Below are 57,671 nucleotides of genomic sequence, written 5' to 3'. Positions count from 1 at the left end.
CAGGATTATGTCTACTTTATGATGGACGGACTAAAGGATATGCCTATCAGACGGTTTATGCTACCTGATACACTGGGCATACTTAACCCCCACTCTACATGGAGATGCTGCCGAAGAATGATAAACCGTTATCCTAATCTTCATTTCGATTTTCATGCTCATAACGATTACGATCTGGGAGTTGCCAATACAATGGTAGCTGCCGAAGTAGGCGTAAAAGGCGTACATGTTACTATGAATGGACTAGGCGAACGCGCAGGAAACGCCTCATTATCAAGTGTGATAGCAGTATTTCACGATCAATTGAAGATAGAGACATCTATAAAAGAAAATAATATCAATAGGGTTAGCCGCGTAGTAGAAACCTATTCAGGACTAACTATCTCTGCCAATCAGCCTATTATCGGCGACAATGTATTTACACAATGCGCAGGCATTCATGCCGATGGCGATAATAAAAATAACTTGTATTATAATGAATTGTTCCCCGAACGGTTTGGCCGTGTAAGAGAATATGCATTGGGTAAATTATCGGGTAAATCTAACATTCGTAAAAACATTGAGGCTCTTGGTATAGAACTCGACGAAAACGAAATGACAATAGTCACCAACAGGGTAACGGAGTTAGGTGACAAAAAAGAAATCATTACACAAGACGATCTTCCTTATATCATCTCGGATGTATTGAAACACAACGAAAAAGACAAGCGAATCAAGATCATTTCTTTTGCTTTTGTCTTGACCAAAGGTTTACGACCAACCGCCACCGTGCGTATCGAAATAGATGGTGAAGAATATGAGCAAACAGCTCCCGGAGACGGACAATATCATGCTTTCTCGAAAGCTTTATGGAAAATATACAACAATCTGGGCAAGCCAAAACCGGCATTAACCAATTATACGGTATATATTCCACCAGGCGGACGAACAGATGCTTTGGTACAAACTGTCATTGCATGGAATTTTAACGGGAAAGATTTCAAAACCAGAGGGCTGGATGCCGACCAGACAGAAGCTGCTGTAAAGGCAACAGAAAAGATGTTGAACCTCATAGAGGGAATGCAGTAATAAGTAGCGCTTTATTAATATTATTCTATGACAGAAATAAGCTAAAACAAAATATATAAATTGATATGAAATTAAACATTGCAGTACTTCCCGGAGACGGTATAGGTCCTGAAATAATCGGACAAGCATTAAGAGTTACAGAAGCCGTATGTGAAAAATTCGGACACGAACTATCGTATGAATATGCTATCGTAGGAGCTTCGGCTATCGATGAGGTAGGTAATCCTTATCCCGATAGCACGCACGAATTGTGTATGTCGGCTGATGCTGTTTTATTTGGAGCTATAGGTGATCCTAAGTATGATAATGATCCCTCGGCAAAAGTACGCCCCGAGCAAGGACTATTGGCTATGCGCAAAAAACTGGGATTATTTGCTAATATTCGTCCTGTTACAACTTTCCCTTCATTAATCCACAAATCACCGTTACGTGCCGAATTAATAGAAGACGCTGACTTTATGTGTATACGTGAATTGACAGGAGGAATGTACTTCGGACGCCCACAAGGACGTAGCGAAGACGGGAATACAGCGTACGACACATGTGTATATACACGCGAAGAAGTAGAAAGAATTTTACATCTTTCGTACAAATATGCACAGCTACGCCGCAAAAAAGTGACGGTAGTAGATAAAGCGAATGTATTAGCAACATCACGCCTTTGGAGACAAGTGGCACAAGAAATTGAAAAACAATATCCTGATGTAGAAACAGAATATATGTTTGTAGACAATGCTGCTATGCAAATAATACAATGGCCTAAACGATTTGATGTACTTGTTACCGAAAACTTATTTGGTGATATCCTTACCGACGAGGCTTCTGTTATTACAGGATCGCTTGGTATGCTGCCATCGGCATCTATCGGAATCGAAACATCTGTATTCGAACCTATCCACGGATCATACCCACAAGCAGCAGGAAAGAATATAGCTAATCCGTTGGCTACAATCCTATCGGCAGCTCTTATGTTCGAGTACGCTTTCGAATTGAAAGAAGAAGGTGCGCTTATTCGCAAAGCTGTAGATGCTTCTATGGATGCAGGAGTAGTGACCGAAGATATTTCATCTGCCGGAAAAGCTTTTTCAACATCTGATGTTGGCGACTGGATCGTTAATTTTGTGAAGAAATAAGGAAAGATATATAATTAATAAAATCTTTCACCCGTCACCACAGCAAAATTAGTGAGTGCCCTAAAGATAATGTTAAGGTCAGGTCTTGGCTTTAAGTATAAAATAAAATCCTAATCATTTTTCATGACTAGGATTTTATTTTTAGTGAGCAATGAGAGCGAATTTGAGCAGTAGTCTACTCATCCTAATTGCTAATGGTCTCTATACTTTAAAAATTACAATATTATTAAATTAAAGCTATACCTACTGATTTGTTTGAAAGAACAAAACTTAGTGTCTGTTATCACAGAAAGCGAAGTTTATTTTCATCGCGAACTCATGCATAAAAAGTTACCAAGTAAGCTACCCTCTCAAGACCACTTCATTATATTTCGTATTAATAGTTGTTTGTATAATAAACTTCCTTCAGTATAACACTGCAATATTTGGGGTTGTCAAAACCTTGAAAATCAATTCTGACGTTTACCCAGATTGCTTGTGCTGAATATACTTGCCTTTTCTTTAAGTAGCCTGCTTCCACTATTGGGGCAGCTATCGGATCATTGTACCTCTCGAGTATGATTACAGGTTGGCACAGATTCATGCTCTACTCGTAAGCACCGAACACTGAATGAGGCACATTGCTTTCCGTTATTATCTTCCTCGCATCCTGATATTAAGGAAGAATATCAACGATTAGAGGAACAGCTAAGCATTTAGGAATGGAAAAAAAGGAAACGAATATAGCGAGGCAAAAGATGATTTTATAAAAAGAGAAGAACAAAAAGCAATTGAGTGGTATAATGAGCACAATTTTTAAACCTGTTCCACCAAATAGGAAACGGAAACGGTTTGATAATGAATTAATCGCTTTATTGCTTAATATGCAATAGTGCAATTTACCTATCGAGCAAATGAACGCATCTTATCGATAAGATTTCATCAATTCTATGAGGCAATTTCTTTTTGTCATTCCGAAATGAAAGAAAGGATTTTTATTTCGAATCTCCTTAATTAGGAGCCTTTCGATACAAGAATGCAGCAATTGTGATAAATACAATATTAGGCACCCACACAGCCAAAAGTGGCGACATAGTACCCGATATGGCAAAGGATGAACTAACAGTCATAAAGAGGATATAAGATACACTTAAACCTAAACCGATTCCGATATTCAGCCCCATACCCCCTTTTACTTTGCGGGCAGATAATGATGCACCGATAAGTGTAAGGATAAATGCCGAGAATACCGATGCAAAGCGTTTGTAGTACTCTATTTCGAATTGAGTGATGCTTACTCCGCCGATATTGGCCATACCTCTCGATTTCTGCCTTTTGATGTATTTATATAGTTGTGGTGTAGTCATTTGTTCGAAGTCATTTACCGAAACGAGAAAGTCGCTGGGTGTGACATTTATGGTTGTATCCATCTGCGTTCCGGCAGTGATTTTTTCGCGCATCCCTTCAAAATCTCTTATCGAATAGTTATGTAGTACCCAATGATAAGCTGTATCATATTGAATACGTGTGGCGATAAGACGCGATTTAAGTTCTTTATTTTCAAATTTATCGAGTGCCAGATTAAATCCTTCACGAGATTTGTTGTCGAATCGGTCTATGTAGAGGATAACTCCATCGTCGACCTGCATCTGAATTGAGGTTGCATATTCTACACTCTTATCCCTTACATATTTATTTTGAAAATTGACACGTGTCGAATTTGCCGGCGGAATGATGAAACTTGTCAATATAAAACTAATAAGAGCAATAACTCCTGCCGATATCATATAAGGTTTCATAAGTCGCTTGAAACTCATGCCATTAGAAAGCATGGCTATGATTTCGGAATTATCTGCAAGTTTCGATGTGAAAAATATTACGGCAATAAATACGAACAGCGGGCTGAACATATTACTGTAATAGGGGATGAAATTGACGTAATAATCGAACACAATAGCCTTAAGAGGGGCATTATTGGTAAGGAACTTATCTATTTTCTCATTAATATCGAATACTATCGATATAGACATAAGAAGGGTAATGGAGAATATATATGTCCCCAGGAACTTCTTTATAATGTATCTGTCTAATATCGTTAGTAATTTCATCTATTGGTTTGATAATGCATTTTAAGTAGTGGACTGCAAGATAAGTAAGATATTTAACTGATTATATTCTTCTTGATACATTTTCGATGATTCCCTTTTTCCATGAAGAAAAATCACCAGCAATGATATGTTTCCGTGCTTCTTTTACCAGCCACAGATAAAAAGCCAGATTGTGTATCGAGGCTATCTGAAGGGCTAGTATCTCGTTTACAATAAATAGATGACGAAGATACGCTTTACTATATAATGTATCGACAAACGAAGCACCGTCTTCTTCTATTGGAGAGAAATCGTCAGCCCATCTTTTATTGCGCATATTCAGTATGCCATTCTTAGTGAATATCTGTCCGTTGCGTCCATTGCGTGTTGGCATGATGCAGTCGAACATATCAACACCCCGTTCTATGGCTTCGAGCAAATTGGCTGGCGTACCGACACCCATTAGATAGCGTGGCTTGTCTTTAGGTAGTATTTCATTTACAACCTCTATCATTTCATACATTTTCTCGGTAGGTTCGCCTACAGCTAGCCCCCCGATTGCATTTCCTTCTGCTCCTTTTGATGCAACATTTTCGGCAGCTCTTTTCCGCAGATCGGTATATACACAACCCTGCACGATAGGAAATAGTGCTTGTTTATATCCATAGCTACATTCTGTTTCATTAAATCGTGTAATACAACGATCTAACCAACGTTCTGTTAGTTCCAATGACTTTTTTGCATAGGTATAATCGGCATCACCCGGTGTACATTCGTCGAACGCCATCATTATATCTGCACCGATTGTACGTTCTATGTCCATTACCGATTCGGGGGTAAACATATGTTTAGAACCATCGATATGCGAACGGAAGATAGCACCTTCCTCTGTCAGTTTACGGTTTTCAGCTAAAGAAAATACCTGAAAGCCACCACTGTCGGTCAAAATAGGCTTACTCCAACTGTTAAACTTATGCAATCCTCCGGCTCTTTGCAGTATATCGAGTCCGGGACGAAGATATAGGTGATAAGTATTCCCCAGAATTATCTGAGCTTTTATATCGTTTTCTAGCTCGGGCATATGCACAGCTTTTACTGCGCCTTGCGTACCCACCGGCATAAAGATAGGAGTTTCTATTTGTCCGTGATCGGTAGTGATAAGTCCAGCCCTTGCTTGAGACTGGCTATCGGTATATTGTAATTCAAAATCCATTTATTGGGTTATCAGGCTTGATTCGATTTGGAAGAATCGGCTTCCTTATTTGTTTCTGTATATAGCAGATCCTTTAACTGAACGAGTACAATCGAAGTTTTATTTTTCTTAAGAACGGTAAATTGATATCCTTCCGATTCCAATTTATCATGTGTGTTGGGGATACGACCAAATTTGTCAATTAAATATCCGGCAAGAGTATCGTATTGTTTTTCTTTATCGATAGAGTGTGGTAATCCATTATTTATGTCTGTGATAGAAGCTGTTGCGATTACAGAATAAGCATCATCTGCCATTTTTTCTACAAAAGGAATTTCATTGTCGTACTCATCTTGTATTTCGCCAACTAGTTCTTCCAAAATGTCTTCCATCGTGATAACACCTTCAATGCCTCCGTACTCATTTAGTACCATAGCTATCTGTTGATGTTTCACCTGAAACTCTTTGAGTAATTGACCGATGCGTTTAGTTTCCGGCGTAAAAGATACCGGGCGAATAATGGTACTGATATCTACACTGCCGCTTTTACGCATCTTTTTCAGAATGTCTTTTAAGTGGACAACTCCGATGATGTTATCTACACTGTCTTCATAACAAGGAATACGCGAAAAACCTTCTTCTATAATAAATTCGAGCGTTTTCTCATCATAATCGTTTGCATCAATAGCAACCATCTGCGTGCGTGGAACCATGACCTGACGGGCAGTACGTTCCGAGAAATCGAATGCATTTTTTATTATGTCGAAATCCGTATCTGCATTATTTGCACTTTCTTTTACTTGATCTACGAGATAACGTAGTTCGTCGCTACTATATGTCTCCTGTTCTGAAACGGTATGCAAACCAACAAGCTTTAATACCAGATTAGCAATTCCGTTCAAAACCCAGATGAATGGGCGGAAAAGCCAATAAAAAGCGTGCAACGGATAAGCTACAGCCAGAGTCGTTTGTTCTGAACGTTGTATAGCAAGGGATTTTGGAGCTAACTCTCCAAGTACTATATGTAGAATGGTAATAATAATGAAAGCTGTTACTAACGCTATTGTAGAAATAACATCTGCACTCAGGCTTATATCCAAAAGTGCCAATCCTTGTCTGATGATTTTAGAAACGATAGGCTCTCCAATCCACCCTAAAGCAAGACTCGATATGGTTATACCCATTTGCGTTGCAGCCAAATATCCGTCAAGATGATTGACAATGTGTTTTGATAGAATAGCAGTCCGGCTTCCGGCTTGCGCTTTCATTTCGAGTTGCGATGACCTTACTTTGACAATAGCAAACTCGGCAGCAACAAAGAAACCATTAAGAAAAACAAAAAATAAAGTAACGAGTATCGATAGAAAAATTTCCATATTTAATATGAATGATAATATTGCAAAGATAATATAAAAGTGAAATGAATATTTATTATTCTGCGAAAAGATATGCAATACTCACAGATTCTTATGGTTGGAAATATTCATAATGTTTTCATTTTGAGGAAAAGGATTATTGGTTAGAAATGTAAAATATTATGTTAAAAAATACTTTATAAATATTTTTTTTTACTTCCTTTACAGTACGATGAGAATGACAAAAAGATATTCTCATTGTCTGAATACTGACTAAACGCCTGACTTATTATACCTTAAAGGATACCTGATGATGAAATCTCCTTGCATTAATCTATTGGTTGATGCCATTTTTTCTTCTGAAAATTTGGTAGTTAACTATGTTTTATTAGAGAGAGAAAAACAACAACATAACAAATACTCCTCAGAAAACAAGACTCCGAAACTATTTTACCCTAACAGTTATATCTCAATTGGCATAATGTGCTACTTGAGGTCTTTTTGTTGTGCAAAAATCATACCTGACTACGTCCAGAATCAATCTTAAGATATTGCCAAACAATCATCTAAATCTTTTTAATTATGAAAAAAAGGATCTGTCATCTATTTGTATGTCAGGTCTGAAACCGCAGTGTTAAGCAATTGATATTGCTTCCTAAAACTAAATTAATTCTAATATAAAAATGCAAACAGCTATGAAAATAAATAAATATGTATCTTATCTACATAAAGATTGTTTATGGAAAAGGTTCCTAATATTATTGGTTTTAGTAGGAACAACCAGTCTTTATGCACAAGTTCAGAAAATAAATATAACTGGAATTGTTAATGACGAAGCAGGCGAACCGTTAATCGGTGCGAATGTTGTGGAGAAAGGTACGACTAACGGTACAATGACTGATATGGATGGTGCCTTTAGTTTAAATGTGAGTGACAAAGGAACTATTCAAATAAGGTTTGTCGGTTATCTTGCTCAAGAATTTCCGGTAAATGGAAAAACTTCCTTTAATATTGTTTTGAAAGAAGATAGTAAGATTCTCGATGAGGTAGTAGTTACTGCTCTGGGTATCAAAAGATCTCAAAAAGCATTGAGTTACAATGTACAAGAGATAAAATCGGATGAGTTGACAACTATAAAAGACGCCAATTTCGTTAATTCTCTTGCAGGTAAAGTAGCAGGTGTTAATATCAATACATCTTCTGCTGGTGTCGGTGGCGCAACACGTATCGTAATGCGTGGTACAAAATCGATCACTAAAGACAATAATGCATTGTACGTAATAGATGGTGTGCCTATCTACAATTCAAACAATGGTGGTTTGGATCAGAACAACGAGTATGCTGCTCAACCCCGTGGCGAAGGTATTTCCGATTTAAATCCGGAAGATATCGAAAGCCTGACTGTCTTGACTGGTCCTGCTGCTGCCGCCCTATATGGATCGAGTGCAGCTAACGGTGCAGTTCTTATCACAACTAAAAAAGGTGCTTCGGGTAAGCCGAAAGTGATGGTGTCTAACCAGACTACATTTTCCAATCCGTTTGTTTTGCCGGAGTTTCAAAACAGGTATGGAAACGATGGCAGCTACTCTAGTTGGGGTGCAAAGCAAAACAAATATTCGTATGAACCTTCTGATTTCTTCCAGACAGGTGTCTCTATACAGAATTCAGTAACATTATCGGTAGGTACCGATAAGAATCAAACATATGCTTCGATCGGTTCGGTTACTTCTGATGGTATCATAGAAAACAATACATACGACAGATATAATGTTACACTACGTAACACTACATCTATGCTTAATGACAAGCTGATTCTCGATTTCGGGGTTAGTTATGTTAAGCAAAAGAACCAAAATATGATGGCTCAGGGTAAGTATGGTAACCCATTGACAGGGGCTTATACTTTTCCTCGTGGCGAAGATTTTAATGCGCTTAAAAACTTTGAATCGATAAATCCTGCTGCTGATTACCCTGTACAGAACTGGTCGTGGGGCGACCAAGGTATCGATTTGCAAAATCCATTTTGGGTAATTAACCGAAATATGGATAATGATAAAAAAGATCGTTACATGATCAATGCAAGTCTGAAATATGTACTTAACGATTGGCTGGATGTTGTTGGTCGTGCACGATTAGACAATGCCAATACATTATTTACCCAAAGACGTTATGCATCTACTCTTGCCACTATTTCGGGTCCTTATGGCAGCTATGTTCGTAGAAAGATAGAAGACAAACAAGTGTATGCTGATGCTATTGCTAATATCAATAAACGATGGGGTGATTATTCATTAGCATCTAATATTGGTGTCAGTATTTCCGATATAAGAACAGACTTGATGGGATATGGTGGTAACCTTAAAATTCCTAATTACTTTACTATTCCTAATATTAACAAGAAAGATGGTGGCAATAATCCTGAACAATCAGGACAACATGAGCAAATACAATCTGTTTTTGCCAATGTGGAATTAGGTTGGAAAAGCATGCTTTATCTGACTGTTACAGGTCGTAACGACTGGGCATCGGCTTTGGCAAATACAAATAATAAATCGTTCTTTTATCCATCGATTGGACTATCGGGTGTAATCTCAGAAATGGTAACACTGCCAAGCGCGATTTCATATTTGAAAATACGTGGATCATATTCATCGGTAGGTTCTGCTATTCCACTTAAAATATCGATTCCTACTTATCCGTATGACGGACAAGGTGGAGAATGGGAAACTAATACATATAGGCCTATAGGCGAATTGAAACCTGAAAGAACAAACTCTTGGGAAGCTGGTTTGAGTGCCAAGTTTTTTGGAAACCGTCTTAATTTAGAAGCTACATACTATAAATCGAATACAAAAAATCAAACATTTAATATTCCTATCTCTGCTTCGTCAGGATGGTCTAGTATGTATGTTCAATCGGGTGATGTTGAAAATCAGGGAATTGAAATATCATTAAGTGCCGATAACAAATTTGGTAACCTTACGTGGACTCCAACATTTACGGCAGGTTATAACAAGAATGAAATCAAGTCATTGGCAGATAACATAACAGATCCGTTTACCGGAGAACCTATTGTTATAGATGTACTTGCCCAAGGTGGAATAGGTACCTCTGAGATTCGTTTGATGAAAGGTGGTACAATGGGTGACCTTTGGACTAAAACTAAGCTGAAAATGAACGAAGATGGTAGTGTTTATGTGAATCCTACAACTGGTAGCCCACAATTGGAAAATGAATTGACAAAGGTAGGAACCCTGCTTCCGAAATGGAACTTAGGATTTAGAAATGATTTCACATGGAAAGATTTCAATCTGGGCTTCCTTATCACAGCCCGTTATGGTGGTGTTGTTATGTCGCACACACAAGCTATTCTCGATGGATTTGGAGTAAGTGAGGCATCTGCTTTGGCTCGCGATAATGGCGGTGTGAGAATTGGTAATCAAGTTATCGACGCTCAAAGCTATTATGAAATAACAGGTAGCAGTCAAGGGCTTCTTTCCGACTATGTTTACAAGGCTGATAATATCAGACTGCAAGAACTTAGCTTCGGATATAATCTTCCTTCAAGCTGGTTTAATAATGTAATGAAAGTAAATGTTTCGTTTATAGGACGTAATCTTTGGATGATTAAGAATGATGCGCCATTCGATCCTGAATCTTCGGCTTCTACGGGAACTTATTTCCAAGGAATGGACTACTTTATGCAACCAAGTCTTCGTAATTTAGGATTTAGTATCAAAGCACAATTCTAATCTTGATTTATTAACTATATAAAAAAGAAAATTATGAATAAAAATAAATTTCTATATAAAATAAAGGCTACTGTTGCAGTTGCATTGTGTGCTATAGTATTAGGTGCTTGTACAGACAATTTCTACGATATCAATAAAAATGGTTCTGAGCCTGATGATGAAGAATTTGGTGACTACAAGTTGAAAGCGTTTTTTTCTCAAATGCAAAACATTGTATATCCTGTACAGGAGAATGCTTATCAAATGTGTCAAAATCTGGTAAGCGATGTTTATGGTCGTTATCTGACTATTACAAATGATGGATGGAAAACCAATTATGCGATATTCAATGCGCCTTTAGGGTGGTTAAGTTCTCCATTCAACGACCCTTTCGATCAGATTTACGGAGCATGGGCAATTATCAAAAAATCTTACGATGAAGATGCAGACAGAGCGCATTATTTTGCCTTGGCGCAAATTCTTAGAGTAGCTGCGATGCACCGTGTAACAGACTCGTATGGTCCGATACCTTACTCTAAAGTAGCTAGTGGAAGCATTGTAGTTCCTTACGATACGCAAGAAGAAGTGTATAATGCGATGTTTACCGATTTGAATGATGCAATCGCAGTATTGACCGACTTTGTTGAGAAATATCCGAATTCAAAACCATTGAAAGAATTCGATCAGGTTTATGGTGGCGACTATGTGAAATGGATCAAATATGCAAACTCTATGAAATTGCGTATGGCACTTCGTATAGCATATGGAGACCCTGTATTGGCTAAGAAAATGGCAGAGGAAGCTGTTAGCCAAAAATATGGAATTATTTTAACCAATAGCGATAATGCATACAACGTATACCCTAAAAATCCATATCACAAAGTATGTACAGAATGGGGCGATTCTCGTGTAAGTGCCGATATTGTAACTTATATGGTTGGATATAATGACCCGCGTTTAGGACAATATTTTACAACAACATCTCCTGATGAGAAGTTTACAGGTAAATTAGAAGTACCTAAAGATGCATTTTTAGGGCTGAGATCGGGTATCACAATACCGAGCAAAAGCTGGGGTATGCAATATTCGAATGTAACATTTACCAACTCTTCTAAAGTATTGTGGATCAGCGCAGCCGAACTTGCTTTTGCTAAGGCTGAAGGTGTACTAAGAGGTTGGAATATGGGTGGAGGCACAGCCGAATCTCTTTATAAAGAGGGTATTGTACTTTCGTTCGAACAATGGAATGCCAGTGGAAGCGGTGACTATATGAATGATGATACCAGCAAGCCTGCTGATTATACAGACAAATCATTCCCTGCTAAAGCTTTAAGTACTATTACTATTAAGTGGAAAACAGGTGCTGATTTCGAAACCAATCTTGAGCAAATCATGACTCAAAAATGGATCGCTATGTGGCCATTAGGTATGGAATCTTGGAGCGAGCAACGTAGAACAGGTTATCCTCGTTTCTTCCCTGTTGTGGTGAATGACAATGCTGATCAGAGCTTGACTACAAAATTAGCTGCACGTATTCCTTATCCACCGAGTGAAAAGGAAAATAATTTAACCAACTATAATGCAGCATTACAGTTGTTAGGTGGAGCAGATAACTATAGTACAAAACTATGGTGGGACAAAAAAACTAATAAACCTTGATTGTTTGAGTTTATACTAATAAAAAGAGAGGCTGGTGATCAGTCTCTCTTTTTTTATTTTAGGGTAAAGTAGTGATTATTTTACAGGTAATACTTCAATCCAGTAATCGTCGGGATCGTTGATGAAATATAAACCCATGTCGTGATTTTCGTAACATACACAACCCATCTCTTTATGAAATTCGCGTATTTTATCATAATCACCTTCCACACGTATGCAAAGATGGCTTTCGTTCTCACCTAATTCATAAGCCTCTGTATGGTCTTTGAGCCATGTAAGTTCGAGGCTGAAAGGTGTAACTCCATCGCCAAGATAAACCAGTACAAACGCGCCCGTAGACGATTCTTTACGTCTGATCTCTTTTAAACCTAAAGCTTTTTGATAGAATTCGATACTTTTGTCGAGATTTGTAACATTGATATTAAAGTGGTCGAACCTTCCTTTTATTTCCATTATTTTATTCTTTAAAAATTAATACTTTCACCTCGGTGTTTCCAGCAAATTGATTTACAATCGTATTTCTGTGCTATTTTTTCGAATGCGGCTATTTCTTTATAAGCTTCGTCGAAATGCATAGGCGCAAAAATATCAGTTTTTATTATACTGACAAACTGCTCGGCTCCCTTCATGTAATCTTTGCCTAAACGTGGATCGACAGGGAACATTGCCAGATTGATATCCGTAACCTCATTTGTCAGAAGGTTTAGTTCCGATGAGTAATATGTCTCGGCTTCTTCTATTTCCTGAGGTGTCGATTCTTCATTCCAATGCCAATTGTTGAGGTCTCCGGCATGAAATATCGTTTTATCTTTTGTCCTGATAAGAAAAGAACCGCCTATATCGGTAGAACCGAAGGCTTTTATTTCTAACGTATCGTCTTTGTATATTTCAAGTTTATCTAAGTATATTATACCTTCATCTTTAATTTTGAGATTGTCGAGAATCTCTTTTGAGAAGATATATATAATATCATTTCTTTGCTTTCTCCATTCAAGTATTTCGGGTACAAAGTGATCGTGATGCGAGTGAGTGCATAATATATATAATTTGCCCTCTTTCTGCAATAGTTGTTTATGACCTATTCCCTCAGAAGCATTATCCGCAGAGTCTTTGTAATAATCTATTATGATTGTGAATCCATCACCTTCTATGGCATAGCCGCTGTGATATATGTAAGTTAGTTTCATCAGACGATGTAATATGGTTATATTACTATAACATCATTTCGGGTTGTTTAGTTTACTGTGCTTTATACCGTAGCAGAAATAAATGACAATTCCGATTGCACTCCAGCCTATAAGCCTGAGCCATGTACTCATTGGTAACGATAGCATCTGCATAATACAAATGCCTGCACCCAAAAGGGGGACAAAAGGTACAAATGGAGTTTTGAATGGGCGTTTTAGATCGGGTTGAGTTTTACGCAATACGAGTATAGAAAGGCACACAACGGTAAAGGCAAGAAGAGTTCCTATCGAAACCAGTTCGCTGAGAACATGTAATGGAAACAATCCAGCAAACAGGGTTGTTATCACACTGGCAAATATAGTTGCATTGTGCGGAATGCCATGCTTGCTGTGTATCTTCGAAAAGAATTTAGGTAGCAATCCATCCTTCGATATAGCATAATATATACGAGATTGACCAAGCATCATAACCAGTATAACCGAACTTAATCCTGCAATAGCCCCCAACTTAATAAATGGGCTAAGCCAAGCCAGTCCCTTTCCTGTGCTATCTATTGCCAGAGCGATTGGAGCTGACACATTCAATTCTTTATAGTTTACAATACCAGTCAACACGGCAGTTACAGCTATATATAGTAATGCACATATCATCAGGGATATAAGTATTCCTTTAGGCATATCCCGTTGAGGGTTTTTTGCTTCTTGTGCGGTCGTAGATAAAGCATCGAAACCTAAATAAGCATAGAAAACTACACCTGCGCCCCTAAGTATACCACTCCAGCCAAAATCGCCGAAGTTTCCTGTATTCTCAGGAATATAAGGTGTCCAGTTGTCCAGATTAATATAGGATAAACCGAACCCTATAAATAATAAGATTACCCCAACTTTAATTACTACAATTACATTATTTATTATGGCTGACTGTTTGATACCGCCAATAAGTAAGGCAGATACTATACCGACTATAAACACTGCAGGGAAATTAATAATGCTCCCTGTCATAAACCAACCGTCGGCTGTGTGGTCGAAGGTGGCATGCGATATTTGTGCAGGTAAGGTGATGCCCCATCCTATAAGTAAACTAGTCATATATCCTGACCAGCCAACAGCGACACTCGAACAGGCAAATAAATATTCGAGAATGAGAACCCATCCTATAAACCAAGCTATAAATTCGCCCATTGTAGTATAGCTATAAGAATATACGCTACCTGCAACCGGAATCATTGAAGCAAACTCTGCATAACAAAGTCCTGCCATAACACAACTGATAGCTGAAATAACAAATGATATAGTAAGAGCAGGACCGGCATAAGCTGCAGCGGCTGTACCTGTAATTACGAAAATACCTGTACCAACAATCGCACCGATACCAAGTGTAACCAGATTCGTAGCCGAAAGGTTACGTCTCAATCCCCCGTTTCCGGATTCGGATTCTTTTAATATGGCTGTGATATCTTTTTTTTTGAATAATTGTTGATACATAGTTCTTAGAATTTGAAGAATAGAATCGGCAAAAGTAGTAAGATTTTTGGAATGTGTAGACAATGTCTTGTATCTAAAACCCGAATTGTACTGTCTATTAGCATTTTTTGTCATAAATATACAATGTGGCTTAATTTTATATTGAACTATTTTGTTAAATTTGTTTTTGAGAATATTTAAACCGAATCTTATACCTTCTTCGATAAATCAACACTAAATATTTTCTATTCAGCATATGTGAAATATGTTGATGATAGGTTTCTAAATTATAAGACTCATATAATAAATTTAGATTTTAAAATATAAATATTACTACTATGGTTACACGACGAAATTTCTTAAAAACAGCAGCAATGGCATCCGCCGGACTAGCTGTGGGTAATCTCAGCATGAATGCCGCCAGCTATGGACGCGTTGCCGGAGCTAACAGAAAAGTTAATCTTGCGTGCATCGGTATCGGTAACAGGGGCGAACAAATTATCGGCGACTTTGAACAAACCGGCTTGGCAAATATAGTTGCTCTGTGCGATGTGGATATGGGAGCGCCCCATACTCAAAAAAGTATAGGTAAATATCCTAAAGCAAAACAATTCAAAGATTTCCGCCAAATGTTCGATAAAATGGGCAATGAAATTGAGGCAGTGATGATAGCTGTTCCCGATCATTCGCATTTCCCTATCACCATGATGGCAATGGCTTATGGTAAACATGTCTATGTGGAGAAGCCGATGGCGCGCACATTTTACGAAGCCGAACTGATGATGCAAGCTGCAAAGAAATATCCGAATGTAGTCACTCAAGTTGGTAACCAAGGGCATTCCGAAGCCAATTATTTCCAATTCAAAGCATGGATGGATGCAGGAATTATTAAGGATGTGACTGCCGTTTCGGCTCATATGAATAATCCGCGTCGCTGGCATGGCTGGGATACCAATATTTATAAACTTCCGGCAGGAGAACCTATTCCTTCGACCTTAGATTGGAATACATGGCTTTCTGCTGCTGCTTACCACGATTATAACAAACTGTATCATTATGGTGATTGGCGATGCTGGTACGATTTCGGTATGGGCGCTTTGGGTGATTGGGGTGCACATATATTAGATACTGTACACGAATTTTTAGATTTGGGTTTGCCATACGAGATCAATCCAGTGAAGTTGACAGGCCACAACGATTACTTTTATCCGACATCTTCTACTATTCTTTTCCGGTTTCCGCAACGTGCAGGTATGCCACCTGTGGATGTAACATGGTACGATGGAGTGGACAATCAGCCTCCTATTCCCGATGGATACGGAGTATCGGAACTAGATCCTAATATCCCGGCATCAGGAGCCGGCGAAATAAAAGCAGCGGCACTCAATCCGGGTAAGATAATATACAGTAAAGATTTAACCTTCAAAGGCGGTTCGCATGGAAGTACACTATCTATTATACCCGAATCGAAAGCTAAAAGCATTATATTACCCGAAGTGCCCGAAAGCCCATCTAATCACTTTGCAAACTTCTTGCTGGCATGTAGTGGTGTTGAGAAAACTCGTTCGCCATTCGAAATACATGGTCCACTAAGTCAGGTATTCTCGCTAGGAGTGATGGCTCAACGTTTGAATACAAGGTTATTCTTCGATAGCCGTACCAAACAAATTACGAATAATCAGTTTGCAAATGCTATGCTGACAGGTATACCGCCACGCAAAGGATGGGAAGATTTTTATAAAATATAAATAAGATTGTAATGAAAAAATATGTATTAATACTGTTAACCTGTCTCTTTGCAATAAGCATTTCAGCACAGGATACAAAGTGGGAATCCTTATTCAACGGGAAGAATTTGAAAGGCTGGAAAAAGCTGAATGGAAAAGCCGAATATAAGGTGAAAGATGGAGTTATTATCGGGATATCGAAGTTCGGTGAACCGAATACTTTTTTGGCAACTGAGAAGGATTATGATAATTTTATACTAGAGTTCGATTTTAAGGTCGATGATGTACTTAATTCAGGTGTTCAGTTCAGAAGCCAGAGTCTTAAAAGTTTCAATAATGGTAGAGTACATGGTTATCAGTTCGAAATAGATCCTGCTCCCCGTGCGTGGACAGGTGGTATTTATGATGAAGCCCGCCGTGGTTGGCTTTATCCGATGACATGTAATCCTAAATCTCAGAATGCATTCAAAAATAATGAATGGAATACGGCTCGTATAGAGGCTATCGGCAATTCTATCCGTACGTGGGTAAACGGCATTCCTTGCGCTAACCTGTGGGATGATATGACTCCCACAGGTTTTATAGCATTACAAGTACATGCAATAGGCAATAAGAGCGAAGAGGGTAAAACTATCTCATGGCGAAATATAAGGATTTGCACTACTGATTTAGAGCAAAACAGAACACCCGAAAGCAAAGCTGCACCCGAAGTAAATGCTATTCCTAATACACTCTCTGTAAGAGAAGCTAAGGATGGCTGGAAATTATTGTGGGATGGTAAAACTACTGATGGTTGGAGAGGAGCTAAACTTACTGCATTTCCGGCTAAAGGCTGGGTTGTAGATAAGGGTATCTTGAAAGTGATAAAAAGCGACGGAGGAGAATCTACAAACGGAGGCGATATCGTTACCGAACACATGTATAAAAACTTTATGTTAAGAGTCGATTTTAAAATTACCGAAGGGGCTAATAGTGGTATTAAATACTTTGTAAATCCCGGTTTGAACAAAGGTGAAGGATCAGCTATCGGTTGCGAATATCAGGTATTAGACGATTTGAAGCATCCGGATGCCAAGTTAGGCGTGAAGGGTAACCGAACATTGGGATCGCTGTATGATCTTATTCCTGCGCCGGATAATAAGCCTTATAAGCCGAATGAATTCAACACGGCACTTATTGTTGTCAAAGGCAGTCATGTAGAACATTGGCTCAATGGCGTAAAGATTGTTGAATATGAGCGAAACAATCAAATGTGGAATGCTTTGGTTGCATACAGTAAATTCCGTGATTGGCCTAACTTTGGGAATGCAGAAGTTGGTAACATTCTTTTGCAGGATCATGGAGATGAAGTGTGGTTTAAAGATATAAAAATAAAAGAATTGTAATTAAATCGATCTATAAAATAATGTGAGTTTGATGCTTTATTGTGTCAAATTCACATTATTTGTAAATATCGCATTTAAACTTAGCTATACAGTAATATTATCTGCATTTTTTTTTATTATCTTTGTTTTCTCTAAAAATAGAAGACAGAATGAAAATCACAATTATTGGAGCGGGGAATATGGGGGGTGCTATTGCATGCGGTCTTGTTGCTGGCAATGGTTTTGCACCACAGAATATAACGGTTATTGATCATACAGGAAAAAACGTATCGCGACTTAAGGATTTTGACCCGAACATGAATGTTGTGGTGGGTACTTATGATTCGTTGAGTGATGCCGATGTTGTTATTTTAGCTGTCAAACCATGGCTTATTGAAGAGGTGGTCATGGAACATAAAACTTTGTTGGAAAATCCCAATCAGATGCTTGTATCTGTTGCAGCAGGCATTACGTTAGCTCAATTGGCAGGATGGACTAAACTTCAAAAGCCTGTTTACCGTGTGATGCCAAATACGGCTATAGCTCTGCGAGAGAGCATGACTTTTGTCTCTTCTATTAATGCAACAGAAGAACAAGATAGGGTGATAATAGATGTCTTTTCGGAATTAGGAAAGGTTGAATATATTTCCGAAAAATTATTGCCGGCAGCAACTTCACTAGGTTCTTGCGGTATTGCCTTTGCTTTTCGATATGTACGGGCGGCAATGGAAGGTGGAGTCGAAATGGGGCTTTATCCCAATCAGTCGAGAGATATTGTTATACAGACACTACGTGGTGCAATTGATTTACTTGAAGCGAATAACTCCCATCCTGAGGCTGAAATTGATAAAGTTACTACTGCCGGAGGGATTACAATCAAAGGGCTTAACGAAATGGAGCATGCCGGATTTACATCTGCTGTAATCAGGGGATTAAAAGCCAGTAATGTGAAATAACCAGAATAAATTTAGAAATAATAAAAAGCAGCTATGAAGAGAGTTATAGCTGCTTTTTTGTTTGTTGTTTTCTTAGATCTCACTTCGCAAAAACTCATTGCGTTCTGATTAAGAATTAGGAACAAATGGATACATCCTCTGTCATTGGCTTTGCCGAACGTATTTATTGTGAACTATGAGATGTTCGCTCGTAACAATAAATAAATTACATATAAATTGCTTTTTTCCTTTCAGCACGGCAGAGAGATGCAGCCTCTAAATTAATTCGCCACTAAATTATACAGACTTGATATCGTATAAAAACGGATGAATACTTTGTTCGTATCCGTGTCACTAAACTTAACGTTTTTGTCGCAAATATTTACAATATCAAGTTTAATCTGCCTTTCTTAGAAGATTTTAAAGTTGTTTTTACTATACTCTCTTTTCTTCTCTGTCATTCCGAAACGTAGTGAGGAATCTGTCTGTTTTATAATGAGACAACAACAATAAATTCCTCACTACGTTTCGGAATGACAGACTGTACAAACGATAGATACTAATCATAACTTATAATTCTTAATTGTTTACACACTCTCTGATCCCTTCTTTATGGAAGGCTAGGAGCTGTTAGTTTTCGAACTCCCACCAGCCTACTTCATTATTGATAATATCTATATCTCACTTTGTAGTATCACATTGTATTGTAGATTATTATTGAATAAGGTTAAAATAAAAGTGAAATTTGACACATCTGTTTCGCATATATATGTTATCTTTACAAATTAGTAACGGACTGTCCTGACGGATTTGAAGACGAACTATCGAGGCTTATTTATCGCCATCTTTTAAGTAAGATGACCCTCCAAAAGCCTCCCCAGACAGAAGAAAGAAAAACTATATATAATGATTTACAAATGGAATTACGAAGCCCTAAAAAACCAGCAACTAGAGCAAAGAGATAAGCTCGCTAAGGAATTAGGTATCAGTCCTATCCTTTGTCAACTATTAATGAAAAGAGGTATTGCTTCGGTAGATGAAGCGAAGAAATTTTTCAACCCCGACTTGAGAGATTTGCACGACCCCTTTCTTATGCCCGATATGGGCAAAGCCATTGATAGAATAGAACAAGCACTGGGACAAAAACAACGTATATTGATATACGGAGACTACGACGTGGATGGAACCACTGCTGTGGCTCTTGTGTATAAGTTTTTACGCAAGTTCACGACCAATCTCGATTACTATATTCCCGATCGTTACGACGAAGGATATGGTATTTCGGAGCAGGGAATAGATTATGCCGATGAAACGGGTGTAAAACTGATTATTGCTCTCGATTGCGGTATCAAAGCTATCGAAAAAGTAGCTTATGCTAAAAGTAAAGGAATCGATTTCATCATCGGCGACCATCACATGCCCGATGATGTATTGCCCGATGCAGTGGCAGTTATAGATGCTAAACGGTTGGATTCTACTTATCCCTACGAACATCTTTCAGGTTGTGGTGTAGGGTTCAAGTTGGTACAGGCATTAGCTCAAAATAATAAAATAGACTTTTCGGAACTAACGGAGTTACTCGATTTAGTGGCTGTTAGTGTTGCATCCGATATTGTACCTATAACCGGTGAAAACCGCATACTTACATACTATGGACTGAAACAGATTAATTCAAATCCGAGTCTAGGCTTGAAAGGAATTATCGATATTTGCGGACTAACTTATAAAAATATCACGGTAAGCGATATTATCTTTAAGATAGGGCCACGTATCAATGCTTCGGGTCGTATGATGAAAGGCAAAGAAGCAGTTGACTTGCTTCTGGCAGGAACAATCGAAGATGCGCGTGAAAAAAGTGCAAATATAGACCATTACAACGATAACCGCCGCGAGCTGGACAAACGTATCACCGATGAAGCCAACACTTTTATCGATGAACACGTAGATATGAGTAAAAAAAACAGTATTGTTATTTATGATGAAAGCTGGCACAAAGGAGTAATCGGAATAGTAGCATCCCGATTGACAGAGAAGTACCTCCGTCCGGCTGTTGTACTTACTAAATCGCATGGATATATCACCGGATCGGCTCGTTCGGTCATGGGATTCGACGTTTATAAAGCCATCGAGGCATGTAAAGATATTCTCGAAAACTTTGGTGGTCATACATATGCTGCCGGATTATCGCTCAAAGAAGAGCATCTGGCAGAGTTTAAACGCCGTTTCGAAGCACAGTCGATGGAAATGATCGCACCCGAAATGATGCGCCCTCAGATAGATGTTGATGCTGAACTGCCGTTCAAAGAAATAGATGCTAAATTCGCCCACGATTTAGCTCTTTTTGCACCGTTTGGACCCGAAAACTTGAATCCGATCTTTACAACCCGTAATGTGCAGGATTATGGAACCAGCAAACTGGTCGGTAAGGACAATGTGCATCTGAAGTTGGAAATGATAGACCAAACAACGTCTTTTCCTAAAAACGGTATTGCGTTCAGGCAAAGTGCTTATTATGATATGGTAAAGGAAGGAACTCCATTTGACATCTGTTATACTTTAGAGGAAAATACACATAATGGGAAAACAAGCGTTCAACTTTATGTAAAAGACATAGATACAGGACAATTAGTCAACAAATAAAATATAGAAAGGAGTAGGATATGAAGAAGAATTTATTATTAATTACTACATTATTGTCTCTTTCGCTATTAGCATGTAGTAGTAAAAGTGCTACAACAGAGGCTGATAAAAATAGTGTAACCGATACATTGAGAATGAAGCAGAATGATAGCTATATTCCGGCTGATATCTATAAAGGCGCAGATGAAAAAGAATTGAAAGTTACTCTGGTGGGGCATGGCTCGGTCATGTTTGAATATGAAGGTAAAATTATTCAGGTAGATCCTTACTCGTCGGTAGCTGATTATTCAAAATTACCAAAAGCTGATTTGATTCTCCTTACTCATGAGCACAGAGATCATCTTGATAGTGCTGCTATTGCTCTGACTAAAAGGGCTGATACTCATTTTATTGTATCTAAGGTATGTAATGAAATTTTAGGATATGGCGATATTATGAGTAATGGAAATAAAACCGAATGGAGTGGTATTGCTATCGAAGCAGTTCCTGCCTATAATATTGTAAACAAGTTACCCAGTGGAGAACACTATCATCCTAAAGGTAGGGGCAATGGCTATGTACTTACTTTTGGTACACTAAAAGTTTATGTGGCTGCCGATACAGAAAATATACAGGAAATGAATCGAGTGAAAGGAACAATAGATATTGCCTTTTTACCGAAGAACCTACCTTATACAATGACTGATGAAATGTTTATAGATGCAGCTAAAAGAGTTGCTCCTAAAAACTTATATCCGTATCATTTCTCAGAATTTGACGAAGCTAAAATTGGTGCTGCTCTTAAAGATACCGGTATTAAATTAGTGGTAAAACCAATGAGCAATAAGTGAATAATTAGTTAATATGCCAATATGCCAATGAGTAAATGTCGTTATCGAAGCATATAATTGCAGTTGTTTAATTGGCATATTGGCACATCACTAGAAATGGATACTTTTCACAAGATATTACATCGGTATTGGGGTTATACCAAGTTTCGCCCATTACAAGAAGATATTATCCATTCCGTCAGTCAAGGAAAAGATACACTGGGGCTTATGCCCACAGGTGGAGGGAAATCACTGACCTTTCAGGTGCCGGCAATGGCGATGGAAGGTCTTTGTCTTGTCGTAACACCACTTATTGCCCTGATGAAAGATCAGGTAGATAACCTTCGTCAGCGTGATATAAAAGCACTGGCTGTCTATTCGGGGATGACTCATCAGGAGATACTTACTACTCTCGAAAATGCCATTTACGGCGATTATAAATTTCTGTATGTTTCTCCCGAGCGTTTATGTACAGAGCTTTTCTTAAACAAGCTCAAGCACATGACCGTATGCCTGCTTGTGGTAGACGAATCGCATTGTATATCGCAATGGGGATATGATTTTCGTCCTTCTTACCTCAAGATAGCCGATATTCGCGAACATCTGCCAAATGTTCCTGTACTTGCTCTGACAGCGACTGCTACTCCCGAAGTCGTAAATGATATTCAAGAGCGGCTACATTTTGCTAAAAAGAATGTTTATCAAAAGAGTTTCGAGCGAAATAATCTGGCCTATATTGTCCGTACGACAGAGAATAAGCCCGAAGAATTGGTCAAAATTGTAGAAAAGATACAGGGTTCAGCCATCATTTATGTACGTAGCCGTCAAAAGACAAAAGAGATTTCTGATTTTCTTGTAGCCAATGGCTTTTCGTCAGATTACTATCATGCCGGATTGAGCGGCAATGATAAAGTACGTAAGCAAAATGCATGGAAGAATAACGAAAGCCGTATCATTGTCAGTACCAATGCCTTTGGTATGGGTATCGATAAGCCCGATGTTCGTTTGGTGGTACACACCGATTTGCCCAATTCCATCGAGGAATACTTTCAGGAAGCAGGCCGTGCAGGTCGCGACGGAAAAAAGGCTTATGCTACAATTCTTTATACCAAATCGGATAGTACCAAGCTAAAGAAGCGTATTCGAGATGAATTTCCCGAACGAGACTTTATTGTAAATGTCTATGAATCTTTATCATATTTTTTTCAGATAGCCGAGGGATTCGGTATGGGCATGGCTCACGACTTTAGTATCATGCAGTTTTGTGCTACTTACAAATTACCTGTTTTGCCGACACATAATGCCCTTAAAATACTCGATTTGGCAGGTTATATAGAATATACCGATGAGGTAGATAACCGTTCGCGGCTGTTGTTTCTTGCTTATCGCGACGAATTGTACCAATATAATTTCAGTAAAGAGTACGACGAGCTGATCAGCATGATTCTGCGACTTTACACAGGCTTGTTCTCTAACTATACTACTATTGATGAAAAGGCAATAGGACATCGATTAAACAAAACACGGAAAGAGGTCTATGAGATGCTCAAAATGCTGAAAAAGAGAAATGTGATAGATTACATTCCCCACAAAAAAACGCCTCTTGTTGCATATACCCGCCCTCGCCAGAATGTGAAATATGTAAGTATTCCGCAGCTGGTTTATGAAGAACGTAAATCACGTTTTGAGAAACGCATTACAGCTATTACCGATTATGTGGAAGGCAACGATATCTGTCGCAGCCGTATGTTAATCAGTTATTTTGGAGAACATGATATAAAAGGCTGCGGTCAATGCGATGTTTGTCTTACAAAGAATGATAGTGGTTTGAGCAACAAACGTTTCAATGATATATCTTCATTAATCAAGGATCTTTTAAGCGAGAACAAAATAGTTAGCACGAAATCTATTTTAGATTCCCTGTCCGATTATCGCCCCGATGATGTGAGCAGTGTTATCCGTTTCCTTGTAGATAGGGGAGAACTGCTGCTGCATCTGGATAGGGTGCGACTTCCTGACTAACCATTAATTAGACGCATAGTTTCGTAAGGAAGAGACGAAAATCCCAGTTGTTTATAAAGATCTTTTCCATCTTCTGTCGCTATTAAATCAATGGTAGTAACCCCTATAGCTTTTGCTTCTTCTATAATTGCTTGAATAACTTGTGTGGCTATACCTTGTCTTTGATATTCCTTATAAGTAAGTACATTCAGTAACGTTCCGGTAATACCGCTGATAAACGAAGGACTGGCTGGTCTTTCCTGAGTCATTAAGAATGCTGTTGAAACTATTTTACCTTCTTTACAGGCAAGTATAGCTACAAAATCACCCAGTGAAATGTGTTTCGAATAATAGCTTCGTGATTGATCTCTTATAATACTTTCATCGTTTTCAGACAAATGACCTATTTGTACTTTCAAAAAATCGATACGAAGTTGTACGAGATCCTCTATATCTTTTTGAGTTGCTTTGCGAATACTTATTAGAGACATACTATATCAATATAATTTTTTACAATCCTACGCTCTCTCTTAAAAAGTCGATGGATTCGAAGATATCCTCTTTACTGGCTGTCTGATCTATTTTTACTTTACCCACGTCCGACAACAGAGTGAAGTTTACAGTATCAGCCGATTCATTCTTTTTGTCGTGCTTCATATATTCGTACAAACGTTCGTAATCGTCACAATCGAAAGGGAAGCCCTCGTAATTATCTTTTATAAAATAAACAGTAGAATACAATTTATCTTTTGGAAAATTACTTATTTTCTGAGACAGATACAGTTCACAGATGATACCCCAAGCCACTGCATAACCATGTTGAACAGGCTTATTTATCTCGTACGAAAGGCTCTCGAAAGCATGACCGATGGTGTGGCCTAAGTTCAGTGCCTTGCGTAGTCCTTTTTCGAAAGGGTCTATTTCTACAATCCGTTCTTTCACGCCTACCGATTCTACAACTAGTTCTTTCAGTTTGCTATAGTCGATTTCTTCGGTATTGAAACTAATAGTTCTTTTCCAAACCTCGTCACTGTCTATTAGCCCGTGTTTAATCATTTCGGCATAACCCGATAAGAAATTCTGATGATCTAAACTTTTAAAGAATAGTGAATCTATCAGTACAGTTTCGGCAGGGGCAAATGCACCTATCTCGTTCTTCAATCCATTGAAGTTAATGCCTGTCTTGCCTCCTACGGCAGCATCTACCGCCCCTAAAAGTGTAGTGGGTATATTGATGCATTTTATGCCACGTTTGAAACTGGCGGCGGCAAACCCACCAATATCAGTAAGCATACCTCCACCAAGATTAACAAGTAATGAATGACGTGTTGCTCCATTTTCTGAAAGAAACTTCCAGATGGAAGCAAGTGATTCTATATTCTTATTGTTATCTCCTGCTTTAATAACGATCTTACCTGCTTTAGCTATCTGCTCATTATCTCGAATAAAAGGATAGCACAGTTTTTCGGTGTTCTCGTCCGTAAGTACAAACAGCCTGTCGAAAGGCAACTGTTTGAGTATATTTGATAAATCTTTATTTATATCAGTCGATTTGATTACTTTTTGCATGCTTATTCTCTTTTATTAAAAACAACTACCTTCTTCAAATTTATATCCTCGAAGGAGTTCATCTATTTTCATCGCTTTCTTTCCTGCCAGCTGAATTTCTTTTACATCGATAAATCCATCTTTACAGGCAATATGCAGATATGTTTTATTATCAGTATGTATACTGCCCACGTGATGCGATTCTTCTGAAAACAGAATGTCGGCAGCATATATTTTTACTAATTGTGCATCTTTATCTTTATCGCTCAATTCTGTCCATGCAGCAGGGTAAGGTGACAAACCTCTGATTAGGTTATATATACGTTTTGCTGAATTGTTCCAATCGATACGGCATGTATCTTTAAATATCTTCGGGGCGGCTTTCAAGTCACTCTCTTCTTTAATAAATTGCTGCTGATCTACTGCATCTACTTTATCTTCTAGAAGCATGTCAACTGTTTTGCGGACTAACTCTGCACCCATACTCATTAGTTCATCGTGAATCTTACCTGCATTGTCACTTTCCCCGATCGGCACTTTTTGCTGAAGAATAATCTTACCAGTATCTATCTCATGCGTAAGAAAAAAGGTAGTAGCACCTGTCTCTTTCTCACCATTTATAATTGCCCAATTGATAGGGGCAGCACCACGATATTGAGGCAACAGTGAAGCATGTAGATTGAATGTTCCTAAACGGGGCATATTCCAAACTGCTTCGGGAAGCATACGAAAGGCTACTACGATTTGCAGGTCGGCATTCAAGGCTTTTAAATCGCTTAAAAAGGCTTCATTTTTTAATTTTTCGGGTTGCAGCAGAGGTAGATTTTGCTCTAAAGCATATTTCTTTACTGCCGAATATTGTATTTTATGTCCTCTTCCACTCGGCTTGTCGGGCATAGTGATAACTCCGACAATATTATAATCGTTTTCGACAAGTATCCTCAAACTTTCTACTGCAAAGTCGGGAGTACCCATGAAAACGATACGTAAATCTTGTTTATTCATTCCTTAGTTTCTTGAACGAGGTGTATTTTCTTTATCTTTATTTCTGAAAATTCCTCTTTGAAAAAATATTGTTTTGATAAGCCATAACATGATCACTGTCACACATGCAACTGCAATAGTTGCGCCCGATCGTAGTATAATTTTCAGCGAAATTGGTTGTATATCCCACAATGCCAATACCAGAAGGGTGGCTCCTGTGAGAATAATAATTGTAGAAAGAACACCAATAAATGATTTCATAAATGTTGATTTTTAATGGTTTATTCAATACAAATATAGGAACAATCAATTGAACTCAATTTGAAAGAATCATTTTTAATTCTTAAAATTTTGCCTATTGGCTCTACTGAATTTATTCTTCGGTAAAATTTTCCACCAATATCTCCCTATATCCATTTAGTATACTTGATTTGGATACAAAACCGAGATATATTCCATTCTCATCTATAACGGGTAGATTCCAGGCTTTAGTTTCGTCAAAGAGGTTCATTATCTTATCTGTCGCCATTGTTATGACAACAGTTGCCGGTGGAGAAGTCATGAAACGTTTTACTTTGAAGCGGTTGTATAGTTCAGGACGAAACATTATATTCCGTATATTATCGATCATAACAATTCCAAGGAAATGATTCTCTTCGTCTACTACCGGAAACACATTTCGTGGCGAACGAGATATTACTTTTACAAGATCGCCCAATGTCATTTCGGGGTTTATCGTTTGGAATTCTGTTTCTATCAGCGATTTTATTTTCATCAGAGTTAGTACCGCTTTATCTTTTTGATGGGTAATCAATTCTCCTTTCTGAGCCAGACGCATCGAGTAGATACTATGTGGTTCGAACATTTTGATTGTAGCAAATGAGCACGCCGAAACAATAAGCAGTGGTAATAACAATTCGTATCCCCCTGTTAGTTCTGCAATAAGGAACGTTCCTGTCAAAGGTGCATGCATTACTCCGGCCATAACTCCGGCCATGCCCATCAGAGCGAAGTTCTCTTCGGGCAAAAGAGGGATGTATTGTCCTAATGACGAGTTGTTGAGAATAAATGCAAATATAAATCCTGCAATAGCTCCCAGGAATAGCGAAGGTGCAAATATACCACCCGTACCACCACCACCATTCGTTGCACTCGAAGCAAATACTTTCAACAAAAGCACTGCACTAAGGAATATAACGATTGTCCAACGAGTATCTTGAAATTGGAAAAACAAGCTATTATCGAGCAAATGACTATAATCTCCCGAACCATCTATCAGAGCGTTTATTGTATCGTAACCTTCCCCATATAATGGTGGTAATAAAAATATAAGTACACTAAGTATGCTGGCTCCGAGGATGAACTTTCTCCAATAAGATAATTTTTTGAATTTACCCTCTATCCAGTTCATTGCCCGCGTAAAATATAAGGATACAATTCCACAGAAAGCACCGAGCAGAATTACATAAGGGATACGCTCCATCTCGAACTGATCCGTATGAGAATATGTAAAGAGTGCTTTAGTTCCCATGGTCAGGTAAGAAACGGTAGCAGCTGTTACTGAAGTTACAAGTAAGGGTAATACGGTAAAGGTTGTCAGATCGAGTAAGAGAACTTCTACCACAAATACCAATCCTGCAATAGGTGCTTTAAAAATACCTGCAATGGCACCAGCTGCACCACAACCGATGAGCAGCATCAGGTAGCGTTGCTCGAGCTTGAATAAACGACCAAGGTTAGAGCCGATTGCCGAACCGGTCAACACGATAGGAGCCTCAGCTCCGACCGATCCCCCGAATCCGATCGTGATCGAACTGGCTATTATTGATGTATATGTATTATGCAGCTTGATAAAACTTCTGCTTTGCGATATCGCATATAAGATTTTGGTAACCCCATGGCTGATATCGTCTTTTACTATATATTTTACATACAGCCCTGCAATAAGGATACCTACAACCGGATATACCAAATACAAATAATTCGCTTTATCTTCTATCAGATTGGATGTAAGCAGATGTTGTATAAAGTGGATCATCGTTTTAAGAACAAACGCAGCTAAAGCGGTGAAGATTCCGATTAGAAAACTAACGAATAAAACGACCTGTTTTTCTTTTACATTCTTCGTTTTCCAAATAATAAAACTACTGTAGATATTTTTGAGAAGCATCATTGTTAAAGGTCAGAGACCTATTTTTCGCTTTGAAGAGTGTAATAATCAAAGCTTGTTGTTAATTATAACTAGGCAATATAGTAAATATTTTTCACATTATATAATCGCGTATCAAAAGTAGAAAAAAATGAGCATATTCAATAATATTTCAAGGATAAGTGAGTGTTAAAAGAAGGGAGTGGATAATATAGGAAATTTAACCCGCTATACCAGCTATTTAGATTTAAGATATATGTGTTACTAAAGATTACGAAATGGGGTAAGATTAGGTTCATACAAAAAAAGGATGTCGCTTACAGGCGACATCCTTTGCTAATTCAGCTAAATATGTTCTCTATTATTTGCCAATTTTAGAATCTCGTAAACAATCCAAAATTAAATAGTCCTTTATACCCAAATCCCATTTCACCGAAGAAACCCAATCTGTCGCCATATTTCACACCTATAGGGCTTAGTTGGAAATTTAGATTTGTATGACTTTTGGTATCTTCGCCTCCGTCGTTCATTTTATACTTCTGATCGTATATTGTACCTCCCAGACCGACGGTACTATAAAATGTGAAATTCTCTCTTCGGAAATAAATATAATCAGCTTCAGCTGCAATTGTATAATAGTGGCTCTTAAGTTCACCACTTTTCATAACATCAACAAAAGCTGTGGCTCCGGCTCTCTCATACGAAAAATTGGCACCCACATTAATTTTTTCGTTTAAACTATATTTGTATCCCAAATTAAATGCGCCGTTAAAAGTTTTATCGCCTCCGACTACATTCTTTGTTGCATCTGTAATCAGAATGTCTGATAAACTGTTTATAGCCTCATTTGATGTACCCACACCGTATCCGCCTCTTAATTCGTGTCTCCTATTTTGTGCTGATAGGTTAAAAGCCAAGCATACTAAAAATAGTCCCAATATAATCTTTTTCATATATTTTTTTTGTTTAGTGTTAAATAATTTTTAAAAACTAGCATATATTAATATAACAAAAGATTATTTTAAGAGTTTTCAGTATAGACTTATTTTTTGATAGAAAAAATCTAAGCGTGTTATGAGAAAAACGATACCTATGCATCTTATCCATTTACAGACTATTACACTTAATTATATGGCGAGTCGATTCATTGGGGATAAGTTGCAATGGTGTATGCCAAACAAAAAGGGTGCGAAGTATACTTCGCACCCTTTTTGTTCTTACCTTATCTCTTAATGGCCAATTTAATTAAACGAATACACGACTCTGTCATCCCGAAATGTAGTGACGAAATGGAGGATACTGGACGATAGCAGAGACGAATATTGTGGGTTCTCCTGTTATTATTTTACAGCAGGCTGTACCCATTTGAATATATAAGAGTCAGGTGGTACAACCAATCGTTCCGAAATTTTAGTCATACGTGCAGGTAGCTTCATTAGAAAATCGCGGGCGCGTTCGGCTTCGTCCGTCAATCCTGTAATTTTATCTATATTCCATTTATTTATCAGTTTTTGCATGATGTCTACATAATCGGTGGCAGTATATACTCCTATACGTTGTGCTGCATTCGAGAATTGTTCGAAGGCCGTACTTATCTTTTGTCCCGATTCTCTTAAAAAATGGGCAGGCATAAGAATCTTTTGCTTCATCATATATTGAAAAGCAAGCATCATTTCGCTCGCATCTACCTCGAATATAGAATTGACAAATTCACTGTATGCATGGTGGTGTCTCATCTCGTCGCTTGCAATGCGTTTACACATTCTCGACAATTTATCATCTCCAGCCTTTTTAGCCATTTCTGCAACGCGATTGTGCGACACAAATGTAGCGAGTTCTTGAAAACTGGTATAAACAAAGTTTTTGTAGGGATCGCGCCCTGTACCAATATCGAATCCGTCACTAATAAGATGTTGAGTGGTTTGCTCGATTTCTCTCATATTCACTCTGCCAGAAAGGTAAAGATACTTATTTAGCAGGTCGCCATGGCGATTTTCCTCACTCGTCCATTGTCTGATCCATCTCGACCAGCCGTTACGTTCCACATTGTCTATGCCTTCTACCTGCATCAGCCACGATTCGTATGTGGGTAGGGCTTCCTCGGTAATGGTGTCGCCTACCAGCACCACCCAAAAGTCGTAAGGTAGATCTTTGGCCAGTTCGCGCAATTCTTTTACATCATCGAAAAACGTTTCTTTTTCCGAATTGGGTAAATAGTCGGTTGGCTGCCATATTTTTTCGACAGGTATTAAATATTGATCGATAAAGGTATCGACATTTTTCTCTAAGAAGCGCATGACTTCTAAGCGGATATTTTTTGTGGACATTCTATTGTGTATTATGTATGTTATGCCTTTATAGTAAAGGGCTCGTGTTTGTAAAGGTAGGATTATAAATGAATGGTAATCTGTAAGGTGTCGGATTTCTTTTTTTTATAACTTATTTTATGATAAGAGTGGTGTCGTTATGTTTGTAATTAGTTTTATCTATACAAAAAAGTAAGACCTATCAGCTCATCTTTTTATTTTTTTTAAATGCTTACTTCCTAGCAGGATTATATTTGTCAAACTGTATTTTCATATTGATTTATTTTCTTACTCATTTTACTTACTTTCTATTTATTAATCGGTTCTTAAGAATTAAATTATAAATCTCATCTCTGAAATTTCGGGCTACAGGCATTTTATATGATTTTACGTTCAACTGATTGCCATCGATAGCATTAACCTGATTAATATTTACAATATATGAACGGTGAATCTGCTGAAAAATATCCTGAGGCAATGATTCGTGCAGCTGTTTCAGAGTAGTATATACTACTTCTTTGCACGAGACAGTCTGAATGACAACATAATTTTCCATGCTTTCAATAAAGAGAATATCTTTGAACAGAACCTTTTTTAACTGCTTGTCGCTCTTCACAAATATATACTCATTCGTTTCTTTTTGTTCCGTTTGTAAAAGATCATGAACCCTGTTGACTGATTTTAGGAAGCGATCAAAAGATACAGGCTTCAAAAGATAATCCACTACATCAAACTCATAGCCTTTAAGGGCGTATCGCTCATAAGCTGATACAATAATTACTTTAGGTGGATTTGTCAGGTTCGACAGCAATTCAAGTCCTGTCATCTCAGGCATTTCAATATCAAGAAATATAAGGTCAACTTGTTGGGTCTTCAGCATTGTGTTTAGCTGAACAGCATCTTCAAACTCCCCAATCAAGGTGAGGAAATCTATCTTTTCGATATAACCCCGCAAACCTTTTCTTGCCATGGGCTCATCATCTGTAATGACGCATTTTATTTTCATATCAATCTGTGCTTATCGTCAAATTAACAACAAACATACTTTCTGTTTGTTTAATCTCTAAGTTATATTTATTTGGATACAACAGATCGAGGCGTCGTTTCAAATTCTCAATACCTATCCCTTTCTCCTTTTTGTTGTTAGTATTTTGAGATTGGGATATTGAATTTTTTATCTCAGACTGAATTTGACTTCCGTTTAACTTCATTTCCAGTTGTATTCTGTATTCGCCTCTTACATATTTGAAGGCATTTTCGATCAAAGGTTGGAATAAAAGAGGGTGTATTTTTTGCTCTTTCAATTCCGGGTCGAAATACAAATCCAGAACAAGCCTTTCACTCATTCGTAACTGTTGAAATGCAATGTATGACTTCAGGTAATTTATTTCCTGTTCCATTGTTACCTCCTTTTCTATATCATAGAGCTGATATCGCAACAGGTCAGATAACTGCTCGATACTTTGTTTTGCTTCCTTGTTTTTTTCATCTACCTGAAAATAAATCGTGTTTAAAGCATTGAATAGAAAATGTGGGTGGTATTGAGATTTCAGGAATTTTAGTTCGGTTTCTAATTGATCGACTTTTACTTTTTCTAATTGAAGGCTTTGTTCAACAAAACTTTTAGATAAAATCCGATTGCGTATCATCGTATAGTAGAGAAGCAATAGAATAGATCCTGTCACATTAATCAATAGTGATTCCCGCCATCTAAAATCCATCTCGGTTATATAAGAAATAATAAATATATGGATGAAATTTAAGAGGATGAAGTTTATCAGAAAAACAAACACGTATTCTTTCCAGTTCGCTCTCTTTTTATCTTTGTTTTTATTAATAAAAAGCTGAGCCATTCGTTGATAACCATAGCTTGCTAAATAGAAAGCAACAAAAGTTACTCCTAAAGCCTGTATACGTGCCTTTAAAGTAAAAGCACTAAACTCCCATATTCGCTCATCATAAGCAATATCCACAACAATAAATAAACATATTGAAAGTGTTAATGCGATGAAGAAGGTATTAATCCATTCGTGCTTTAAGTTCATTTGCTATTATTTTTCATCTTTAATGCTACAAATCTATTCGTTTACTTTCTTTTATTTTCATTTTACACTTACACGAGGGCGATTAGAATGAAAGATATTGTATGCGTAAATATACATACTAAATTTTGTAATTAGGGCAGACAATACAACGAGCATATGCCAAACCCCAAAACCGCTTGTTAGCTGACGTTCTTCTTTTTATTTAAGCCTTTCAAATATCAAAGAAGAAAATGCCCTGACTCCAATCCTGATACACTCTTCATCAACCCCAAAATAAGGAGCGTGCATCATTGCTATAATTCCTTTTTCGAAATTAGAACCTCCGAGGAAAAAATATACTCCGGGTATTTTTTGTTGAAAATAAGCAAAATCATCATTCGAATAAGGAACTTGTCCGTAACAAGCTGTAACAATTCCTTTTCCATAAATACTATCAAGTACATTTATTGAACTATTTGTCAGTTTTGGGTCGTTCTGAACAATCGGATTCCCTCTTATATATGAAACGGAAAGTAATTGGGGAGAATAATTTTCGTCTTCGATTACTTTCTTAATAGTAGGAATGATATTTTTTAATCTGGCTGAATCAGTTTCAAATAATTGAGCTTCAATGTATAATTTATCGTTTTCAGAATAAATTCTAAAATATTCTTCCGCAATTAAAAAGTCTTTGAAAATGGTGTTCGGGTTTGTTAATCCAATCTCAGGGTCAATAAGCGACTGTAGTTCCCATGGTTTACTTCCGTCTTTCGATCTAATTAATGAATTGCGAATTTTGGTTGCGAGTTCTTTTGCTTCCTCTTCGGATAGCGTGTTTTTAAGTTCTATTCTTACTTCTTTCTGGTAAGGAAACATTTCATTCGGCTTTACCAATATTTGCCCAACCGATGCTGGTGTTACATGAAGTCCATAAATTTCATCAACCTTAAATTTAGTAATTAATCCATTTTCAAGCATACCTTTTGCTCCTTCAAAGGTTTCCTCTTCCGGCTGAAAAATAAAATAGACTGTACCTTGCAGAGAGTTTTTGTTTTTTGCCAGAACTTCAGCTATTCCTAATGCAATTGTCATATGTACATCATGCCCGCAACTATGTTTAACGCCCTTTGTCATAGACTTGAAGTCAACATTATCCGGAGAATCATCCGGTAAGGCATCCATGTCAGCTCGCCAGGCAATATTTTTACCTTTTTTCTCTCCTTCTAAAATGCCTACAATGCCATATCCATAGATGTCAGTTTCAACACGAAGTCCTAATTCTAATAAATGTTTTTTTATAGCCTCCTGTGTTCTCTTTTCTTCACTCGAAAGTTCCGGATATTTATGAAAGTCTCTTCTGATTTCAACTAACCTGTCAAAAATACTATCAGTTTCAAGTCGAATGGATTGATGAATTCTATCTGATATTTCCGTTTGTGCCGATATACTGATTGACTGAATCAGTAAAATAACTAAGATGTACATTTTATTGTATTTCATAACTTACTGTTTTTTTGATTTCAGTCTCAAAACTAATCTGAAGCAACACGATTTTCAAATTAATCTGACGAACGGAATGATTTACTTGATGAAATGCAAAAAGCTTTATCTCCTATTAAACATATCTTAATAGTATAAAAAGATATTTTCTGTCAAACAAAATATTACGTATCTTTGCAACATGACAAAAACATTTAAATCGGATTTGGTTTTATAAACAATCTGTACTTCTGATACAGATTGTCCTTTCGTATGTTCTCGAATAATCTTTCGAGAGTATCTTCTATTGTAAAAATTTCAATTTTAAACTCGCATACAATCAAAGGCATTGTTATGTCTACTATTGTATGCATATACATAACAATAATGAGTAACGAAAATAAAACAATTCACGAATTCGAATTGAATTTAATCTGTGATTTCTTTTCAACTACAAAACGACAAGGACCCGGAAGTCCAGAAGTAACCCTTAAAGCCCTTAGCTTTATAGACAATCTTACCGATAAATCCCTTATCGCCGACATCGGTTGTGGGACAGGTGGGCAGACAATGACGCTTGCCGAACATGTTAAGGGAAAAATTACCGGACTTGATTTGTTCCCTAAGTTTATAGATATATTCAACGACAATGCCGAACAATTGAATATTCACGACAGAGTTAAAGGAATTGTCCGTTCAATGGATAATCTTCCCTTTCAAGATGAAGAGTTAGACCTTATTTGGTCGGAAGGAGCAATTTATAATATAGGTTTTGAACAAGGGCTGAACGAGTGGCGTAAGTTTCTGAAAACAGGAGGGTATATTGCCGTTTCTGATGTCTCGTGGTTTACCGAGAAACGTCCGGCGGAAATTGATAATTATTGTATGGAGCAATTTCCCGAAATGGATACAATTCCCACTAAAGTAGCCCTGATACAGAAAGCAGGGTACATTCCTGTTGCTACTTTTACTTTGCCTACAACTTGCTGGACAGAGCATTATTTTGCTCCGCTGACTAGAGCACAAGAGCTGTTTCTTGATAAATATGCAGGAAATAAAATCGCCGAAGAATTCGTAGCGTTTCAACGTTATGACGCTGAAATATACCACAAGTATAAAGAATTTTACGGTTATGTATTTTTCATCGCAAAAAAGATAGAGCAATGATTCATTTAAATACTTACGGTTGGGATGACAAGTTAAACCAACTAAAGCAAGAATCAGCACATAAAGCTCTTTCTCATGGTCGTGTAACAGTAGTACATCGAACATGCTATGAAGTTATTTCCGAAAGTGGACTGCATCAATGTGAATTAACGGGAAATATGATGTTTGGCAAATCAGACTTTGAATTGCCTTGTGTGGGTGATTGGGTAATTTTTCAACCATTCGACGACAACAAAGGGATTATAGTTGATATGCTACCCCGCGAACGGACATTATACCGCAAGAAAAGCGGAACAATTGCCGATAAACAAGCCATTGCTTCTTATGTGGATAAGGCATTTATTGTACAAAGCCTTGACGATAATTTCAATATCCGTAGAGCCGAACGTTTTATGGTTCAGATATTAGAGGAAAAAATCAAACCTATATTGGTACTCAATAAAGCCGATTTAAGTTTTGATAAACAGAAAATTGAAGAACATATTAAACACATAGCTCATCAAATGCCTGTATTTTTCACAAGTATTCATCAACCCCAAACGATTCTCCAACTACGGGAATTCATTGCAAAAGGAGAAACTGTTGTGTTTGTCGGTTCATCAGGTGTTGGGAAAAGTTCTCTGGTTAATGCACTTTGCGAAAAATCGGTATTGCTCACGTCTGATATAAGCCTATCTACGGGAAAAGGGCGACATACTTCTACCCGCCGGGAAATGGTATTGATGGAAGGTTCAGGTGTCTTAATTGATACTCCTGGTGTTCGGGAATTTGGATTGGCTATTGACGATCCTGATTCACTTGCCGAAATGTTAGAGATTTCTGACTTTACGGAATCATGTCGTTTCAAGGATTGTGAACATATCAACGAACCCGGTTGTGCCGTTTTAGAAGCAGTAAACTGTGGTATATTAGACCCTAAAGTTTATGAGAGTTATCTTAAGCTTCGGAAGGAAGCATGGCATTTTTCTACTTCGGAACACGAAAAGCGTAAAAAGGATAAATCCTTTTCTAAACTTGTAGACGAAGTGAAAAAACGTAAAGCGAATCTCTAATCTCTATTTAAGAAGTGCGGGTATTCTTTGATTAGAATACCCGCACTTTATATTTGTGTAAAAAGTCAAACTAAAGATTATAAGAAATAATAAAGCCGATAGAACAACTCTATCGGCTTTATATATAAAATTATAACTGTTTTTATTTTATCTTCTCTATTATCTCATCCATTGCCTTAGCCAATCCATCCGCGTCTTTACCGCCGGCTGTAGCGAAATGAGGCTGTCCCCCACCCCCACCTTGGATATGCTTAGCAGCATTACGAATTATTTGCGATGCATTTAATCCACCGGCAACTAAATCGTCACTGATCATAAGGGTCAGCATCGGTTTATTTTCCGAATCGGTAGCACCTATAAATACAGAATTTTGAGTGAATTCACCTCTCAATTGGAATGCAATATCTTTAGCTACTTCAGCAGGGAAAGAACCTTTGAGAATAAATAGATCCATCCCGTTAATAGACTGTTTTTTACTGATGACAAGATCTTTAAGCTGGGCTGTCTTTTCTTTCACATATTCCTCCATCTTCTTCTTCATCTCCAGATTTTCGTCGAAGAATTTATGAAGAGCCTGTGTCAGATTAGGGGCATTATTAAATAGTGACTTTATCTCTGCCAGAATATCTTGTTGTGTATAGAAATAATCTTCGCACACATCTGCTGTAATAGCCTCGATACGACGAATACCCGCAGCAATAGAGCTTTCGTTAATTATACGGAATGACCCTATACGACCAGTAGACGATATATGTGTACCTCCGCATAACTCCACCGAATCACCAAAACGCACTACACGTACCTCGTCGCCATACTTCTCGCCGAAGAGAGCCATTGCACCCATCGCTTTTGCTTCGGAAATAGGCACACAACGTTTTTCGTCGAGTGTAATATTTTCGCGAATCTTACTTGTTACATAACGCTCTATTTTTCGGATTTCCTCATCTGTCAGCTTTTGAAAGTGAGAAAAGTCGAAACGCAAAACCGAAGGCGATACAAATGAACCTTTCTGCTCTACATGGTTACCCAATATTTCACGTAATGCTTCATGCATCAAGTGAGTAGCTGTATGATTACATTCTGATGCCGTACGATTTTCTGTATTGATACGTGCAACGAAAGTAGCAGTCAGATCGCCCGGAAGTTTCTTTGCTAAGTGTACAGCCAGATTATTTTCGCGTTTTGTATCAATTATTTCAATTTTCTCATCATCATTTATCAGCCAGCCGCTATCTCCTACCTGTCCACCCATTTCTGCATAAAACGGTGTGCGGTTAAATACTATCTGATAGAACTCGTTATTCTTCTGCTTTACCTTACGATAACGTAATATTTCGGCTTCGCATTCAGTAAAGTCATAGCCTACAAACTCTGGATCACCTTCTTTAAGAACTGTCCAGTCACCTGTTTCTACAACGGCAGCATTACGTGCGCGCTCTTTTTGTTTTTGCATTTCCACATCGAAACCCGCATTATCTACCGACATGTTATTCTCACGAAGGATAAGTTCTGTAAGGTCAAGCGGGAATCCATATGTATCATATAAAACGAAAGCATCTGCACCGTTCAATACGGTAGAGTTTTTCGCTTTTGTTTCAGTTATTTGTTTATCGAGTAATTTAATACCTGTTTCGAGCGTACGAAGGAACGATTCTTCCTCCTCCTTTATTACTTTCTCGATAAGTGTTTGTTGTTTTATAAGTTCCGGATAAGCATCACCCATTGTTTCTATCAATGCAGGGATCAACTTGTGCATAAACGATTTATGCTGATCGAGGAATGTATAACCATAACGCACTGCACGACGAAGAATACGGCGAATAACATATCCAGCCTTGGCATTCGATGGCAACTGACCATCTGTTATCGAGAATGCGATAGTACGAATATGATCGGCAATAACGCGCATTGCAATATCTTTCTTCTCATCCTTGCCATATTCACTATTTGTAAGTTCGGCAATCGCCTTTATTATAATCTGGAATACATCCGTATCATAATTCGATATCTTGCCCTGCACAGCCATGCAAAGACGCTCAAATCCCATACCTGTATCGATCACTTTGGCAGGAAGAGACTCCAGCGATTTATCAGCCTTACGATTGAATTGCATGAATACAAGATTCCATATCTCTACCACTTGCGGATGATCGTTATTTACAAGAGACACACCGCTTACTTTTGCTCTATCGGCATCAGGACGAATATCCACATGTATTTCGGAACAAGGACCACAAGGACCAGTGTCTCCCATCTCCCAGAAATTATCTTTTTTGCTTCCATTGATAATTTTATCGGCAGGAAGGTATTTCTCCCAATATCCTGCGGCTTCGTCGTCACGAGCCAAGCCATCTTCGGCACTGCCTTCGAATACGGTTACATATAATCTGTCTTTATCGAGTTTTATAACTTCGGTCAGATATTCCCATGCCCATTCAATCGCTTCTTTTTTGAAATAATCGCCAAACGACCAGTTACCAAGCATCTCGAACATGGTATGGTGATATGTATCGTGCCCAACTTCTTCCAAATCGTTATGCTTTCCACTTACACGAAGGCATTTTTGTGAATCGGCAATACGTGAATATTTGATAGGCACATTACCCAAGATAATATCTTTGAACTGATTCATACCGGCATTGGTAAACATCAGTGTAGGATCATCTTTAATAACCATCGGAGCTGATGGTACAATCTGGTGACCTTTCGATTGGAAAAAGGTTTTGAACGAATCTCTAATTTCTTTAGAAGTCATGATCAATAATTATAAATTATAAGCGATATTTAAACCGGCAAATGTAAATATAGATGTCTAAAATTAATTCTCAAACGGATGAATATGATAGAACATTGAACACTAGCCTGTTAAATTCGTTTTTCAGTTTCTTAATATATTCGATTTGCAAAAATAGCTCAAAAACTTTACTTTTGCCGAACTCGCATATATAAATATGCAAGATTAATATAAAATGAAGCGAAAAGTATATTATAAATACAATCCACAAACACTAACCTACGACAGAATATATCCTAGTATAAAGGATCGATTCTTTACTGTACTCCGACATCTTTTGTCGGGAATCCTCATTGGATTCGGGGTTTTCTGGGTCACAATATACTTTCTCGATTCGCCGAGAGAAAAAGAGCTAAAGAAAGAAAATCAACTGGTGCAGGCGCAATATAAGATACTATCGAAACGGATGGATGAAGTCTCCAACGTATTGAGAGACATTCAACAACGGGATGACAATCTGTACAGAGCTATCTTTCATTCCGATCCTATTTCTTCTTCGATACGTAATTCGGGTGTAGGCGGTCTTGGCAGATATGATTACTTGATGGAATTATCAAATCCTGATCTAATAGTGCAAACAACAAAGAAAATGGATTTAATTTCCAAACAATTATACGTACAATCCAATTCTTTTGACGAAATTGTAAACATGGCTAAAAACCAAAAGGATCGTTTGCTACATATTCCGAGTATTCAGCCTGTATCCGATAAAAGTTTGAAACAAGTGGCATCGGGATATGGTACACGCATCGACCCTATATATGGTACACCACGCTTTCATGCAGGGATGGACTTTGTTGCACAAACAGGTACGCCTGTCTATGCAACAGGTAACGGTACTGTTATCTTAGCAGACTGGAAGCAAGGGTATGGAAAGTGTATTATGATAGACCACGGATATGGTTACAAAACATTGTATGGCCATCTTAACGAATACAGTGTTCACGCTGGACAAAAAGTAACACGGGGTGAAAAGATAGGCGAAGTGGGAAATACAGGAAAATCGACAGGTTCACATCTACATTACGAAGTGCATGTAAAAGGACAGCCCGACAATCCGGCCAAATATTACTTTATGGATCTTACTCCTGCCGAATACGATAAGATGCTACAGATTGCTGCTAACCACGGACAAGTAATGGACTAATTATATGGCAAGAATCGATTTTGAAAAAGATAAACGTTTATATTTTGCGCTCAGAGATGTAGCACAACACTTTGACGTGAACGAATCGCTCCTTCGGTTCTGGGAGACAGAGTTCGATATAATCAATCCCCGCAAAACTCCGGGCGGTACTCGCCAATACACAAAGGATGATATTGAAAATATTGCCGTTGTATTTCAACTTGTCAGAGAAAAAGGCTTAACGCTCGAAGGAGCTCGCCAAACATTGAAGCACAAGAAAGACGAGGAGAGCCGAAAGATACAAGTTATTCATAAACTGGAAAGTATCAGAAATGAACTGAAAGACCTTGAGCGTGAGTTCGAGGGATTGGAATAATTTTATGCCCCATTCGTAACTCACGACAAAAATCAAACATCAAAAGAATACCAACCTTTTTAGAATTGGAAGTATATAAACGGTTGTGGTCCGCTAGACATCGTAGCATAAATCAGCCACATAACTAATCCGAGACATACAGCTTTCAGCACTAAAGGCATTTTGCCGAATCCTGCTTTGATCATATTTACAAAGTTTTCGGGAAGGAAGTGTAAGATATATCCTATCGCAACAAGAATAAATACATTCTTATATCCATCTATTACAGCCCACCATTCAGACGGCATAAATGTTAGCTTAGCTATATTAGCAATCACATTGCTTGCGTTCTCGAAGCTGCTGGCTCTAAAGAATATCCAACAAAACGCTACTAAATGAAACGTGATAAGGATGCGGATAAAACGACCAAAAACATTTGTACCCGACAATGGTATATATTGTTTAGTAAATCTTTCGACTGCTAGTAATCCACCGTGAAGACCTCCCCATATTACGAATTTCCATGATGCCCCATGCCATAATCCACCGATAAGCATCGTAAGGAACAGATTGACGTAAGTTCTTATCTTTCCTTTTCTGTTACCACCCAATGATATATAGAGATAATCTCTCAGCCACGACGATAGTGATATATGCCAGCGACGCCAAAATTCGGTTATTGATTGTGATTTATAGGGAGTTAGGAAGTTGGCAGGGATCGTGAAGCCCATCAGTAACGACAACCCGATTGCTATATCGGAATAACCCGAAAAGTCGCAATATATCTGTAATGTATAGCCATAAACGGCCATTAAGTTTTCGAACGAAGAGTAGAGCTGTGGTGCGTCGAATATACGATCGACAAAGTTAGTCGATATATAGTCGGATATAACAGCTTTCTTAATCAGACCGATAAGAATAAGGAACAATGCTTTATTCGCATCTTCTTTTGTTAGATGTAGTTTCTTATACATCTGTGGCAAAAAGTCCTTCGCCCTGATAATAGGCCCGGCAACCAATTTAGGGAAGAATGCTATATAAAAGCAAAAATCGAGTGTCGATTTAGCAGGCTCCATCTCCTTACGATAGAGATCCACCGCATAACTTATGGCTTCGAATACGAAGAATGAGATACCGATAGGTAGTATGATGGTCTGAAACGAAAAATCACCGTTAAACATCGAATTTATATTATCGATCAGGAAGTTGGTATATTTGAAGTAAGCCAACATCGATAAATTAGCTACGATAATAGTCGCCAATAATAGCTTTTGCTTTTTCTTATCCTCCTGATGATACATTATCCGCGAAAGGATATGTGTAACAATAGCACAGATGAGCAGTAATAGGAAATAATTCAGCTTGACAGTATAAAATCCGAGGTCTATATTCATTGTATTTCCTCCAGCTTTATAATAAAAGAAGAGGGAGAAAACAATCAGGTATATTTTGCGAAATAATTCGTGCCTGTTTGATTTGACCAAAACATATCCTGCATAGAAGAATAAAAATAGACCCAAGAATAATCCAGAGTTGAAAAGTAAAGGATGAGTCGGATCGTATTTAAACCATGACGAAAGAGTATCTGTACCGCCCACCAATTTATCAATATAATCCGGCAAATATATATCGGTGATATTTAGAATCGTTTTCAATTTTCCTTAGTTTCCTTAAAGTTATTGTATGCTTTGATAAAGTCGGAAGAAAACATTTCTCCCTGCACTTGATATCCTTTAGATGTATAATGCACATTATCTCTGGCTATTAAGCCCGAATACTCCCCTTTGGGTTTTATGCCCGACAATCCCCCCATACGTGTATAGAGATCCCATATAGGCATATCATTCAACCCCATGAGTGCTACACTATAATTAGTGACAAATGAATTAGGACGGCGGCGACGAAACATCGAAGGCGGAGGAGTCATTACCAGAATAGTGGCATTGATATTTAATTTCTTTATATTAGCTACAAATTCTTTCAGCTGATACATATATTCGGTTACAGAAAGCCTACCGAACGATTCGTTTGTACCAAATGAAAGGATAATAAGATCGGGAGCGAGGAGCGGTAATTGTTTAAAGAACAAAGGGTATTTATTGTAATCGGACATCTTTGCCCCATTTACTCCTATAGTATGGTAAATAACACCGGGCTCATTGTTCTCTATTACAAAACCATTGAGATTGTACATTGTCTGCTGTCCGTCAGGGAGGATCATAATACGATCCATAAGCGAATCGCTAGTGTAAGACGAACAAAATGGGTGAGTTTTCAACGTTACAAACTCAACATCATCTTCTACTTTCAACTTCTTTGTCGGTACTGCAACCCGTGTTCCTTTGGTGGGTATTTTAAGACTTTTACCTGGATGAATCATATCCGACTTCATGTTATTAGTCTTTTTTATCTGAGCTACCGTAACTCCATATTTGCGACTAATAGCTGATAAACTCTCCCCTTTTTTGATTGTGTGCGATTTCATAGCCCCTTCCGCTGTAACCATCGTAGGCGTAGCAGCAACCTCTGCTAATTCGGCTGATACCGACATTTTAAAATTAGGTTCTTCGGACGGATAAATTATCTTTACAGTGTTGAATTTATATTTTTCCTCGGCTGTCAATTGTACCACAAATTCTGAAGAAGATGTATATAGAGCAATTCCGCTAAGCCCTATCCCAACATCTGCCACAGGATAAACATTCAACAAACTTTTCCATGTAGCATCGCTTATGTAACGCACACTGCGTGTTCCATTGGTTCTCAACAAACTATATGGAAAGGTAAAACCATATCCGCCATTTCCAAATATCTGCTGTAACGATTCGCGGATGGTATTCGTAAAAATATCGGCTTGAATATGAGAATCACCAATATGCACAATATTTACTTTGCCACTTTTATTTTTTTCGAGATTATACAATTTATTAAAAACACCATCAAGCAACCCTTGATTAGCAATATATACGTTCTTAGCTTCCTTCTTTTCATCGGGATTACTTGCCCACAGAACAGTGGTGTACAAACAAAAAAATGAAAGTAATATATATATTGATAATGTTTTTTTGAATTGCCCCATCAAAATGTTATTCGTTTAGATGTTCTTCTTTATACTTGCTAAATCCTTTACCTATTTCGTCGTAGATAAGTTTAGCTACCTTTTTAGATCCCGTAGCATTGAAGTGAGTATAATCTTTTCCTGCCAGATTTTTCTCATCTACCCACTTAGCCATAGAACCTTCGCCACCCATCAGACTATAAAGACTGATAAACCCTGCTCCTGTTTTGCGTGCGTAGTTTTTCTGAGCATTGGCTAAAGGCACAACAGCAGGATCTGTCTGCATCACACCGTCTATTTTAGTCGCCTTATCGGCTGTGGATATAATCAGAATATCAGCATTCGGGAAACAAGCACGCAGATTCTCAACAACTTTGGTCATATTCTTCTCATACCAACTATAATTGAGTGTTCCATATCCCAATACATTAGCTCCATAATGCAATACGACGAGATCGTAATTCAGCACATCGTCAAAAGCATTCATCAGATTTACATTCAATATGGAAAGCGGCAGACCTGAATTTCCCCTCATAGAATAATTATCGACATGAACCCCTTGCCCGTCATCGAAATTGAATCCATAAATGGGAATAGAATCTGTTTTATGGAAATTGACTTGTAGCGATTTTGTTGTAGAAGCGACAGGGAGAGTATTCAGCAGTTTAGTCGGATTCAATTCCTTTGTTACGATTGAATCTTTACCCGATTGAATAGTTACATAAGCCTGATTATTGGCAGAACGACCATAGAATAATGTCGGTCTGAATAACGACGTTGAATGGCGCTGACTTTGTGCCCTATATTTCACCCAATTACCTTCACCATGAGCAAAGAAAACCTGTCCGTCGATTCCGAAAGGTCTTGCCGGCTTCTTCACTTTTACGAACGACTGGGTAGTCCATGTCTTAGAATGCTGATGCGAAACAGAACCACGAGCATTGGCTGAAAGTGATGTTATTGCAACAAAACCAACACCTTGCCCCCCATAGTTATCTTGAAATTCGCTGCGGACATCCTGAACAATATAGTCTCCATCGTTCATCGAGTCACCGAAATATGCAACACGCACTTTGCCTGTTTTGTCTTGCTCCAAGGCATGTAATTTAGCATAGAAATGTTTGAGATTATTATATCCTTGGGCACGGATAGAAGGGTCTAAAGTCTCATCGACCTCTTCTGTTTGATTATTATTGAGAGTATCCCGCACAGCCACTTCTGTTGTATCAGCAATAGCCATTTCAGTTGTATCTGATACTGCTTCGAGCATCATGCTATCCATTACTATATTAGAATTGGATGTTACCTGATCGGGAAACAAACGAGGAGGTAATGCCGTTTTGAAGCCATAGAACGCAGCAATGGCTAATAGAATTAATATAATTATTTTCCCAAAATAGGAATCTTCTGATGTATTCACTGTCAGCAATTTAATCTATTGAATTTAATTTGTAAAAAAAGTAAGTTCATTTAAGGTGTGCAAAGCTAATTACTTTCTTTTAAATTTAAAGATATTGATTGTGAAATTAAGTAAAAGAATATATCTATGTCCATTTTTGGATCTCTCATTCTTCCAAAGGAAGGCTCTGAATACCTACTGCTTTCATTGCTGTCATTTCAAACTGAAAGGAGAAATCTATTTGTCACTACATACCAAGATGACAGAGATTATTAATTCCTAATTATATTTTGCTTTAGCAGTAATATGCTCTATTTCGATTTTAAATACGGTTGTCCTCCCCCATGATTTATCCATATATTTCTCGCCTAATTCTTCAAATCCGGGTGAATATTTACAGACTAATAGACGCAATGCTTTTCTCTTTTCGTCGTCCGATAAATCCGATATTACTTTACCAAAAGAGATCACACTCTCGTACAAAGTCGTAAATTGATTAGCAATCGGCTTAGTAACTCCCACTACACAAAACGATACTTTATCATTTTGCTTCATTACGTCGAGCTTTTGTCCATCGGGCGCACAGTGAAAATAAAGACTGTTTGTTTCCTCATCGAAAGCATAACTGAGAGGAATACCATAGGCATAACCGTTCTCCGTTGTGCCAAGACTTAGGAACCCATATTCGGAAGTCTGAAGTAGCTCGGTGATACGTGCCTGATCTTCCAATATTCTATTTTGTCGTCTTACTTCTCTAAACATAATTCTTTATTTACCAATATAAATTTTCAGTTTTTTTCCTTGGAGTTTTCACGCCTTCCATGGGGAATCCGATAACGAAACTATGCGTATAGTGATGTGTATGGATACTATTTATTTTTGTCTGATAGTATGAACCTAAATAGCCTACCCTAATAATATACTTATTAAGAGGAATATCTGCAGTTATATAATTACGCAGTGCACGTTGATTGTGAAAGGACGAAAAATTAACGACATCGACCGAATTGCCCAATGACATTTCATAATAAGATTGTCCGTACCGTGGAGAAAATAGCACACCTGCAACGGGTGTATCTATTTGCCAACGAACAGCAAATTTATCGAAACGATAAGAAGCAATAGCTGATAAATTAAGATTGGTATATGCTCTGGCTGTTGCCGGATTATTGCCATTACGTTCGTTGTAAAGAACACCTCCGGCAATATCCCACAACCCACCTGCCCCAAGTCGCAATCTATTAGTCTGGTAGAACTGATAATGACCACCCAAGCGGTAGTTACCTAATACCCAATATTCTGATGCGTTCTTAGCCGGGTTATCGCCCTTAGCCACTTCCAGGTCTATGATTTGCTGTTTATAAAAACGATAGTCGAACCATGTAGTGCGGCGCATTCGCTCATTCATTACACGAATGGATGTACCTTTATATTCGAGTGGCGATAGATAAGTGTCGTACATATTGGCAGAACCAATACCAACCAGATACGAATTATTCGTTATTAATAATGGAACAGAATCTACATCTTGACTCCACAATGAAGCACTATTCAATGAAAAGAAACTGAATATAAGACTTAATAAAATTGATATTCTATTCTTCTTCACCATCTTTGAATAGCGATTTTTGTCCGGTTATTTCATCTAATATATCAGATATAGGTCTATTATCTATTTCGTCGTCATCGTCATCTATCTGCACCTCGAACTTCTTCTCTTCTATTTCTTCCGGTTCAGGAAAACGAGTTGGTTCCAATTCTTTTATTTCGCCAATTTCGAACGTAGACAAACGTTTACCTTTAGCCTTAAATCCTTTTACTGCAATAAACTCATCAGCATCTATTTCCAATGATTCGCGGAAACTATCGCGACCACCGAATATTACTTGGAAACGGGGATAAACAACATCAGATAACAAGCGAAGTTTCGACTCCGGATTATCACCCAAGAAGTTTTGTTTCTTGGCTGATGGTTCGAATGTAAATCGTTTTAAATAAATATATTTCTGATCGGCATCGAATAGTACAGCAGTCCAGTTTTTATGCGGATTAAATTTTTCGATACGTATAATACCCGAATCGTAGTGATTGCTCAAATCAAAGTTAGTTGTATAAAAATCACCATTATCGTGCACTACCAGTATTTGATCGTCACTTTGGAATTCACCTAAGAATGTGCCACGTTCATCATAATTCAAGCGTAACACATCCTGATCGAACCATACTTTACGCCCACCAAGTGTAGAGCCGCCCTTTTGCTTCAACGATATTTTATGAACTTCGGCTTTAGTCAATATATTACCCATCGACTGACGTCCTTTGATAACAATATCGCTAAAGTCTTTCTCGAATACCAGAATCTTCTGACGTGGTTTCGGTTTTAAGATTACGCGTATTGTTTCGGCTTCACCATTCGGATTGGCGCTGAAATAGACAATACGTGAACCCGGCTCACCTTGTGTTACGTCATATTCTTTATCGCGGGTAATTCCTGTTACAGCAAAACGTTTGATATAATCGAATCCATTCTTGCCATTACGATACACAACGTTGTAAATTGTTCGTTTGTCGTTGCGTCTGAATACATTGAGGTACAATACATTCTTACCAACGAACATCTTATCGCAGACTTTTACAATCTTATATTTTCCATCTTTATAGAAAATAATTACATCATCGATGTCGGAGCAGTTGCAAACGTATTCATCCTTTTTCAAAGCTGTGCCGACAAAGCCTTCTTCACGATTGATATATAGTTTTTCGTTCGCCTCGACCACCTTTGTTGCTTCGATGGTGTCGAAACTACGAATCTCTGTTTTACGAGGGAAATTCTTTCCGTATTTTTCTTTCAGCATAACATACCACGAAATTGTATAATCTACAATGTTGGCGATATTATGATTTATCTCTTCTATCTGCTCCTTGTATTTAGCAACCAGTTCATCTGCTTTCTCAGAGTTAAACTTAAGGATACGTCCCATTTTGATTTCCATCAGTTTGAGAATATCTTCACGTGTTACCTCCCGAATAAATGATTCTGCAAATTTAGCTAAACGCTTATCGATATGCTCTACGGCAATATCCATATTCTTGGCATTTTCAAACTCCTTGTCTTTATAGATACGTTCTTCGATAAAGATTTTTTCGAGCGATGAAAAATGTAAGCTCTCTTCAAGTTCAGCCTTCTGAATTTCTAACTCTTGCTGAAGGAGCCTCTGCGTATTTTCAGTTGTAGAACGAAGAATATTACTTACAGTCAGAAAGTAAGGTTTATTATCTTCTATCACGCAACAGTTGGGAGATATGCTTATTTCGCAATCGGTAAATGCATACAGGGCATCTATTGTTTTGTCGGACGACACACCTGCTGCCAGATGCACATGTATTTCGACATTGAGTGCTGTAATATCGTCTACCTTACGTATTTTGATTTTTCCTTTTTCGTTGGCTCTCAGTATAGATTCAACAAGAGAAGTAGATGTACGACCATAAGGAATATCGCTTATGATTAATGTCTTATTATCAAGCTTCGATATTTTTGCACGAACTTTCACCGAACCCCCACGCTCGCCATCGTTATATTTGCTTACATCGATATATCCCCCTGTTATAAAATCAGGATAAAAAGAAAAGTCTTCTCCTTTGAGATGAGCTACTGCTGCATCACATAGTTCATTGAAATTGTGAGGAAGAATTTTGGATGACAGACCTACGGCAATACCTTCTGCTCCTTGTGTCAAAAGCAAAGGAAATTTTACAGGAAGTGCGATAGGCTCTTTGTTTCGACCATCATAAGACGGCTTCCAATCCGTGGTTTTAGGGTTGAATAGTACTTCGAGCGCGAATTTAGATAAACGTGCTTCTATATAACGTGGTGCTGCTGCCCCATCTCCTGTAAAAACGTTACCCCAGTTACCCTGACAATCGACCAATAGGTCTTTCTGCCCCAACTGAACCAACGCATCGCCGATAGAAGCATCACCATGGGGGTGAAACTGCATAGTATGCCCTATCACATTGGCAACTTTATTATACCGCCCGTCATCCATCCTTTTCATCGAATGAAGTATACGACGTTGAACAGGTTTCAGTCCATCTATAATATGAGGTACGGCACGTTCGAGAATCACATAGGAGGCATAGTCCAAAAACCAGTTTTGGTACATCCCTGAAAGGTGCGCCTGACTGTCTGTGTCTTTTACGGGAACTTTATAATCGGAACGCGAGCCTGTTGTTTCTGTTTCATCTCCTGCAACGGAGTTTTCATCTTCTATGTTGTCCGGCTCATCAATAATATCTTCTGGAAGCATGCAAAAATTCTTGTTTAAATAGCTATCAATCTAAAACATCCCAAAGATACTTTTTTTTGGTTTGAAATCAAAATGAGAATAGCGAGGAAATTGTACATTCTCAAATAAAAAAACATCCATTATTTGCATCATGTGAGCAATATTGAATCGCTATTTTTCACAACTTTAACTTAACCTCTTTTTAATATATCCAGATCATAGTTTATTACCCACACAATAAACTACATTTACATCTCAAACCAATATTTATATATTATGGGCGAAAAACGATTCAAAAGAGAAGAAAAAAAACCTAAAAAGGAAAAGGCAAAAGTGATAGCCGCACAACCTCAGATGAAACAAGAGGATAAAGACAAAAAGAAAAAAGGTTCTAAATAGTATAGAAAAAGCGAGTGGAAAACTCGCTTTTTTATTTTTGCTGCAAAAATACACTTACTACCCACGAAATATTTCCGTATTTTACTCATTATTAGCTTTATCTATTTAAATATAGAAGGAATCCATAGAACTTTATCAGGCAGATAGATGTTAATATTATGTGTTTTTCATAGTATTAGATTTAAGGTTAACAATGAAGATTGGTTGTCGTGAGACAACCTTTCCTTTTTTTATAACATATTGATTTTTAAATACTACTTTTTGAAGGAAACACTAAATCCTACATAATCCCCTACATGGACTTGGTTTATATTACTTAATTCAAAATTTCAACGATATACAGTGTATTACTTATAAACGCCTATTTTATATAGAGTTGAAAGAAACTTTTATATAGTGTTTATCGTTCTAAGTAGTATCATCATGTAGTCCTATATCTTACTACTTTTTCTTCAACTATGATACTACTATTCTTATCCTATTTAATCAGCAGTATCCACTCGTATAACAATTTCTCTATCTTCCGATATCACATATGTATAGCTTCCGGTAATTGGCATGGCTTCATATCTAGTCTCATTATCACTTGCATGCACATATCCCCCTCCCATTAATAGAAGGTCAATTGTTATTATACTCCCTTTCTTCACAGAGATAATATTACTCATAACATTCAAATCTTGTGTCGTGTAGCCAAATCCATTATCATACCTGATGGTCGATCCGAAGTTCCATTCAGTCGGAGTTTGCAAATGAATAATAACACTATGATAAGCAGCAAATTGGTCACTTGCAACTTCTGTTTTTCCGGTAGAATCATTAGCGCTTGCTCCAACAGTAATAAAGAGCACTAACATAAAAAAAAGAATCTTTTTCATAATAATTTGTTTTAAAATGGGGTTAATGATGCAATATAAATAAAATATTTAATAAACAAAAGAGTGGCCAACCACTAAAAAATACAAACAACCCATCAATTAATAATAATTAATATTTAGCAGACCTTTATAAAAGATGTGTGTTAAACTTTATATTTGCAGAATAATTTTTTAATATTTTAATGTTATGAAGAAGATTCGTTTGTTATTTGCCATTTCGCTATTCTCTACATCCATTTTTTCTCAGTGGAATAATAACGGGGATAATAGCACCACAGGAACTTTGAAGATTAGTTCATTAAGTTCAAATAGTAGCAATGTTAATACCATAGAAATAAGATCACACGCCTCTAATGAATCTTATCAAGGTATAAACTTCAACTTCAACAATCTGTTAAAATCATATATAATATCTCAGATAACGCCCCAAAATGGAAGGGTAGATTTGAAATTCAGGACAATGAATAGTGCAGGAATTGCTTCACAAATGATATATACAGGAGATGGTGATTTAGGGATTGGCACTACTCCCAAATCAAAACTCGATGTAAATGGAACTATCCGTTCTAAAGAAGTTAAAATAGAAGCTACAGGTTGGTCTGACTTTGTTTTTGATAAAGACTATATGCTACCTACTCTTTCAGAAGTAGAGAGCCATATCAACGAACATAAACACCTCTCAGACATTCCATCAGAAAAAGAAGTAATCGAAAATGGAATTAATGTAGTGGAGATGCAAGCTAAACTATTACAAAAAATTGAAGAATTAACCTTATATGTAATAGAGCAAAATAAACAAATAGCAGCACAAGACGAACGTATTAAGCAATTGGAAAAATATAGTGAGGTTTTGTGATATATTGTGATATATTGTGATGTATTGTGATGTATTGTGATATATTGTGATGTTAATAAAATAGCCTTCAAAACGGCTTTAAACAAAGAAAGTGGCTATTTAAGCCACTTCCAAAGTACACACGAGGGGACTATATATATATGATACGTATAAACAGTTTCAAACAATTGGTATCAAATAGATGTCAAAATACAAATCGATGTCTATCTTTTCACTTCTGAAATAACAGATCCTTTCCCAAGCATAACCCATTCAATAGAGACATTGTATTTTTGGTTTAACAAGAGTATGTTTGTAATAGTCGGCTCGCTTTTGGATCCATTTACTGCCATCCTGTTGAGATTACTTGTTCCGGCTAAGCCAACAGCTTCACAAAACTCTTTCTTAGTTTGTACCAACTTCAAATATCGTAGTTCATTAAAAGAATCGACAAATCTCTTAGTTACTTGTCTTGATTCTGGTATTGTTATTTTTACTGGCATGATCAGTTTCTTTTTATGGCCATTCCGGTTATTTGAAAACCTAATATATTCATATTACTCATTTTGAAAGACTATTCATTCTATACTAGAATTATGAATTTGTATAATAAATAGCAATATTTTTTAGTTCTGTTTGATAGTTATATATGTCATCAAGAGATTCGATATCATGTCTAGTCTCTTTTTTATTTTCATCAAAAGTTACAATGTATTTTTTACTTCCATTAAAATAAAGCCTACATATTGGTTTCCTATTGTTATCGTCAAATAATACTGCAAAATACGATTGCGCATCACGGTAAGCAACTCTTGATACATCGACAACCTCGCGAAGTATTGCCTTTATAATCATGAATCCTTCTTTTTCTTCTTCAGTTGTTATAACCCCCTTATTGTCTATTATCTCTGTTTCCGTTTCTTGTTCAGTTACTTCCTCAACTTTTGATGTTTCTGTTTTAAGTGCCGTCTTTAATCTATCTGAAATTATATCACTTATTAACCCTGATACTGATTTACGAACTAATGTTGTAAATTGATCTAATAGCTTATTAGTTATAACACCTTCATACACTTGTTTTGCAAATAATTTAACAAATTCTGGACTTGGGTTCGAAAACTCTTTATTAATTATTGATTTAAGCTCACTAGTGTACTTCAATTCATTTGCGGAACTTAAAATATTTTCCACATCAAAATAGGCTTTATGAAACTTCTTGAGTTCCTCAACTTGGTTATTCTTTATATCCAATAAGTTTATCTCTAAAAATGGTTTTTCATCCATTTTATTTGGAGTCTCAAGATCAGTATAAAATTTATACATGATGCCATTAGTCAAGAGTCCAAATTTAGCTTTTGACACATGAAAATATCGTAATAACTGATTGTCATGTAAAGTTAAGTCTTGTTTCCAATGTTTACATTCAACTAATATGATTGGATCTCCATCTTTAAATACGGCATAGTCTATCTTTTCTCCTTTTTTAGTGCCAATATCACATGTAAATTCAGGCATTACCTCTAGAGGATTGAAAACGTCATATCCCATTGATTGAAGAAATGGCATAATAAGTGCATTCTTTGTTGCCTCCTCTGTCTGAAGATTTTCTTTTAACTTATCTACCCTATTCGAAAGTTGATTTATTTGATCTCTGAAGTCCATAATATCAAGATTTAAATTGTTAGTTTTATATATAATTTAATTTTTCATATTCTTGTATTTCTATCTACTATCTTAATTACATTATATAATTCTAGCACATCATTTAAGTTCAATGTAAAGTCTTTAAACAAGGTATTCAGTGGGTGACTGGAAAAAACGGATAAAATGACCCCTAAAAAACGGAAGAAAATGACCACCTAAAGTTATACCTTCATAATAGTCAAAAGTTGTCATCGGGATTGGGGTCAAAAAAGGAAGATTTATGCCCGAGTTAAACTTTTATTAATTTATTAGTTTGCCCACATATTGGGTCCACTTATTCTACAAAAATATACATAAGTCCGCGGATTTGCATCTATTGACCTACATAATTTCTTACTGATAATTATTTTCATCTTTGGTTTTTCTTTTTCTGATTGATTCCCCGTACAACTCTACTCTTAGGGAGTGATGTACTAATCTGTCCAGTATGGCATCTGCTACTGTTTTTTCCCCTATGGCATCATACCATCCTTTAACGGGCACTTGTGAGGTAATAATAGTCGAACGTTTTTGATGTCTGTCTTCTATAATATCCATTAATATACCTCTTGACTGAGAATCGAAGGCCTGCATACAAAAATCGTCAAGTATGAGCAAATCAGCTCTTTCAATCCGCTTAAACTCATTGAGTATAGTTCCCTTTACCTTGGCTATCTTCAAAGCACTCATCAGCTTGGCTGTGCTGGCATAAATGACTCTGTATCCTTCCTGACAGGCTTTATATCCCAAGGCAGTAGCCAGATAGCTCTTGCCTGTTCCTGTAGGTCCTGTAATAAAGAGATTCTTACTTTCCTTTACAAACTCCAAAGCCGCTAGCCGGTCCACCTGATTGCGGTCCAGTCCTCGTTCAAAGGTGTAGTCAATATCTTCCAGAGAAGCATTGTAACGGAAGATTGCAGCCTTAATGGCTCTATCTATAGCACGATTACGACGATTATCCCATTCGCTGGATACTAGATGAAAGATAAACTGATCTTGTGTCATCTGCTCTTTGAGAGTATTCTCCAGTGAGGTTTTAAAAGCATCATGCATACCATAGAGACGCATCTGACGGAGTTTTTCTACTGTTTGATTGTTCATTGTGTTTTAATTTAAATTGTTAATTTATGAGTTATCTATCATTCATTTATTTGTAATACTCCTTTCCTCGGATATTTTCATGTTCAGGGATATCAGCAGTTTCTTCGGGGACTTCAATATGTTCAGATTTGGTCTTGAGGATATCCTGTATCTCTAAAAAGCTGTATCTGCCATAACTGTCGGCAAGGCGACATACAGCAGCTAAACGAGTCGGACCTACCTTACGGGCCAAAGAGAGGATTCCTGAACATATTTTGTTGGCTTGATCCACATAGCGTTTTTTCTCCAATACCCTACGGATATAATGTTCAACATCTTCATGGATCTCTGCTGCCTGAGCCATAAAGGTCTCGGGAGACCATTCGATGATAGCTTTATGTTTAGCACAAAGATGTTCCGGATTGGTGGTATGTCGAAACTCTACACGATTACGTTTATGACTGGTAATGCAGGTATAGGCATCAAAAATTTGAACATCAGCCGTTGTATAGGAGATCTTAAGTTTCTTTCCGATATAGGTGTGTGGAACGCTGTAATAATGGATATCCTCCTTTAATCTGACATAGCCATCTTTGCCTACAGTAGCCATCGTATGCTTTTTAATCTGATAGCGGATAGGATTCAAAGACCCGAGTGCTTCCTTTTCAAGTTCTTCAAAATAACTTCTGCGAGAGTAGCTGCGAGAAGTCATCTGCCTGTTATTATGAAGTTCTAATGCTGACCGGATAGCAGCATTTAACGATTTTAGGTCCGGACAGTGAAGTGCCTCAATACGCGTGAAAATATCTTTGTAAGTTAGTTTTACAGCATTCTCTACAAGGGCTTTGTCGCGAGGTTTGCGTACCCGGGCAGGAACAACCGTCACACCATAGTGTTCCGCAAAACGTTCAAACTCTTCATTTAATACCGACTCATAGCGACCAGCTTTAGTTACGGCAGCCTTTAGATTATCAGGAACCATCGCCTGAGGGACTCCTCCATAGTAATAAAATGCATTCTCACAGGCACTAATAAAATCTTCTTTAGTCTGACCGGATGTGGCCTCCACATAGGTCAAAAGACTACATCCTAAAATACAGACAAATACGTCGACTTGGCTGGGAGACTCTCCATGGGGATAAATCCAGAGTTTATCACCGGTATAGTCAATAAACATTTTATCACCGGCTTTATGCTCCATACGCATCGTAGGATTATTAATCAATCGATAGCGTTGTAAGGCAAGGCGAAACTGGGTAAGCCCATAACCATTAGGGTGTTTTGCAATATACTCGTGCCATTGCATTAAAGTAGTCACACCCTTTTTGCGTAATGCTTTGCAGATAGCAGGCAGAAGAGCTTGTAACTCGTCCATGCGGGGATTAGGGGCCGCCGGTTGATGGCAAACACAAAACAACTCGTGCAGCTCGGCATCACTCGTTGATTGGAACGAATCATAACTCATATTCAATGAGTTCCATTGATGAATATACTTCTTGACGGTATTACGGGAAATGCGAACCATCGCTGAAATGGGTTTCAGACCCGTACGGGCTTCATATAAACGGATAATAGTTCTTAGTTTATTCATTGAAATAGGATTATTAGGCATAGATTTTAAGATTTTAGTTTTGCTTTTTCAAGCGAACTAAATCAATACCTTTTTAAAATCCTTAATCTAAATCTAAACTTTTGATGCTATTTTTTAGAGGGTCATTTTCCTCCGTTTTCAGGTGGTCACTTTGAACCGTTTCGGAGGGGTCATTTTCCTCCGTTTTTCAAGGGTCATTTTCTTCCGTTTTTTAGGGGTCTATTTTACCGTTTTTTCCACTTGATAACAATTTGATATATAACAACACGACTAACAGAATTGAAATAAGCGGAGAAACTAGGCCTTTTGTCGATGTTACGATTAAAGGTAACACTATATATGATAATCCTGTTTCGGGAATCAACATTAAAATTCCTACAACGGGCTTAGCTTTAAAAGACAATATTACTAAACGAAATCCAAAGGGGTTAATAATTTCGTCAAACAATCAGATAGATACAATAGTCGATGGCAATATATTTATGGAGGGTACAACCTTCGCACCTAGCCAGTTTACAGGTAATACTGACTTCAACGAACTTTTATAGACTTTGCATATTTCATAAATGGAACTTCTATAAATTTATAGGTAATGGATGAAGTAAATATTGTAACAGGTGTACTTATTAGTATTAGTAAAACGGAATACATTACCTGATCATTAATTAGGAAGATATTTATAAGAACAAAGGATGTCGCAAATAAAATAATCATGTGAATACAATATGCGGAGTATGATACTTTTCCAAGAAACAATGCTAATTTATTTGAGAATAAAAAGTCGGAAAATTTGTTTTTGTTCAGTTGGTAATGGATAGTAATTAGCCAAAAGATAATGATAAGACCATATAGATAGTTTAATTGTATTTCGAGTAAAGCAACAAAAACTAAAAAAATATATAATGACTTTTTCTCTCCGTTTAGGTATCTTTTGTAAAAAAAATATGAAAAATAACCAATAGCGAAATAATGCAACATGTTCGGTGTATAATATAATTGAAAAGTAGTCCACTAAAATAATTGAAAAGTATACCACTAAGTGTCTCGGATGAGATTGGCTAAAGATATTTATTCTTCATCAGGTTGTAACATTTTTTTAGTTTCTTTAACTCTGTACGACTGTCCATTCATGTTGATAAGGTAT

At 37.4% G+C, this 57,671-nt stretch carries 45 protein-coding genes (1 of these 45 running past the window's edge); 17 read left to right on the top strand and 28 right to left on the bottom strand.

Annotation, left to right across the window (positions count from 1 at the left end; all coding sequences use genetic code 11):
• A protein-coding gene (locus G7Y56_RS09360; RefSeq protein WP_165042944.1) for an alpha-isopropylmalate synthase regulatory domain-containing protein crosses the window boundary here: on the top strand, positions 1 to 1,068 show its 3' portion. The gene continues 447 nt to the left of window position 1, outside the view; 1,068 of the gene's 1,515 nt are visible here — the last part of the coding sequence; its start codon lies off the left edge, out of view; the stop codon is at positions 1,066 to 1,068.
• Positions 1,069 to 1,133: 65 nt separating this feature from the next.
• The gene (leuB, locus tag G7Y56_RS09355) at positions 1,134 to 2,201 is read left to right on the top strand and encodes a 3-isopropylmalate dehydrogenase (RefSeq protein WP_165042942.1); all 1,068 of its coding nucleotides are present in this window, start codon (positions 1,134 to 1,136) and stop codon (positions 2,199 to 2,201) included.
• Positions 2,202 to 3,190: 989 nt separating this feature from the next.
• Here the strand turns inward: leuB and G7Y56_RS09350 are convergent.
• The 3 genes from G7Y56_RS09350 to G7Y56_RS09340 all read right to left on the bottom strand — a co-directional run bounded on the left by G7Y56_RS09350 (position 3,191) and on the right by G7Y56_RS09340 (position 6,835).
• The gene (locus G7Y56_RS09350; RefSeq protein ID WP_165023516.1) at positions 3,191 to 4,288 is read right to left on the bottom strand and encodes an LptF/LptG family permease; all 1,098 of its coding nucleotides are present in this window, start codon (positions 4,286 to 4,288) and stop codon (positions 3,191 to 3,193) included.
• A 61-nt stretch (positions 4,289 to 4,349) separates the two neighbouring features.
• Positions 4,350 to 5,480 carry a tRNA guanosine(34) transglycosylase Tgt gene (gene tgt, locus G7Y56_RS09345; protein WP_165042940.1) on the bottom strand — a complete coding sequence of 377 codons (1,131 nt, stop codon included), beginning with the start codon at positions 5,478 to 5,480 and terminating at the stop codon, positions 4,350 to 4,352.
• 11 nt (positions 5,481 to 5,491) lie between these two features.
• Positions 5,492 to 6,835 (bottom strand): hemolysin family protein, encoded by a 1,344-nt coding sequence (locus G7Y56_RS09340; RefSeq protein WP_165023510.1) that lies wholly within the window; start codon positions 6,833 to 6,835, stop codon positions 5,492 to 5,494.
• A gap of 674 nt (positions 6,836 to 7,509) precedes the next feature.
• Here G7Y56_RS09340 and G7Y56_RS09335 point away from each other — a divergent pair.
• Both G7Y56_RS09335 and G7Y56_RS09330 read left to right on the top strand, forming a co-directional pair.
• Entirely contained in the window at positions 7,510 to 10,566 is a 3,057-nt protein-coding gene (locus G7Y56_RS09335; RefSeq protein WP_255498705.1) for a SusC/RagA family TonB-linked outer membrane protein, read from the top strand.
• 33 nt (positions 10,567 to 10,599) lie between these two features.
• Positions 10,600 to 12,204 carry a RagB/SusD family nutrient uptake outer membrane protein gene (locus G7Y56_RS09330; protein WP_165042936.1) on the top strand — a complete coding sequence of 535 codons (1,605 nt, stop codon included), beginning with the start codon at positions 10,600 to 10,602 and terminating at the stop codon, positions 12,202 to 12,204.
• 75 nt (positions 12,205 to 12,279) lie between these two features.
• On the opposite strand, the gene G7Y56_RS09325 is transcribed toward G7Y56_RS09330, so the two are convergent.
• From G7Y56_RS09325 to G7Y56_RS09315, 3 genes are read right to left on the bottom strand one after another with little or no spacing between them, the layout of a single operon-like run.
• A complete protein-coding gene (locus tag G7Y56_RS09325; protein ID WP_165023501.1) occupies positions 12,280 to 12,657 on the bottom strand; it encodes a VOC family protein in 378 nt (125 codons plus the stop codon).
• An 11-nt stretch (positions 12,658 to 12,668) separates the two neighbouring features.
• Entirely contained in the window at positions 12,669 to 13,391 is a 723-nt protein-coding gene (locus G7Y56_RS09320; protein WP_165023498.1) for an MBL fold metallo-hydrolase, read from the bottom strand.
• Positions 13,392 to 13,424: 33 nt separating this feature from the next.
• Positions 13,425 to 14,876 carry an amino acid permease gene (locus tag G7Y56_RS09315; RefSeq protein WP_165043039.1) on the bottom strand — a complete coding sequence of 484 codons (1,452 nt, stop codon included), beginning with the start codon at positions 14,874 to 14,876 and terminating at the stop codon, positions 13,425 to 13,427.
• Between the two features lie 317 nt (positions 14,877 to 15,193).
• Here G7Y56_RS09315 and G7Y56_RS09310 point away from each other — a divergent pair, with 317 nt between their 5' ends.
• The 6 genes from G7Y56_RS09310 (at position 15,194) to G7Y56_RS09285 (ending at position 24,352) form a co-directional block, all read left to right on the top strand.
• A complete protein-coding gene (locus G7Y56_RS09310) occupies positions 15,194 to 16,603 on the top strand; it encodes a Gfo/Idh/MocA family oxidoreductase (RefSeq protein ID WP_165042934.1) in 1,410 nt (469 codons plus the stop codon).
• Positions 16,604 to 16,614: 11 nt separating this feature from the next.
• On the top strand, positions 16,615 to 17,967 hold the full coding sequence (locus G7Y56_RS09305; RefSeq protein ID WP_165042932.1) for a DUF1080 domain-containing protein: 1,353 nt from the start codon (positions 16,615 to 16,617) through the stop codon (positions 17,965 to 17,967).
• A 149-nt stretch (positions 17,968 to 18,116) separates the two neighbouring features.
• Positions 18,117 to 18,902, top strand: coding sequence for a pyrroline-5-carboxylate reductase (gene proC / locus G7Y56_RS09300; protein ID WP_165042929.1), 786 nt, complete (start codon positions 18,117 to 18,119; stop codon positions 18,900 to 18,902).
• A gap of 885 nt (positions 18,903 to 19,787) precedes the next feature.
• The gene (gene recJ / locus G7Y56_RS09295; RefSeq protein WP_165042927.1) at positions 19,788 to 21,521 is read left to right on the top strand and encodes a single-stranded-DNA-specific exonuclease RecJ; all 1,734 of its coding nucleotides are present in this window, start codon (positions 19,788 to 19,790) and stop codon (positions 21,519 to 21,521) included.
• 20 nt (positions 21,522 to 21,541) lie between these two features.
• Positions 21,542 to 22,351: an MBL fold metallo-hydrolase gene (locus G7Y56_RS09290; protein ID WP_165042925.1), complete on the top strand. Its 810-nt coding sequence runs from the start codon at positions 21,542 to 21,544 to the stop codon at positions 22,349 to 22,351.
• Between the two features lie 96 nt (positions 22,352 to 22,447).
• Positions 22,448 to 24,352, top strand: coding sequence for an ATP-dependent DNA helicase RecQ (locus tag G7Y56_RS09285; RefSeq protein WP_165042923.1), 1,905 nt, complete (start codon positions 22,448 to 22,450; stop codon positions 24,350 to 24,352).
• Here the strand turns inward: G7Y56_RS09285 and G7Y56_RS09280 are convergent.
• The 10 genes from G7Y56_RS09280 to G7Y56_RS09235 form a co-directional block, all read right to left on the bottom strand.
• Complete coding sequence (locus G7Y56_RS09280) at positions 24,349 to 24,822, bottom strand: GNAT family N-acetyltransferase (RefSeq protein WP_165042921.1); 474 nt, start codon at positions 24,820 to 24,822, stop codon at positions 24,349 to 24,351. The two genes, G7Y56_RS09285 and G7Y56_RS09280, sit on opposite strands and share 4 nt — an antisense overlap.
• 19 nt (positions 24,823 to 24,841) lie before the next feature.
• Positions 24,842 to 25,906 (bottom strand): 3-dehydroquinate synthase, encoded by a 1,065-nt coding sequence (gene aroB, locus G7Y56_RS09275; RefSeq protein WP_370457680.1) that lies wholly within the window; start codon positions 25,904 to 25,906, stop codon positions 24,842 to 24,844.
• A gap of 9 nt (positions 25,907 to 25,915) precedes the next feature.
• Positions 25,916 to 26,884, bottom strand: coding sequence for a methionyl-tRNA formyltransferase (fmt, locus tag G7Y56_RS09270; RefSeq protein WP_165042917.1), 969 nt, complete (start codon positions 26,882 to 26,884; stop codon positions 25,916 to 25,918).
• A 3-nt stretch (positions 26,885 to 26,887) separates the two neighbouring features.
• Positions 26,888 to 27,124, bottom strand: a complete 237-nt coding sequence (locus G7Y56_RS09265; protein WP_165042915.1) for a hypothetical protein — start codon at positions 27,122 to 27,124, stop codon at positions 26,888 to 26,890.
• Positions 27,125 to 27,236: 112 nt separating this feature from the next.
• The gene (locus tag G7Y56_RS09260) at positions 27,237 to 29,033 is read right to left on the bottom strand and encodes a chloride channel protein (protein WP_165043037.1); all 1,797 of its coding nucleotides are present in this window, start codon (positions 29,031 to 29,033) and stop codon (positions 27,237 to 27,239) included.
• A gap of 353 nt (positions 29,034 to 29,386) precedes the next feature.
• The gene (locus tag G7Y56_RS09255) at positions 29,387 to 29,965 is read right to left on the bottom strand and encodes an outer membrane beta-barrel protein (RefSeq protein WP_165042913.1); all 579 of its coding nucleotides are present in this window, start codon (positions 29,963 to 29,965) and stop codon (positions 29,387 to 29,389) included.
• Positions 29,966 to 30,352: 387 nt separating this feature from the next.
• Complete coding sequence (locus tag G7Y56_RS09250) at positions 30,353 to 31,339, bottom strand: acyl-ACP desaturase (RefSeq protein WP_165042911.1); 987 nt, start codon at positions 31,337 to 31,339, stop codon at positions 30,353 to 30,355.
• 280 nt (positions 31,340 to 31,619) lie between these two features.
• Positions 31,620 to 32,324, bottom strand: coding sequence for a LytTR family DNA-binding domain-containing protein (locus G7Y56_RS09245; RefSeq protein WP_165042909.1), 705 nt, complete (start codon positions 32,322 to 32,324; stop codon positions 31,620 to 31,622).
• A 1-nt stretch (position 32,325) separates the two neighbouring features.
• Positions 32,326 to 33,363, bottom strand: a complete 1,038-nt coding sequence (locus G7Y56_RS09240; protein ID WP_165042907.1) for a sensor histidine kinase — start codon at positions 33,361 to 33,363, stop codon at positions 32,326 to 32,328.
• Positions 33,364 to 33,561: 198 nt separating this feature from the next.
• Positions 33,562 to 34,842, bottom strand: a complete 1,281-nt coding sequence (locus G7Y56_RS09235) for a M20 family metallopeptidase (protein ID WP_185153933.1) — start codon at positions 34,840 to 34,842, stop codon at positions 33,562 to 33,564.
• A 366-nt stretch (positions 34,843 to 35,208) separates the two neighbouring features.
• On the opposite strand from G7Y56_RS09235, the gene G7Y56_RS09230 reads away from it, so the two are divergent.
• Positions 35,209 to 35,988 (top strand): class I SAM-dependent methyltransferase, encoded by a 780-nt coding sequence (locus G7Y56_RS09230; RefSeq protein ID WP_165042905.1) that lies wholly within the window; start codon positions 35,209 to 35,211, stop codon positions 35,986 to 35,988.
• Entirely contained in the window at positions 35,985 to 37,040 is a 1,056-nt protein-coding gene (rsgA, locus tag G7Y56_RS09225; RefSeq protein WP_165042902.1) for a ribosome small subunit-dependent GTPase A, read from the top strand. Before G7Y56_RS09230 ends, rsgA begins: the two co-directional genes overlap by 4 nt.
• 142 nt (positions 37,041 to 37,182) lie before the next feature.
• On the opposite strand, the gene alaS is transcribed toward rsgA, so the two are convergent.
• Entirely contained in the window at positions 37,183 to 39,798 is a 2,616-nt protein-coding gene (alaS, locus tag G7Y56_RS09220) for an alanine--tRNA ligase (RefSeq protein ID WP_165043035.1), read from the bottom strand.
• Between the two features lie 211 nt (positions 39,799 to 40,009).
• Here alaS and G7Y56_RS09215 point away from each other — a divergent pair, with 211 nt between their 5' ends.
• Entirely contained in the window at positions 40,010 to 40,981 is a 972-nt protein-coding gene (locus G7Y56_RS09215; RefSeq protein ID WP_165042900.1) for a M23 family metallopeptidase, read from the top strand.
• Positions 40,982 to 40,985: 4 nt separating this feature from the next.
• On the top strand, positions 40,986 to 41,336 hold the full coding sequence (locus tag G7Y56_RS09210; protein ID WP_165042898.1) for a MerR family transcriptional regulator: 351 nt from the start codon (positions 40,986 to 40,988) through the stop codon (positions 41,334 to 41,336).
• Between the two features lie 59 nt (positions 41,337 to 41,395).
• Here G7Y56_RS09210 and G7Y56_RS09205 read toward each other — a convergent pair whose 3' ends face one another.
• The 6 genes from G7Y56_RS09205 to G7Y56_RS09180 form a co-directional block, all read right to left on the bottom strand.
• Positions 41,396 to 42,913, bottom strand: coding sequence for an MBOAT family protein (locus G7Y56_RS09205; protein ID WP_255498714.1), 1,518 nt, complete (start codon positions 42,911 to 42,913; stop codon positions 41,396 to 41,398).
• Positions 42,914 to 42,966: 53 nt separating this feature from the next.
• A complete protein-coding gene (locus tag G7Y56_RS09200; protein WP_165042893.1) occupies positions 42,967 to 44,394 on the bottom strand; it encodes a LysM peptidoglycan-binding domain-containing protein in 1,428 nt (475 codons plus the stop codon).
• Between the two features lie 7 nt (positions 44,395 to 44,401).
• Positions 44,402 to 45,793 carry a GDSL-type esterase/lipase family protein gene (locus G7Y56_RS09195; protein ID WP_255498703.1) on the bottom strand — a complete coding sequence of 464 codons (1,392 nt, stop codon included), beginning with the start codon at positions 45,791 to 45,793 and terminating at the stop codon, positions 44,402 to 44,404.
• A 258-nt stretch (positions 45,794 to 46,051) separates the two neighbouring features.
• Positions 46,052 to 46,534, bottom strand: coding sequence for a pyridoxamine 5'-phosphate oxidase family protein (locus G7Y56_RS09190; RefSeq protein ID WP_165042889.1), 483 nt, complete (start codon positions 46,532 to 46,534; stop codon positions 46,052 to 46,054).
• Positions 46,535 to 46,544: 10 nt separating this feature from the next.
• Positions 46,545 to 47,384, bottom strand: coding sequence for a DUF3316 domain-containing protein (locus G7Y56_RS09185; RefSeq protein WP_165042886.1), 840 nt, complete (start codon positions 47,382 to 47,384; stop codon positions 46,545 to 46,547).
• Positions 47,368 to 50,082, bottom strand: a complete 2,715-nt coding sequence (locus tag G7Y56_RS09180) for a DNA gyrase/topoisomerase IV subunit A (RefSeq protein ID WP_165023555.1) — start codon at positions 50,080 to 50,082, stop codon at positions 47,368 to 47,370. Before G7Y56_RS09180 ends, G7Y56_RS09185 begins: the two co-directional genes overlap by 17 nt.
• Before the next feature lie 255 nt (positions 50,083 to 50,337).
• Here G7Y56_RS09180 and G7Y56_RS18600 point away from each other — a divergent pair, with 255 nt between their 5' ends.
• On the top strand, positions 50,338 to 50,460 hold the full coding sequence (locus tag G7Y56_RS18600; protein WP_255491413.1) for a hypothetical protein: 123 nt from the start codon (positions 50,338 to 50,340) through the stop codon (positions 50,458 to 50,460).
• Positions 50,461 to 50,942: 482 nt separating this feature from the next.
• Here G7Y56_RS18600 and G7Y56_RS09175 read toward each other — a convergent pair whose 3' ends face one another.
• Complete coding sequence (locus G7Y56_RS09175) at positions 50,943 to 51,338, bottom strand: hypothetical protein (protein ID WP_165042884.1); 396 nt, start codon at positions 51,336 to 51,338, stop codon at positions 50,943 to 50,945.
• A 187-nt stretch (positions 51,339 to 51,525) separates the two neighbouring features.
• On the opposite strand from G7Y56_RS09175, the gene G7Y56_RS18595 reads away from it, so the two are divergent.
• Complete coding sequence (locus G7Y56_RS18595) at positions 51,526 to 52,194, top strand: hypothetical protein (protein WP_255498702.1); 669 nt, start codon at positions 51,526 to 51,528, stop codon at positions 52,192 to 52,194.
• A 203-nt stretch (positions 52,195 to 52,397) separates the two neighbouring features.
• On the opposite strand, the gene G7Y56_RS09165 is transcribed toward G7Y56_RS18595, so the two are convergent.
• From G7Y56_RS09165 to istA, 4 genes are all read right to left on the bottom strand, one after another.
• Positions 52,398 to 52,676: a hypothetical protein gene (locus G7Y56_RS09165; protein ID WP_165042882.1), complete on the bottom strand. Its 279-nt coding sequence runs from the start codon at positions 52,674 to 52,676 to the stop codon at positions 52,398 to 52,400.
• Positions 52,677 to 52,767: 91 nt separating this feature from the next.
• Entirely contained in the window at positions 52,768 to 53,835 is a 1,068-nt protein-coding gene (locus G7Y56_RS09160; RefSeq protein WP_165042880.1) for a type I restriction endonuclease, read from the bottom strand.
• 375 nt (positions 53,836 to 54,210) lie between these two features.
• Positions 54,211 to 54,957 carry an IS21-like element helper ATPase IstB gene (istB, locus tag G7Y56_RS09155; RefSeq protein WP_165042878.1) on the bottom strand — a complete coding sequence of 249 codons (747 nt, stop codon included), beginning with the start codon at positions 54,955 to 54,957 and terminating at the stop codon, positions 54,211 to 54,213.
• A 46-nt stretch (positions 54,958 to 55,003) separates the two neighbouring features.
• Entirely contained in the window at positions 55,004 to 56,527 is a 1,524-nt protein-coding gene (gene istA, locus G7Y56_RS09150) for an IS21 family transposase (RefSeq protein WP_255498701.1), read from the bottom strand.
• Positions 56,528 to 56,778: 251 nt separating this feature from the next.
• On the opposite strand from istA, the gene G7Y56_RS09145 reads away from it, so the two are divergent.
• On the top strand, positions 56,779 to 57,075 hold the full coding sequence (locus G7Y56_RS09145) for a hypothetical protein (protein ID WP_165042874.1): 297 nt from the start codon (positions 56,779 to 56,781) through the stop codon (positions 57,073 to 57,075).
• The last annotated feature ends 596 nt before the right edge of the window (positions 57,076 to 57,671 follow it).

The organism is Dysgonomonas sp. ZJ709 (assembly GCF_011039195.1).
Lineage (GTDB): Bacteria > Bacteroidota > Bacteroidia > Bacteroidales > Dysgonomonadaceae > Dysgonomonas.
The sequence above is the reverse complement of the archived record's forward strand: the minus strand, read 5'-3'. Positions and strand labels throughout refer to the sequence as shown.

Coding starts and splice junctions, on each gene's coding strand:
- leuB (WP_165042942.1), top strand. CDS start 1,134: ATGAAATTAAACATTGCAGTACTTCCCGGAGACGGTATAGGTCCTGAA.
- G7Y56_RS09350 (WP_165023516.1), bottom strand. CDS start 4,288: ATGAAATTACTAACGATATTAGACAGATACATTATAAAGAAGTTCCTG.
- tgt (WP_165042940.1), bottom strand. CDS start 5,480: ATGGATTTTGAATTACAATATACCGATAGCCAGTCTCAAGCAAGGGCT.
- G7Y56_RS09340 (WP_165023510.1), bottom strand. CDS start 6,835: ATGGAAATTTTTCTATCGATACTCGTTACTTTATTTTTTGTTTTTCTT.
- G7Y56_RS09335 (WP_255498705.1), top strand. CDS start 7,510: ATGAAAATAAATAAATATGTATCTTATCTACATAAAGATTGTTTATGG.
- G7Y56_RS09330 (WP_165042936.1), top strand. CDS start 10,600: ATGAATAAAAATAAATTTCTATATAAAATAAAGGCTACTGTTGCAGTT.
- G7Y56_RS09325 (WP_165023501.1), bottom strand. CDS start 12,657: ATGGAAATAAAAGGAAGGTTCGACCACTTTAATATCAATGTTACAAAT.
- G7Y56_RS09320 (WP_165023498.1), bottom strand. CDS start 13,391: ATGAAACTAACTTACATATATCACAGCGGCTATGCCATAGAAGGTGAT.
- G7Y56_RS09315 (WP_165043039.1), bottom strand. CDS start 14,876: ATGTATCAACAATTATTCAAAAAAAAAGATATCACAGCCATATTAAAA.
- G7Y56_RS09310 (WP_165042934.1), top strand. CDS start 15,194: ATGGTTACACGACGAAATTTCTTAAAAACAGCAGCAATGGCATCCGCC.
- G7Y56_RS09305 (WP_165042932.1), top strand. CDS start 16,615: ATGAAAAAATATGTATTAATACTGTTAACCTGTCTCTTTGCAATAAGC.
- proC (WP_165042929.1), top strand. CDS start 18,117: ATGAAAATCACAATTATTGGAGCGGGGAATATGGGGGGTGCTATTGCA.
- recJ (WP_165042927.1), top strand. CDS start 19,788: ATGATTTACAAATGGAATTACGAAGCCCTAAAAAACCAGCAACTAGAG.
- G7Y56_RS09290 (WP_165042925.1), top strand. CDS start 21,542: ATGAAGAAGAATTTATTATTAATTACTACATTATTGTCTCTTTCGCTA.
- G7Y56_RS09285 (WP_165042923.1), top strand. CDS start 22,448: ATGGATACTTTTCACAAGATATTACATCGGTATTGGGGTTATACCAAG.
- G7Y56_RS09280 (WP_165042921.1), bottom strand. CDS start 24,822: ATGTCTCTAATAAGTATTCGCAAAGCAACTCAAAAAGATATAGAGGAT.
- fmt (WP_165042917.1), bottom strand. CDS start 26,884: ATGAATAAACAAGATTTACGTATCGTTTTCATGGGTACTCCCGACTTT.
- G7Y56_RS09265 (WP_165042915.1), bottom strand. CDS start 27,124: ATGAAATCATTTATTGGTGTTCTTTCTACAATTATTATTCTCACAGGA.
- G7Y56_RS09260 (WP_165043037.1), bottom strand. CDS start 29,033: ATGCTTCTCAAAAATATCTACAGTAGTTTTATTATTTGGAAAACGAAG.
- G7Y56_RS09255 (WP_165042913.1), bottom strand. CDS start 29,965: ATGAAAAAGATTATATTGGGACTATTTTTAGTATGCTTGGCTTTTAAC.
- G7Y56_RS09250 (WP_165042911.1), bottom strand. CDS start 31,339: ATGTCCACAAAAAATATCCGCTTAGAAGTCATGCGCTTCTTAGAGAAA.
- G7Y56_RS09245 (WP_165042909.1), bottom strand. CDS start 32,324: ATGAAAATAAAATGCGTCATTACAGATGATGAGCCCATGGCAAGAAAA.
- G7Y56_RS09240 (WP_165042907.1), bottom strand. CDS start 33,363: ATGAACTTAAAGCACGAATGGATTAATACCTTCTTCATCGCATTAACA.
- G7Y56_RS09235 (WP_185153933.1), bottom strand. CDS start 34,842: ATGAAATACAATAAAATGTACATCTTAGTTATTTTACTGATTCAGTCA.
- G7Y56_RS09230 (WP_165042905.1), top strand. CDS start 35,209: ATGAGTAACGAAAATAAAACAATTCACGAATTCGAATTGAATTTAATC.
- rsgA (WP_165042902.1), top strand. CDS start 35,985: ATGATTCATTTAAATACTTACGGTTGGGATGACAAGTTAAACCAACTA.
- G7Y56_RS09215 (WP_165042900.1), top strand. CDS start 40,010: ATGAAGCGAAAAGTATATTATAAATACAATCCACAAACACTAACCTAC.
- G7Y56_RS09210 (WP_165042898.1), top strand. CDS start 40,986: ATGGCAAGAATCGATTTTGAAAAAGATAAACGTTTATATTTTGCGCTC.
- G7Y56_RS09200 (WP_165042893.1), bottom strand. CDS start 44,394: ATGGGGCAATTCAAAAAAACATTATCAATATATATATTACTTTCATTT.
- G7Y56_RS09190 (WP_165042889.1), bottom strand. CDS start 46,534: ATGTTTAGAGAAGTAAGACGACAAAATAGAATATTGGAAGATCAGGCA.
- G7Y56_RS09185 (WP_165042886.1), bottom strand. CDS start 47,384: ATGGTGAAGAAGAATAGAATATCAATTTTATTAAGTCTTATATTCAGT.
- G7Y56_RS09180 (WP_165023555.1), bottom strand. CDS start 50,082: ATGCTTCCAGAAGATATTATTGATGAGCCGGACAACATAGAAGATGAA.
- G7Y56_RS18600 (WP_255491413.1), top strand. CDS start 50,338: ATGGGCGAAAAACGATTCAAAAGAGAAGAAAAAAAACCTAAAAAGGAA.
- G7Y56_RS09175 (WP_165042884.1), bottom strand. CDS start 51,338: ATGAAAAAGATTCTTTTTTTTATGTTAGTGCTCTTTATTACTGTTGGA.
- G7Y56_RS18595 (WP_255498702.1), top strand. CDS start 51,526: ATGAAGAAGATTCGTTTGTTATTTGCCATTTCGCTATTCTCTACATCC.
- G7Y56_RS09165 (WP_165042882.1), bottom strand. CDS start 52,676: ATGCCAGTAAAAATAACAATACCAGAATCAAGACAAGTAACTAAGAGA.
- G7Y56_RS09160 (WP_165042880.1), bottom strand. CDS start 53,835: ATGGACTTCAGAGATCAAATAAATCAACTTTCGAATAGGGTAGATAAG.
- istB (WP_165042878.1), bottom strand. CDS start 54,957: ATGAACAATCAAACAGTAGAAAAACTCCGTCAGATGCGTCTCTATGGT.
- istA (WP_255498701.1), bottom strand. CDS start 56,527: ATGAATAAACTAAGAACTATTATCCGTTTATATGAAGCCCGTACGGGT.